The organism is Kitasatospora sp. NPDC001261 (genome assembly GCF_042896795.1).
Lineage (GTDB): Bacteria > Actinomycetota > Actinomycetes > Streptomycetales > Streptomycetaceae > Kitasatospora.
This window is the reverse complement of the sequence record NZ_JBIAXP010000009.1, coordinates 57106-112288: the sequence shown is the minus strand read 5'-3', so window position 1 is coordinate 112288 and position 55183 is coordinate 57106. Positions and strand designations below refer to the sequence as shown.

General features: G+C 73.6%; 51 protein-coding genes, 1 tRNA gene, 1 other RNA gene and 1 riboswitch (1 of these 54 cut by a window edge). Of the genes, 14 read left to right on the top strand and 39 right to left on the bottom strand.

The genetic code is table 11. The features are described from left to right. From ACFY4B_RS14480 to clpS, 7 genes are all read right to left on the bottom strand, one after another. Positions 1–596 carry the 5' portion of a PLP-dependent cysteine synthase family protein gene (locus ACFY4B_RS14480; RefSeq protein WP_049654320.1) on the bottom strand. Its footprint begins 373 nt before the window's first position, so 596 of the gene's 969 nt are visible here — the first part of the coding sequence; its start codon is at positions 594–596; its stop codon lies off the left edge, out of view. A gap of 76 nt (positions 597–672) precedes the next feature. Further along, a complete protein-coding gene (locus ACFY4B_RS14475) occupies positions 673–951 on the bottom strand; it encodes a MoaD/ThiS family protein (RefSeq protein WP_030242903.1) in 279 nt (92 codons plus the stop codon). A 117-nt stretch (positions 952–1068) separates the two neighbouring features. Beyond that, positions 1069–1188, bottom strand: a complete 120-nt coding sequence (locus ACFY4B_RS14470; RefSeq protein WP_310593142.1) for a putative leader peptide — start codon at positions 1186–1188, stop codon at positions 1069–1071. Positions 1189–1326: 138 nt separating this feature from the next. After that, entirely contained in the window at positions 1327–1758 is a 432-nt protein-coding gene (locus tag ACFY4B_RS14465; protein WP_380775101.1) for a Mov34/MPN/PAD-1 family protein, read from the bottom strand. Positions 1759–1811: 53 nt separating this feature from the next. Next, positions 1812–3341 (bottom strand): amino acid permease, encoded by a 1530-nt coding sequence (locus ACFY4B_RS14460; protein WP_387968074.1) that lies wholly within the window; start codon positions 3339–3341, stop codon positions 1812–1814. 283 nt (positions 3342–3624) lie between these two features. Beyond that, entirely contained in the window at positions 3625–4197 is a 573-nt protein-coding gene (locus ACFY4B_RS14455; protein ID WP_387968072.1) for a DUF2017 domain-containing protein, read from the bottom strand. 92 nt (positions 4198–4289) lie between these two features. Next, positions 4290–4583: an ATP-dependent Clp protease adapter ClpS gene (gene clpS, locus ACFY4B_RS14450; RefSeq protein WP_049654313.1), complete on the bottom strand. Its 294-nt coding sequence runs from the start codon at positions 4581–4583 to the stop codon at positions 4290–4292. Positions 4584–4722: 139 nt separating this feature from the next. Between clpS and ACFY4B_RS14445 the strand changes: the two genes are divergently transcribed. After that, positions 4723–6057 (top strand): nicotinate phosphoribosyltransferase, encoded by a 1335-nt coding sequence (locus tag ACFY4B_RS14445; RefSeq protein ID WP_049654311.1) that lies wholly within the window; start codon positions 4723–4725, stop codon positions 6055–6057. A 248-nt stretch (positions 6058–6305) separates the two neighbouring features. Then, positions 6306–6896 (top strand): isochorismatase family protein, encoded by a 591-nt coding sequence (locus ACFY4B_RS14440; protein ID WP_074005044.1) that lies wholly within the window; start codon positions 6306–6308, stop codon positions 6894–6896. An 87-nt stretch (positions 6897–6983) separates the two neighbouring features. Here the strand turns inward: ACFY4B_RS14440 and ACFY4B_RS14435 are convergent, their stop codons facing one another. After that, positions 6984–7988, bottom strand: coding sequence for a hypothetical protein (locus ACFY4B_RS14435; protein ID WP_049654308.1), 1005 nt, complete (start codon positions 7986–7988; stop codon positions 6984–6986). Positions 7989–8244: 256 nt separating this feature from the next. Between ACFY4B_RS14435 and ACFY4B_RS14430 the strand changes: the two genes are divergently transcribed. Beyond that, the gene (locus ACFY4B_RS14430; protein ID WP_387968070.1) at positions 8245–8919 is read left to right on the top strand and encodes a hypothetical protein; all 675 of its coding nucleotides are present in this window, start codon (positions 8245–8247) and stop codon (positions 8917–8919) included. Between the two features lie 654 nt (positions 8920–9573). Then, complete coding sequence (locus tag ACFY4B_RS14425) at positions 9574–10014, top strand: hypothetical protein (RefSeq protein WP_049657761.1); 441 nt, start codon at positions 9574–9576, stop codon at positions 10012–10014. Between the two features lie 102 nt (positions 10015–10116). Here ACFY4B_RS14425 and ACFY4B_RS14420 read toward each other — a convergent pair whose 3' ends face one another. Next, complete coding sequence (locus ACFY4B_RS14420; RefSeq protein WP_387968068.1) at positions 10117–10713, bottom strand: DinB family protein; 597 nt, start codon at positions 10711–10713, stop codon at positions 10117–10119. Positions 10714–10917: 204 nt separating this feature from the next. On the opposite strand from ACFY4B_RS14420, the gene ACFY4B_RS14415 reads away from it, so the two are divergent. Further along, on the top strand, positions 10918–11487 hold the full coding sequence (locus tag ACFY4B_RS14415; RefSeq protein WP_387968066.1) for a GNAT family N-acetyltransferase: 570 nt from the start codon (positions 10918–10920) through the stop codon (positions 11485–11487). On the opposite strand, the gene mycP is transcribed toward ACFY4B_RS14415, so the two are convergent. The 4 genes from mycP to ACFY4B_RS14395 all read right to left on the bottom strand — a co-directional run bounded on the left by mycP (position 11481) and on the right by ACFY4B_RS14395 (position 15534). After that, complete coding sequence (mycP, locus tag ACFY4B_RS14410) at positions 11481–12641, bottom strand: type VII secretion-associated serine protease mycosin (RefSeq protein WP_387968064.1); 1161 nt, start codon at positions 12639–12641, stop codon at positions 11481–11483. The genes ACFY4B_RS14415 and mycP overlap by 7 nt on opposite strands. A gap of 162 nt (positions 12642–12803) precedes the next feature. Beyond that, positions 12804–14234: a hypothetical protein gene (locus ACFY4B_RS14405; RefSeq protein WP_387968062.1), complete on the bottom strand. Its 1431-nt coding sequence runs from the start codon at positions 14232–14234 to the stop codon at positions 12804–12806. A gap of 37 nt (positions 14235–14271) precedes the next feature. Further along, positions 14272–14721: a hypothetical protein gene (locus tag ACFY4B_RS14400; RefSeq protein ID WP_049657753.1), complete on the bottom strand. Its 450-nt coding sequence runs from the start codon at positions 14719–14721 to the stop codon at positions 14272–14274. A 99-nt stretch (positions 14722–14820) separates the two neighbouring features. Next, complete coding sequence (locus ACFY4B_RS14395) at positions 14821–15534, bottom strand: endonuclease V (RefSeq protein WP_049657751.1); 714 nt, start codon at positions 15532–15534, stop codon at positions 14821–14823. A gap of 233 nt (positions 15535–15767) precedes the next feature. Between ACFY4B_RS14395 and ACFY4B_RS14390 the strand changes: the two genes are divergently transcribed. Next, positions 15768–16040 carry a hypothetical protein gene (locus ACFY4B_RS14390; RefSeq protein WP_387968060.1) on the top strand — a complete coding sequence of 91 codons (273 nt, stop codon included), beginning with the start codon at positions 15768–15770 and terminating at the stop codon, positions 16038–16040. A 36-nt stretch (positions 16041–16076) separates the two neighbouring features. Here the strand turns inward: ACFY4B_RS14390 and ACFY4B_RS14385 are convergent, their stop codons facing one another. Together ACFY4B_RS14385 and ACFY4B_RS14380 are read right to left on the bottom strand one after the other, a co-directional pair. Continuing rightward, the gene (locus tag ACFY4B_RS14385; RefSeq protein ID WP_387968058.1) at positions 16077–16829 is read right to left on the bottom strand and encodes an RDD family protein; all 753 of its coding nucleotides are present in this window, start codon (positions 16827–16829) and stop codon (positions 16077–16079) included. 74 nt (positions 16830–16903) lie between these two features. Beyond that, positions 16904–18610, bottom strand: coding sequence for an RDD family protein (locus ACFY4B_RS14380; RefSeq protein ID WP_387968056.1), 1707 nt, complete (start codon positions 18608–18610; stop codon positions 16904–16906). A 406-nt stretch (positions 18611–19016) separates the two neighbouring features. Between ACFY4B_RS14380 and ACFY4B_RS14375 the strand changes: the two genes are divergently transcribed. Beyond that, positions 19017–19433 carry an SsgA family sporulation/cell division regulator gene (locus ACFY4B_RS14375; protein ID WP_049658875.1) on the top strand — a complete coding sequence of 139 codons (417 nt, stop codon included), beginning with the start codon at positions 19017–19019 and terminating at the stop codon, positions 19431–19433. A gap of 164 nt (positions 19434–19597) precedes the next feature. Here the strand turns inward: ACFY4B_RS14375 and ACFY4B_RS14370 are convergent, their stop codons facing one another. The 4 genes from ACFY4B_RS14370 to ACFY4B_RS14355 form a co-directional block, all read right to left on the bottom strand. Then, positions 19598–20998, bottom strand: a complete 1401-nt coding sequence (locus ACFY4B_RS14370) for a glycosyltransferase 87 family protein (RefSeq protein WP_387968054.1) — start codon at positions 20996–20998, stop codon at positions 19598–19600. A gap of 174 nt (positions 20999–21172) precedes the next feature. Then, a complete protein-coding gene (locus tag ACFY4B_RS14365) occupies positions 21173–21346 on the bottom strand; it encodes a hypothetical protein (protein WP_375874773.1) in 174 nt (57 codons plus the stop codon). Positions 21347–21539: 193 nt separating this feature from the next. Next, positions 21540–23072, bottom strand: coding sequence for a sensor histidine kinase (locus tag ACFY4B_RS14360; RefSeq protein ID WP_387968052.1), 1533 nt, complete (start codon positions 23070–23072; stop codon positions 21540–21542). Beyond that, positions 23069–23773 (bottom strand): response regulator transcription factor, encoded by a 705-nt coding sequence (locus tag ACFY4B_RS14355; protein WP_074005033.1) that lies wholly within the window; start codon positions 23771–23773, stop codon positions 23069–23071. The genes ACFY4B_RS14360 and ACFY4B_RS14355 overlap by 4 nt, the downstream gene beginning before the upstream one ends. A 134-nt stretch (positions 23774–23907) precedes the next feature. On the opposite strand from ACFY4B_RS14355, the gene ACFY4B_RS14350 reads away from it, so the two are divergent. Continuing rightward, positions 23908–24474 (top strand): hypothetical protein, encoded by a 567-nt coding sequence (locus ACFY4B_RS14350; protein ID WP_387968050.1) that lies wholly within the window; start codon positions 23908–23910, stop codon positions 24472–24474. A 48-nt stretch (positions 24475–24522) separates the two neighbouring features. Here the strand turns inward: ACFY4B_RS14350 and ACFY4B_RS14345 are convergent, their stop codons facing one another. Further along, positions 24523–25128, bottom strand: coding sequence for a VOC family protein (locus ACFY4B_RS14345; protein ID WP_387968048.1), 606 nt, complete (start codon positions 25126–25128; stop codon positions 24523–24525). Between the two features lie 273 nt (positions 25129–25401). On the opposite strand from ACFY4B_RS14345, the gene ACFY4B_RS14340 reads away from it, so the two are divergent. Together ACFY4B_RS14340 and ACFY4B_RS14335 are read left to right on the top strand one after the other, a co-directional pair. Then, positions 25402–25884: an Lrp/AsnC family transcriptional regulator gene (locus ACFY4B_RS14340; protein ID WP_181970601.1), complete on the top strand. Its 483-nt coding sequence runs from the start codon at positions 25402–25404 to the stop codon at positions 25882–25884. A gap of 152 nt (positions 25885–26036) precedes the next feature. Further along, complete coding sequence (locus ACFY4B_RS14335; RefSeq protein WP_387968046.1) at positions 26037–26807, top strand: helix-turn-helix domain-containing protein; 771 nt, start codon at positions 26037–26039, stop codon at positions 26805–26807. 73 nt (positions 26808–26880) lie between these two features. Here the strand turns inward: ACFY4B_RS14335 and ACFY4B_RS14330 are convergent, their stop codons facing one another. From ACFY4B_RS14330 to ACFY4B_RS14320, 3 genes are all read right to left on the bottom strand, one after another. Then, positions 26881–27687, bottom strand: a complete 807-nt coding sequence (locus ACFY4B_RS14330; RefSeq protein WP_074005030.1) for a S16 family serine protease — start codon at positions 27685–27687, stop codon at positions 26881–26883. A 38-nt stretch (positions 27688–27725) separates the two neighbouring features. Further along, positions 27726–28376 (bottom strand): IclR family transcriptional regulator, encoded by a 651-nt coding sequence (locus ACFY4B_RS14325; RefSeq protein WP_049654777.1) that lies wholly within the window; start codon positions 28374–28376, stop codon positions 27726–27728. 367 nt (positions 28377–28743) lie between these two features. Next, positions 28744–30576: a DEAD/DEAH box helicase gene (locus tag ACFY4B_RS14320; protein WP_074005029.1), complete on the bottom strand. Its 1833-nt coding sequence runs from the start codon at positions 30574–30576 to the stop codon at positions 28744–28746. 312 nt (positions 30577–30888) lie between these two features. On the opposite strand from ACFY4B_RS14320, the gene ACFY4B_RS14315 reads away from it, so the two are divergent. Continuing rightward, the gene (locus ACFY4B_RS14315) at positions 30889–31314 is read left to right on the top strand and encodes an SsgA family sporulation/cell division regulator (protein ID WP_049654781.1); all 426 of its coding nucleotides are present in this window, start codon (positions 30889–30891) and stop codon (positions 31312–31314) included. A 144-nt stretch (positions 31315–31458) separates the two neighbouring features. On the opposite strand, the gene ACFY4B_RS14310 is transcribed toward ACFY4B_RS14315, so the two are convergent. From ACFY4B_RS14310 to ACFY4B_RS14300, 3 genes are read right to left on the bottom strand one after another with little or no spacing between them, the layout of a single operon-like run. Continuing rightward, positions 31459–34071, bottom strand: coding sequence for a rhomboid family intramembrane serine protease (locus tag ACFY4B_RS14310; RefSeq protein ID WP_147409113.1), 2613 nt, complete (start codon positions 34069–34071; stop codon positions 31459–31461). Continuing rightward, on the bottom strand, positions 34038–35363 hold the full coding sequence (locus ACFY4B_RS14305; RefSeq protein WP_380740342.1) for an alpha/beta hydrolase: 1326 nt from the start codon (positions 35361–35363) through the stop codon (positions 34038–34040). Before ACFY4B_RS14305 ends, ACFY4B_RS14310 begins: the two co-directional genes overlap by 34 nt. Beyond that, positions 35360–36001 (bottom strand): class F sortase, encoded by a 642-nt coding sequence (locus ACFY4B_RS14300; protein ID WP_049656930.1) that lies wholly within the window; start codon positions 35999–36001, stop codon positions 35360–35362. The genes ACFY4B_RS14305 and ACFY4B_RS14300 overlap by 4 nt, the downstream gene beginning before the upstream one ends. 405 nt (positions 36002–36406) lie before the next feature. Between ACFY4B_RS14300 and ACFY4B_RS14295 the strand changes: the two genes are divergently transcribed. Beyond that, a complete protein-coding gene (locus ACFY4B_RS14295) occupies positions 36407–37696 on the top strand; it encodes a hypothetical protein (RefSeq protein WP_198959474.1) in 1290 nt (429 codons plus the stop codon). Positions 37697–37699: 3 nt separating this feature from the next. Here ACFY4B_RS14295 and ACFY4B_RS14290 read toward each other — a convergent pair whose 3' ends face one another. Both ACFY4B_RS14290 and ACFY4B_RS14285 read right to left on the bottom strand, forming a co-directional pair. After that, the gene (locus tag ACFY4B_RS14290; RefSeq protein ID WP_380775127.1) at positions 37700–39139 is read right to left on the bottom strand and encodes an MFS transporter; all 1440 of its coding nucleotides are present in this window, start codon (positions 39137–39139) and stop codon (positions 37700–37702) included. A gap of 94 nt (positions 39140–39233) precedes the next feature. After that, complete coding sequence (locus ACFY4B_RS14285) at positions 39234–39548, bottom strand: multidrug efflux SMR transporter (protein WP_049656934.1); 315 nt, start codon at positions 39546–39548, stop codon at positions 39234–39236. A gap of 44 nt (positions 39549–39592) precedes the next feature. After that, a riboswitch (guanidine-III (ykkC-III) riboswitch) is annotated at positions 39593–39658 on the bottom strand. Between the two features lie 84 nt (positions 39659–39742). On the opposite strand from ACFY4B_RS14285, the gene ACFY4B_RS14280 reads away from it, so the two are divergent. Further along, a tRNA-Cys gene (locus ACFY4B_RS14280) sits at positions 39743–39814 on the top strand. Between the two features lie 96 nt (positions 39815–39910). Here the strand turns inward: ACFY4B_RS14280 and ACFY4B_RS14275 are convergent. The 6 genes from ACFY4B_RS14275 to ACFY4B_RS14250 all read right to left on the bottom strand — a co-directional run bounded on the left by ACFY4B_RS14275 (position 39911) and on the right by ACFY4B_RS14250 (position 47424). Beyond that, positions 39911–42238 (bottom strand): xanthine dehydrogenase family protein molybdopterin-binding subunit, encoded by a 2328-nt coding sequence (locus tag ACFY4B_RS14275; RefSeq protein ID WP_387968042.1) that lies wholly within the window; start codon positions 42236–42238, stop codon positions 39911–39913. Continuing rightward, entirely contained in the window at positions 42235–43575 is a 1341-nt protein-coding gene (locus ACFY4B_RS14270; RefSeq protein WP_387968040.1) for a 2Fe-2S iron-sulfur cluster-binding protein, read from the bottom strand. Before ACFY4B_RS14270 ends, ACFY4B_RS14275 begins: the two co-directional genes overlap by 4 nt. Then, positions 43572–44438 (bottom strand): xanthine dehydrogenase family protein subunit M, encoded by an 867-nt coding sequence (locus ACFY4B_RS14265; protein ID WP_049659370.1) that lies wholly within the window; start codon positions 44436–44438, stop codon positions 43572–43574. Before ACFY4B_RS14265 ends, ACFY4B_RS14270 begins: the two co-directional genes overlap by 4 nt. Positions 44439–44795: 357 nt before the next feature. After that, positions 44796–46406: a beta-N-acetylhexosaminidase gene (locus ACFY4B_RS14260; protein WP_380775129.1), complete on the bottom strand. Its 1611-nt coding sequence runs from the start codon at positions 46404–46406 to the stop codon at positions 44796–44798. A 91-nt stretch (positions 46407–46497) separates the two neighbouring features. After that, a complete protein-coding gene (locus ACFY4B_RS14255; RefSeq protein WP_049653451.1) occupies positions 46498–46776 on the bottom strand; it encodes a DUF3039 domain-containing protein in 279 nt (92 codons plus the stop codon). A 63-nt stretch (positions 46777–46839) separates the two neighbouring features. Continuing rightward, positions 46840–47424 carry a YqgE/AlgH family protein gene (locus tag ACFY4B_RS14250; protein ID WP_049653449.1) on the bottom strand — a complete coding sequence of 195 codons (585 nt, stop codon included), beginning with the start codon at positions 47422–47424 and terminating at the stop codon, positions 46840–46842. 300 nt (positions 47425–47724) lie between these two features. On the opposite strand from ACFY4B_RS14250, the gene murA reads away from it, so the two are divergent. Further along, positions 47725–49065: a UDP-N-acetylglucosamine 1-carboxyvinyltransferase gene (gene murA / locus ACFY4B_RS14245; protein ID WP_049653446.1), complete on the top strand. Its 1341-nt coding sequence runs from the start codon at positions 47725–47727 to the stop codon at positions 49063–49065. A 75-nt stretch (positions 49066–49140) separates the two neighbouring features. Here murA and ACFY4B_RS14240 read toward each other — a convergent pair whose 3' ends face one another. From ACFY4B_RS14240 to smpB, 5 genes are all read right to left on the bottom strand, one after another. Further along, positions 49141–49425, bottom strand: coding sequence for an HU family DNA-binding protein (locus ACFY4B_RS14240; protein ID WP_030242980.1), 285 nt, complete (start codon positions 49423–49425; stop codon positions 49141–49143). Positions 49426–49933: 508 nt separating this feature from the next. Continuing rightward, positions 49934–51406 carry an NAD-dependent malic enzyme gene (locus tag ACFY4B_RS14235; RefSeq protein WP_049653443.1) on the bottom strand — a complete coding sequence of 491 codons (1473 nt, stop codon included), beginning with the start codon at positions 51404–51406 and terminating at the stop codon, positions 49934–49936. 361 nt (positions 51407–51767) lie between these two features. Continuing rightward, positions 51768–54071 carry a HelD family protein gene (locus tag ACFY4B_RS14230; RefSeq protein WP_387968037.1) on the bottom strand — a complete coding sequence of 768 codons (2304 nt, stop codon included), beginning with the start codon at positions 54069–54071 and terminating at the stop codon, positions 51768–51770. Between the two features lie 150 nt (positions 54072–54221). Continuing rightward, positions 54222–54603, bottom strand: a transfer-messenger RNA (tmRNA) gene (ssrA, locus tag ACFY4B_RS14225). A gap of 86 nt (positions 54604–54689) precedes the next feature. Continuing rightward, entirely contained in the window at positions 54690–55166 is a 477-nt protein-coding gene (gene smpB, locus ACFY4B_RS14220; protein ID WP_049653438.1) for an SsrA-binding protein SmpB, read from the bottom strand. Positions 55167–55183: the final 17 nt, after the last annotated feature.

Here is a 55183-nt window from a genome sequence, read left to right as displayed (position 1 = left end):
GGGACCTTCTCGCGCAGGTAGCGGCCGACGCCCATCAGGGTGCCGGTGGTGCCGAGGCCGGCCACGAAGTGGGTGACGGTCGGCAGGTCCGCGAGGATCTCGGGGCCGGTGCCGGTGTAGTGGGCGCCGGCGTTGTCGGGGTTGCCGTACTGGTAGAGCATGACCCAGTCGGGGTGCTCGGCGGCGATCTCCTTGGCCATCCGGACGGCGGTGTTGGAGCCGCCCGCGGCCGGGGACGGGATGATCTCGGCGCCCCACATGCGCAGCAGCTCGCGCCGCTCCTCGCTGGTGTTCTCGGGCATCACGCAGACCATCCGGTAGCCCTTGAGCTTGGCGGCCATGGCCAGCGAGATGCCGGTGTTGCCGCTGGTGGGCTCCAGGACGGTGCAGCCGGGGGTGAGCCGGCCGTCGGCCTCGGCGCGCTCGATCATGTGCAGGGCCGGGCGGTCCTTGATCGAGCCGGTGGGGTTGCGGTCCTCCAGCTTGGCCCAGAGGGTCACCAGGCCGTCGGCGTTGCCGGGGACGGCGGCGGACAGCCGCGGCAGGCGGACCAGCGGGGTGTTGCCGACGGCTTCGAGCGGACTGTCGTAACGCAAGGGAGGCCTCCGGCCACGGCGGTGAGGGTGGAGAGGGATGGTTCCCCCGCCGTGGCGACGGGGGAACCGGTCAACGCTAGCGGGCGCCGCCGGCCACGGCGGGCAGGATGGTGACGCTGTCGCCGTCGGCGAGGGCGGTGGAGATGCCCTCCAGGAAGCGGACGTCCTCGTCGTTCAGGTAGACGTTGACGAAGCGGCGCAGCTCGCCGCCCTCGACCAGGCGGGCGGCGATGCCCGGGTGGCGGGCGTCGAGGTCGGTGAAGAGTTCCCCGAGGTTGCTGCCGTTGCCCTCGACGGCCTTGGCGCCGTCGGTGTAGGTGCGGAGGATGGTCGGGATGCGGACCTCGATGGCCATGGGTGCGCTCCTGTGCGAGTCGTGGAGTGGGTGGGCCGCGGCGGACGCGGCGGGCGGGCGCCCGGGGCCCGGCGTCGCCGCGGGGCGGCGGGCCCGGGTGAGGTGGTGAAGCGGCTCTCAGCGCGAGCGCGCGGGCGTGCCGGGACAGATCGCACCGGCGTGCCGGCACAGGTCGATGTGCAGGCGCGCCACGAGGCGGGTGCCCGGGGCCTGGGTGCTCACATCGACGGAACGCATGGGCTCATCGTATAGATTCCCGGGCTCGCTTCGACATGCCCGTCTCGGGATCCGGATGTTCCCGTTCCCAGGGCTGAGACGACGACGGCCCGCCGCCCCCACGGAGGGGTCGGCGGGCCGGGTCCGCGCCGGTACCGGTCACACCGGGTAGGCCTCGACGACCTGCACGTCTTCCTCTGTGATCTCGCCGTCCACGATGCGGAACGAGCGGAACTGGTAGGGGTCCTCCTCGCCGCTGCCCTCGGCGGTGGAGACCAGGACGTAGTGGGCGAACGGCTCGGAGGCGTAGCTCACGTCGGTGCGGGAGGGGTAGGCCTCGGTGGCGGTGTGCGAGTGGTAGACGATCACCGGCTCCTCGTCCCGGTCGTCCATCTCGCGGTAGAGCTTGAGCAGGTCGCCCGAGTCGAACTCGTAGAAGGTGGGCGAGCGGGCCGCGTTGAGCATCGGGACGAACCGCTCGGGCCGGCCGCTGCCGGCCGGTCCGGCGACCACGCCGCAGGCCTCGTCCGGGTGGTCGGCGCGGGCGTGGGCCACGATCCGGTCGCGGAGTTCTCGGGTGATGGTCAGCATGCGGTCAGGATAGCCACGCCCCGGCGGCCGTCCGCCGGGTGTCCGAGGCTCGGTCAGCGGGCGTCCACGTTCCCGTCGAGGGCGTTCCCGTCGAGGGTGTTCCCGTCGAGGGTGTTCCCGGTGGAGGCGTTCCCGGTGGAGGCGTTCCCGGTGGGGGCGGGCGCCCCGTCCGGCGCGGCGCCGAGGACGGCCTGCGGGTCGCGGCGCTTGAGCACCTGGTAGCCGCCGACCAGCAGCAGGGCCCAGACCGGGAAGACGAACAGCGAGATCCGGTTGTCCCGGTCCAGCGCGATCAGCACCACGACCACCGCGAGGAAGGCGAGCGCGGCCCCGCTGACCCAGGTGCCCCCGGGCGCCTTGAAGGTGGGCGGCGGCAGGTGGCCGGCCCGCCAGGCCCGGCGGTAGCGGATCTGGGAGATCAGGATCATCGCCCAGGTCCACAGGCCGCAGACCGTGGCGACCGAGGTGATGTACTCGAACGCCCGCGCCGGGACGACGCCGTTGAGCACCACGCCGATGCCCATCAGCAGACAGGAGACGGTGATCGCGAAGGCCGGGGTGCGGCGGGAGTTGAGCCTGGTGAGCCGTCCCGGGGCCTGCCCGCGCAGCGCGAGGTCGCGCAGCATCCGGCCGGTGGAGTACATCCCGGAGTTGCAGGAGGAGAGCGCCGCGGTGAGCACCACGAAGTTGATGATGCCGGCCGCCGCCGGGATGCCGATCTTGCCGAAGGCGGCGACGAACGGGCTGACGCCGGGCCGGAATTCGGTCCACGGCACGAGCGAGAGGATGACCACCAGGGCGCCGATGTAGAACAGCATGATCCGCCACGGCAGGGTGTTGATGGCCCGCGGCAGGGTCTTCTCGGGGTTCTCGCTCTCGCCCGCGGTGACGCCGACGAGTTCGACGCCCAGGTAGGCGAACATGACGATCTGAAGGGTCATCACGGTGGAGCCGATGCCCTCGGGGAAGAAACCGCCGTCCTGCCAGAGGTGGCCGAGTGACGCGGTGTCACCGGCCTTGCTGAAGCCCAGGGTCAGCACGCCGACGCCGATCAGGATCATGCCGATGATGGCGGTGACCTTGACCATGGAGAACCAGAACTCGATCTCGCCGAACAGCTTCACCGAGATCAGGTTGGCCGCGTAGAGCAGGACCAGGAAGGTCAGCGCGCTGGCCCACTGCGGTATGCCGGGCGCCCAGAACCGCACGTAGACGGCGGCGGCGGTGGTCTCCGCCATGCCGGTGACGACCCAGAACAGCCAGTACGTCCAGCCGGTCACGTAGCCGGCGAAGGGGCCGAGGAACTCCCGGGCGTACTCGGCGAAGCTGCCGGAGACCGGGCGGTAGGTGAGCAGTTCGCCGAGCGCCCGCATGATCACGAAGATCACCAGGCCGGCGACGGCGTAGGAGAGGATCAGGCTCGGACCGGAGCGGGAGATCGCGGTGCCCGCGCCGAGGAACAGACCGGTGCCGATCGCACCGCCGATCGCGATCATCTGGATCTGGCGGCTGCCGAGCCCGCGCTCGTAGCCCTCCGCATCCGGTGGAGTATCGACCCTTTCGTCGTACAACTTCTCGGCCACTGTGCACCGTCCTGGTCGGTCTCGGGGGTGGAGAAGTCGTACCACGCAGGGTTCGGATAGCGGCGTCCATCTGAGCGTTATTTGAGCATGACCTGGTATGTTCTGTCCCATTTTGATGGGAAAAGCCCCGGCTGATCGTCCATATTCTGGACAAAACGGCCGGGGCTTGCCCGGAATCGGGCAGGATCGACCCCGCAGGGCGATCCGGGCGACACGGTGCGTATACGGCGACCCCCGCGGAGCGGTCCACGGGGAGCGGCCCACGCAGAGCGGTCCGCGCAGGTCAGTCCGCCATCGCCTCCAGCAGCGACTCCTGCAGCGCGCCCAGCCACAGGTACGCCATCACCAGCGGCTTGCGCTCGTCGTCGTCGGGCAGCTCGTAGAGGCCGTCCTCGTCGTCCTCGGTGACCTCCAGCCGGACGCCGACGGCCAGCCGCAGGTCGTTCAGCGCGCCCAGCCAGCGCAGGCAGTCCGACGCGGCCAGCTTGAGCACCCCGCCGCCGCCGAGCCCGTCCAGCGCCCGGACGACGAACAGCGCGTCGTCCCGCTTGCGGGCCCGCAGGTCCAGCTCGGTGAAGCGGCGGAACTCCCCGGACGCGACCTCGGCCTCCTCGTCCGCCGGCTCCTCCGGGTCGCTGTAGGCGTCCGGGAAGAACCGGGCCAGCACCGGGTCGGCGGGCGCCTCGGTCGGGCCCTCGGCGAACAGCGCGGCCAGCGGGTCGTCGCCCTCCCCGCCCGGACCGGGGCCGATCAGCTCCAGCACCTGCACTTCCAGCGAGCGCAGGATGGAGGCCTCCCACTCGTCCAGCGCGATCGCCGCGCCACCACTGCCGGCGCTCTCGAACAACCCAGCCATCTGTATCGGTCAGCCCGTCTTCGTCGTCTTCGGTCGTACGGCCGGCGCCGGTCGGCCCGGTGTCAGTCGGCTCGGCGTCAGTCGGCTCGGTGTCAGTCGTGCTGCAGCGTCGCCCAGAGGCCGTAGCCGTGCATCGCCTGGACGTCGCGCTCCATCTCCTCGCGGGAACCGCTGGAGACCACCGCCCGGCCCTTGGTGTGGACGTCCATCATCAGCTTCCGGGCCTTGTCCTTCGGGTAGCCGAAGTAGGCCTGGAAGACGTACTGGACGTAGCTCATCAGATTGACCGGGTCGTTGTGCACGATGGTCACCCAGGGCGTGTCCGGCTCGGTCACCGGCACCCCCTCGACCTCCGGGCGCTCGATCTCCACGGGCGCGACGCTCACCCCGGTCCTCCTCGCTGCACAGTCGTCCGTAACCACTCATGCCCCATGCTGCCATCCGGGGGACACCCGGGCGATTCCGCCCCGGCACGCTCGACGAGAAATCGTCACTCTGACGCTAAGTGGTAGTAGCATCATCCGTATGGACGCCACTTCCGTGCGAGCGGCCGCTTCGACCGCCCTGCTCACCGACCGCTACGAGCTCACCATGCTGCAGGCCGCCCTGCGCAGCGGGGCCGCGCACCGCAGCTCCGTCTTCGAGGTGTTCACCCGCCGCCTGCCGAGCGGCCGCCGCTACGGCGTCATGGCCGGCACCGGCCGGGTGCTGGACGCCGTCGAGAACTTCCGCTTCACCTCGCCCCAGCTGGACTGGCTGGCCGACCAGGGCGTGGTCGACGAGGAAACCCTGCGCTTCCTCGCCGACTACCGCTTCCGCGGCGACATCCACGGCTACCCCGAGGGCGAGGTCTACTTCCCCGGCTCCCCCCTGCTCACCGTCGAGGGCACCTTCGCCGAGGCCGTGATCCTGGAGACGGTGATCCTCTCGATCCTCAACCACGACTCGGCCATCGCGGCCGCCGCCTCCCGGATGACCGCCGCCGCCGGCGGCCGCCCGGTGATCGAGATGGGCGCCCGCCGGGCCCACGAGCACGCCGCCGTCTCCGCCGCCCGGGCCGCCTACGTGGCCGGCTTCGCCGCCACCTCCGACCTGGAGGCCGGCTTCACCCACGGCATCCCGACCACCGGCACCGCCGCCCACGCCTTCACCCTGGTGCACGACAGCGAGCGGGACGCCTTCAAGGCGCAGATCGCCTCCATGGGCAAGGGCACCACCCTGCTGGTCGACACCTTCGACCTGCGCGAGGCCGTGCGCACCGCGGTCGAGGTGGCCGGCCCCGACCTGGGCGCCGTCCGGATCGACTCCGGCGACCTCACCCTGCTGGCCCACCGGGTCCGCCGCCAGCTGGACGACCTCGGCGCCGACCGGACCAGGATCATCGTCACCTCGGACCTCGACGAGTACGCGATCGCCGCCCTGGCCGCCGCCCCGGTCGACGGCTACGGCGTCGGCACCAGCCTGGTCACCGGCAGCGGGCACCCGACCTGCGCGATGGTCTACAAGCTGGTCGCCCGGGCCGAGACCGACGGCGGGCCGCTGATCCCGGTCGCCAAGCGCGCGGCCGGCGGCAAGACCAGCATCGGCGGCCGCAAGTGGGCGGCCCGCCGGCCCGACGCCGACGGCGTCGCCGAGGCCGAGGTGGTCGGCACCGGCCCCGTCCCGGACTACCTGCGCCCGCACCTGACGCAGGTGCCGCTGGTCCTGGGCGGCGAGACAGTCGGCCGGGAACCGCTCAGCGCCGCCCGCGACCGGCACGTGCGCGCCCGCGCCGCGCTGCCGCTGTCGGCCACCCAGCTGTCCAAGGGCGACCCGGTGCTGCCGACCGAACTGGTCCTGCCGGCCGGCCCCGGCCGCTGACCGGAACCCGGGGCCGGACCACCGGACCGGCCCCGGGGCTTCCGCCCCCGCGGACGGGATGTCCCGGACCGGCCCCGGGGCTTCCGCCCCCGGGCGCCACTCCCTAGAGTCAGCCGTAGAGTTCCCCGAGTTCCCCCGGAGCTCCCCGAGTACCCCCCGCGCCCGGCACGGCCGGGCCGCGTACTCCCGAGGGCTCCCCCACCGGGGCGCCGCCTCCCGCGGGCCCCCGAGATCCGAGGATGCGAGTCATGCACCGGGCACTGATCGTCGTCGACGTGCAGAACGACTTCTGCGAGGGCGGCAGCCTGGCCGTCGCCGGCGGCGCCGAGGTGGCCGCCGCCATCACCGACCTGATCACCGAGTCCTCCCCCGGCTACCGGCACATCCTCGCCACCCGCGACCACCACATCGACCCAGGCGACCACTTCTCCGCCGAGCCGGACTACGTCGACAGCTGGCCGCCGCACTGCGTGGCCGGCACCGAGGGCGTGGGCTTCCACCCCAACTTCGCGCCCGCCGTCATCTCCGGCGCGGTCGAGGCGGTCTTCGACAAGGGCGCCCACTCGGCGGCGTACAGCGGCTTCGAGGGGCTGGACGAGAACAACCGCGGTCCGGTGGAGTGGCTGCGCGAGCGGCAGGTCGACCAGGTCGACGTGGTCGGCATCGCCACCGACCACTGCGTCCGGGCGACCGCGCTGGACGCCGCCCGGGCGGGCTTCACCACCCGCGTGCTGCTGGACCTCACCGCCGGGGTGAACCCGGAGACCACCGCCGCCGCGCTGGCGGAGCTGCGGGCGGCCGGGGTCGAGCTGGTCGGCGCGCCGGTGGTCCGTTCGTAACGGCATTCGGGGGGCATGCCGTGCGGGCGTGCTGTGCGGGCGTGTTGTGGGTGCGGCCGGCGTGTTCCGGTCGGCGGCGTCGCCCGCTCAGACCACCAGCAGCTCCACCACGTCCGTCCCGCCGACCCGGTACGCCTCGCGGAGTTCGCCGCCGACCGCGTCCGGGTCGGCGGCCAGCGCGGCCCCGCAGACGTACACCACCCGGATGCCCAGGTACTCCATCCGGTGCTGCCCGCCGCGCACCCAGGCGGCCTCGCCCTCGCTCACGCTGCGCAGCTCCGAGTCCACCTCCACCGCGACGCCCCGCTCCGGCCAGTAGAGGTCCGGGACGGCGATGTACGTACCGCCGCGCATCCGCAGCTCGGGGGCGTTCAGCGGGGCGGGCAGCAGCCGCTCGTCCACCAGGCGGCCGATCCGCTCCAGCGCCAAGTCCCGCTCGACGGCCAGTAGTTCGTCCAGGGCGGCCCGCACCCGCGGCTCGCAGGTCAGCCCCGAGTCGGTCAGCTCGGACACCAACTCCCGTACCGTGCAGCGGTTCCCGGGCAGGGCGACGGCCTCCCGCAGCACCTCGCGCACCGGCGCCGCGCCACCCGGCTCCGCCGTCCACTCGACCAGCGCGTCGGCGACCGCCCGGGCCACCGGCGCACAGGCCAGGCCGTGCACCGAGCGGGCCACCAACTCCCGTTCGGTGCGCCGGATCCGCACCTCGCCGACGTCCTTCAGCCGGCGCTGCCGGGGCACCAGGACGTCCACCCCGGTCACCGCCGGCAGCCGGGGCACAACCGTGAAGCCGTACAGCGCCAGCGCGGCCGTACCGGTGATCACCGCGCCCTCCCGGCGGCCCTCCTCCCGGCCGTTCTGCGCGGCGTACAGCAGCGCGGCCCACATCCGCTGCTCCGGGGTGGGCTCGGCGGACTGCAGCAGGTAGACCCGGGGCAGCACCCGCCGCCAGGGGCCGCCCCGGCGGCAGTGCTCGGTGATGATCCGGGCCGGCACGCCCCGGGCGCGCAGCTGGCTCGCGGTGACGACGTTCTGTTGACGCTTCGCCAGCTCCTCCAGGGACGGCGGCGGCGACGGAATCCGGTAGCTCATGCCGACACCATCCCCAACCGTCCGGACCCGCGACCGAGACCCTGACGCACTGTTACCCAACCGTCGCGAAACCGGGATCAGCCCGCACTAAAGTCCTCATACCCTCACTCATTTGGAGTAATTGACGCTCATCAGGTTGTCATATGTGATCGAAAACGATCGCCGACCTGGTCGCCTGACCCAGAGTGATCAAAGGCATACGGCGAGGGACCCCCAAGGCGTCAATCCCGCCCCGGGGATTGCCTAGGCTTACGTCATGTCACGTGACGAGACCGCCGGCCTCCGCGCGGCCCAGCTCCGCCTCGGCCGTCTGCCCGGATACGTCCGCCGCCCGGACCCCGCCCGCCGCAGCGGCGAGAAGGGGCATACGTACAAGAAGGGCTGGGAGGTCCGCTTCACCGCCCGCAGTGAGGCCGAGATAGCAGAGATCCGCGACCTCGTGGTCGCCGCCGGGTTCGCCCCGGCCAGGCCCTTCTTCAAGGGCCACCAGCTCATCCAGCCCGTCTACGGCATGGCGGCCGTACAGGCCTACCTGGCCGCTAGACAGGCCGCCGAGGAGCATGCCGCCCGGGCCGCGCTCGGCCGCCGACGACGGGCCACCGGACACGCCCCCGGGGCGCTCACGGGGGGCGTGCACGCCCCCGCCGCGCACGCCACGGGTGTGCACGCGGCGAGTGCCCACGCCGCGGGTCCGCATGCCGCCGGCGCCCACGCCACGGGCGCGGCGCACACGGGCCCGGCGCACGCGGGCCCGGCGCACCGGTGCGAGCGCGAGGAGGCCGCCGCCGGGGCAGCTGCGGCGGCTGCGGCCGCGGCAGCCGCGGCGGCGCAGGCGGCCCGGCGACGGGCCGTCGAAGCCTTCCCGACCCAGGTCGAACGGGACACCGCCGTCGACCGGATCTCCCCCACGGAGGCCCGGACGACCTCCTGACGGACAGCCGGCCGCTCCGCCCGCCCTCCCGCCCCCGGCGTTCCGCCCGGCCCGACCCGGGCCGCCGGGGTGTGGCGGACGCGCCCGGCGGCACACTGGCGGTCGCGGGACCACCCCGTCCAACGGCCGCCCCACCAGCGCGCCCTCCGCCCCGGCGCGCGGCGGGCGCCGGGTCCACCGCGCCCACGGCGCACCCGTTCCGCGCACGCCGTCCGACCCGCCCGCGCGGACGTCATCGCGGTGACGACCATGCCCTCTTCCGTGGCGATCTTCCCCACGATCGTGAGTGCGGTTGTGCGGGTGGTTGTGCGCACCCAGGTTCGCGCCCTGGGCGTGGACGCCAGCCTCCACAGGGCCTACGGTGGCACATCAACCGCCCTGCGGCCGCCGTCGCCCCACACCCTCTGACCAGCCGCGACACGCTCGCACCTACGACTCCCGCGCCACTGCGCAGCACCGCCCCACCGGCCCTCGCCGGCCCTCCGCCCGGCCGTCCCGCCACCTCGCCGCACCCGATCGCCACCGGAACCGGCCTGGCGGCGGCGGGTTCCGGGCATTCCATCGGATTGGTCACCCAGCGCACCGAGGGCCTACCGTAGAGTGAGCACAGATGATCGACCGTCAGAAACCCATCTCCCTTTCCGAGAAGCCGAGATGACCAACCGTCACGAGAGTTCAGCCGAGCCGCCCCCGAGGCCCGGCGAGCCGGCGGAGGTGCCCCTGGAGTTCACCGCGTTCTGCGAACTCCACCGCCCCCGGTACCTCAGCTACGCGCGCGTGTGGCTGACCGAGCACAGCGCCGCGGCCGTCGCCGTCCAACAGGCCTTCGCGGAAATCGCGGTGCACTGGCGGGAGTTGATGGGCAGCTCCAACCCCACCGCGCACGCCTGGGAGATCCTGCGCGGCACCGTCGCCGACCACACCCGCCAGGCGACCCCCGCCCCGGACCGCCACCCGGCCGACGACGACCTGGCGATCCTGCACTACGTCGTCGGCCTCGCCGCCCCCGAGATCGCCGACGTCATCGGCACCGACGCCGCCAGCGTGGCCGGACGGCTGCGCCGCACCATGCTGCGCGAGGCCTCCGGCTGGTGACCCCGCGCCCCGGCCGCCTCCGGTCCGGCCTCAGACCGGGCCTCGGCCCCGCTCCCGGGCCCGGCTCCAGGACCGGCTCCAGGACCGGCTTCAGGACCGGCTTCAGACCCGCTCGCCCGTCACGTCGAACAGGTGGTGCACCGGGTCGTGGATCAGGTACCGGGAGAACGACTCGACCGTGAACCGCGCCCCGTCGCTGCGGTTCCCGGTCCGCGCCCACTGCGCCCCCGCCACCCGCTCGAAAGCGGCGGCGAGCGTCTCCGCGGCCTCCGCCAGCTCCCCGGCCACCACCTTCGGGTCCTGCTCCCCGTAGCGCTCGGCGACGGCCGTCTCGTCCTGGTCCCAGTTGGGGAACAGCGGGTCCTCCAGGTCCAGCATCAGGTTCAGCCGGACCTCGAACAGCCGGAACACGTCCCGGACGTGGCACGCGTACTCCAGGTCCGACCACACCCCCGGAGCCGGCCGCCTGCGCAACCCCTCCACGTCCCCCGCCAGCACCGCCAGCCAGCCCTCCGCGTTGGCCCGGACCATCCCGGCGACGTCCTCCCGCACCACCCGCGGAGTCTCCAACCCGCAGTCGGGGCACGGGCGTTCCAGCACCCAGGTCCAGTCCTTGGTGTCGGGGACGATCCCGTCGTCGGCGGTGTTCGTGGCGGCGATCGACGTGCTCTCGACCCGCGTGCGCTCAGGAGTGCTCATGGGCCCAGCATCTCCGCCACCGGGGAACCCCACCAGCGGCAATGACGCCAGCGGTCGCCGAAATACTGCCACCCCCGGCGCATTCACCCGGCGCGTCCGCCCGACACACGCCCCCGTCCCCGCGCGCACCCCAACCGGTGCGCGCCCGCACGCCAGGACTAAACACGTGGACGAACCGGAAGCCGACCATCCATCCTGGCCGCCATGACCGCTCCCACCGATCTCGCCGCCCTCGCCATGAAGCCCACCCTGCACGGCCCCACCATCCGGCTCGTCCCCCTCGACGAACGGCACACCGACCCGATGTGGGAACTCTGCGCCGACGAGACCACCAAACGGCTCACCGGCACCCGCACCGCCTTCACCCGCGACCGGATCCACCAGTGGTGCACCACCCGCGCCCAACAGCCCGACCGCCTCGACCTCGCCGTCGAAGACCCCGCCACCGGCCGCTTCCTCGGCGAGGCCGCCCTCAACGACGTCGACCCCGACAACTCCTCCGCCGGCTACCGGATCGCCCTCACCCCGGACCACACCGGCCGCGGCATCGGCACCGAAACCACCCTCCTGGTCCTGCGCCACGCCTTCGAGACCATCCGCCTCCACCGCGTCCACCTCGAAGTCTTCGAGTACAACGAACGCGCCGCCCACTCCTACCGCAAGTCCGGCTTCACCCTCGAAGGCCGCTCCCGCCAAGCCCACCACTGGGACGACCGCTACTGGGACATCCTCCAGATGGCCGCCCTACGCGACGAATGGCTCGCCACTCACTGACCCGCCCCCCGCCGCCTCCGCACCACCAACACCCCGACGAGAGCGACCACCAGCACCAACCCCCCGGCCGCCACCCCCACGACCACCCCGACCCCGTTCCCACTGCTCGCCTTGTCCCCCTCGGGGACCATGGGCACGACGGCGGGCTCGTCGGTCTCCTCGTCCACCGGAGGCGGAGTGCCCTTCGCCTCCATCCGCCCGAGCAGGGGGTTCTCCCGGGGCCCGTTGTCCACAGCGGGATTCGCCTCCAGGGCCTTCGCCGGCGCGACGAGCCCGTAGCCGTACTGACCGTTGGGCACCGCCGGCCCACCGGCCGGGCTCGTGGCCGACTTGATCATCCGATTGATCACCTGCCCAGCGGACAGGTTCGGGTACTTGGAACGGATGAGCGCCGCCGTCGCGGAGACGTAGGCAGTGGAATCCGACGTACCGTTCCTCCGCTCGTAGCCCGTCGAGGACTTCGGAGCGGAACGGTAGATCCCCACGCCGGGTGCAGTGAGCGTGGTCTCGGGGCCGGACGTGGAACGCTCCCACACAACCCCGTTGGAGTCCACGGCTCCCACCGCCACCACGCCGGGGAAGGCGGCCGGATACTCGACCCCCAGACCGGCCCCGTTGCCCGAACTGGAGACCAGCACGATGTCCTTGGACACCGCGTAGCTGACCGCCTTCCGCAGCTTCGAGTCGAAGCGCGAATATCCTCCGATGGACATGTTGACGACCTTCGCACCGTGGTCCGCCGCGAAGCGGATCGCGTCCGCCAGGTCGTTCTGCTGAGGATCCGGGGTCGGCTGCGGCTCGGAGGTGGACTGGGAGTCCGGGCCGTCGCCGCCAGACTTGATCTTCACCGGGAGGATCTTCGCCTTCGGGGCAAGGCCCATGATCCCGTCCTGGGAACCGTGTCCGTGTCCGGCGATCAGGCTCGCCATCCCGGTGCCGTGGCCGTCGTTGTCCACTCGACCGTCCGTGTTGCCACCGGAGAAGTCACCGCCGGGAAGCACCTGTCCGGTGAGATCCGGCTGATCCTGGCTCACCCCCGTGTCGATCACGGCGACGACCACACCATCGCCTTGGCTCGTCGGCCAGACCTTCGTCTCCGCCTCGAGCGCCTTCAGAGCCCACTGCTGGTCCCTGATCTGATCGGCCGATGCCACCGGTGCCCCGACACCCCAGATCAGTGCCCCAGCGGCAAGGGCCGCCGTACCACGTGCCAACCGGCGGCTCGTCAAACCTGGTCACCCCACTCAGCGCGGCATCCCACAGGTCACCGACCTGCGGGATGCGATCAGAACCGTTGTCCGCTCACGGACCGGCTTTCATTCCACCACGTTCGGATTCGCGGGCTTCTTCGACGCCCAGGTCTCCTCGTCCTCAACGAGGTAGTCGGGCCGCTTGCCGTCCTTCCCCCGCTCCTTCTTGCGTCCTTGTGCTCCACCCAGCGGGATACCGGGAGACGCGCCGTTCGTCGTAGCGGGGCCCGACTCACCCCTGAGGCGATTGCGTGCTCCCAGCCCGGACCCGCCTTCCGTGAACGACTGCTTGCCCTGTGCGCCACCCGGCTTCGCCGTCTCTCCCGCGACCCCGCCAGGTCGCGCCAGAGAAACCCCGGACTGCCGGCCACCAGAAGCTCCAGGGCCTCGGGCGCCCATGACCGGACTGACCTCACCGGAACCGCCGGGAGCCCGACCGCCACGCGGACCGGAACCCTCGACCGGCACCACGCCACCCGCGATCTCCCGGCCTCCGGGGCCGACCTTCCCCGGGCCGACGATCGGCGCGGCCGGAGAGACGGTCGTCGGGCCGGTGGTGCGAGGGGTCTCCGGACCATTGGCACCCCCGAACGGCCCGGTGGCGGTGCCCCCGGCCTGCACGAGCTCCACTCCGGAGGTCTGTGTCCCGGCCAGCGCCGGACTCGGCATGCTTCCGCTCGCGGGCGCCACTGGCCTGCCGGAGATGCCGTCACCGGAACCACGACCCGGTGGGACCGAGGGCTTCGACGGAGTCTGCGCCGTACCGCCCTTGATCCCCGAGTCGGTCGGAGCAGGCGTACTCCTCGCCACGGGCCGAGCCGTCATCGGCGGCTGGGCGGAACTACGTTGAGAAGGCGGGACGGTCGTCGGCCGTGTCGATGCTCCCGCCGCTCCCACCGAGGTGCCCGACATCATCGCGGCCGCCGTCGCCGCGGCACCACTCGGATCACCCTGGGCGCCGTCTGCGGGGTCGTCCCGGATCGGCTGCCGCGGCCTCGTATCCAACGCCGGCGGGGGCTTCAGGGCCGGGGTGGCGACGCGGTAGTGCATGGCGAGGGTCTGCATGATGGCGGCCGCTTCGGCCTTCTTGCGGTCGGCGAGGGGGATGTGTTCGTCGTCGTCGCCGAAGAGGGCGTCGCCGACGGTGTCCTTGACCTTGTCCCAGTTGCCGGGTTCCTCGGGCATGTCGCGCTTGGCCTTGGCCATGGCTTCGGAGGTGTTGTGGAGGGTGTTGGCCGCGTCGTTGGCGTAGGCGGCGGCGTTGTTGATGCTGGCGGCCAGGGTGAGCATGCGGGTGTGGAAGGCGTCGCTGGTGGTGCCTTCCCAGGAGGTGGCGGCTTCGGTGCTGGCCTTGGTGAGGGTCTGGCGGATCTGCTTGAGGGTGTCGGCGGCCTTGCGCCAGGGGTCGCCGGCGGCCATCACCGCGCCGGGGTCGAGGGCCTGTGCCATGGTGCGGAGCTGGGCGTGGCTGTACTTGGTGAAGTCGGTGTAGACCACGGGCGGTCGGCCTCCGTTCGGGGCGGGCGGGCGGCGGTCAGACGGTGGCGTTGCCGCGGGTGGACGGGGTGCGGTTCTGCTGGGCCGCGGCCTGGCTGCTCGCGGAGGGCTGGGCGACGGACCAGCCGTCGTCGCCGAGCTTGAGCTTCGTGGCGGTGTGCTGGTCCTGCTCCTCGTAGTTGGTGGCGGTGAGGTCGGCCTTCTGCTGGGCCTCGTTCACGGCTTCCTGGAGCTGGTTGAGGACGTCGCGCAGCGCGTCCCGCATGGTGCCGTAGCGGCCGTGGATCTCGGCGGCCTCGGCGAAGGTCCCGAAGGCGGTCTTGCCGATGCCGCTGCGGCCGTGGGCGTCGGTGCCGTCGGCATGTTTCTGGAAGTCGGCGAGCAGCAGCCGTACTTGGCCGGCGAAGGCGCGGAGCTGTTCGACCTCGACGCGGTAGCCCTGTCCGGCTCCGCCGGTCGATCCGGTTCCGGTGGTTCCTGTGCCCATGTCGGCGCCTCCCCCGTGCGTCCGTCCCCCTGGCGGCCGGGGCCGGGCCCCGGTGTCTCATGTCTAACACACCGGGCCCGAATCCCGCCCGGGGCATGGTCAGTTCGCGTTCGTCCCGGTGCGTCGGGCGTCGGCGAGGGCGCGGCGGCAGAGCGAGTCGGCGTGCCGGGTGGTTTCGGGGAGGCGGTAGTGGCGGGCGAGGTCGAGGGTGGTGCGGACGGCGGTGTCGAGGCCGGTGCGGTGGCCGACGGAGACGAAGACGGGTTTGACGCCGGCCCTGGTGCGTACGGCGCGGCCGACCTCCTCGCCGGTGGCGGGGTCGGTGAGGGGGGTCCAGGAGCCGCGTGGTGCGTCGGGTTCGTGGTGGTCGAAGGTGAAGGGGGTCTTGGCGACGCCGAGGGTGCGGAGTCCGGTGAGGATGCCGAGGTGGCTGGCGAGGCCGAGGCGGCGGGGGTGGGCGAGGCCGTAGCCGTCGCAGACGACGGTGTCGGGGGTGCGGGTGAGGGCGGCCAACGCGTCGAGGACGGCGGGGAGTTCGCGGAAGGCGAGCAGTCCGGGGACGTACGGGAAGGCGATCCGGCCGACGGCGGTGGCCTGTTCGACGACGTCCAGGGTGTCGCGGTCGAGCAGGACGGCCGCGGCGGCGACGAGGTCGTGCTCGTCGTCGTAGGCGACGTCCACGCCGGCGATCAGGGTGCCGGGGGCGGCGGGGTCCCGGCCCGGGTCGTCGTGGGGCTGGACGAGCGGGCGCAGCCGCTCCTGTTCGGCGAGTGCCTCGGCCTCGGTGGTGGGCCAGTCGGCGGGGATGGGCATGGTCGGTTCCCCCGGGTACGTGGTGCTCGGTGATACGTGCTCAGCGACAGTGCGTGGCAGGTGCCGGTCTCACCGTACCGAGCGGGCCGGACGACCCCGGGGTGAGCCCGTGCGCCCCCTGTGCCCCCGCCTCCGGGGGCTAGCCTGGACGTACCCGTCCTCCCCGCGGGGTAGCACCACTGGAACCGGCTCCACTCCCGCCCGTTTCCCCCGACGTGCGAAGGACCCCCGCCATGCCGCGCCCCTCCGTCGCCCAGGCCTGCCTCGGCTCGTTCACCGTCGTCGCCACCACGGTGGCACTGCTGGCCGTCTCGGGCGCCTCGGGCGTCCTGGCGGTCGTGGTGCTGGTGGGGTTCGCGCTGGCGCTCGGCACCGTGGTGACGGTGCTTTCGATGTCCGCCGCCGCGGCCAGGTCCGCCACCGTGGCGTCGGACCCCGGGGCCCCGGCCGCCCCGCCGCGCCCCACCGCGACCGCTGCCGGGCACGCGTACGCCCGGCAGCGCTGATCCGCCGCCGGGCGCGGGCGCGTCCCGCCGCGCCGCTCAGACCTCCGTGGTGACCACCACGGTCTTCGCGGCCTTGTCGTGCAGGCACTGCCGGTAGGGCTTGTCGAAGACGCCGAAGAGGCCGTCGACGATCCACCAGAGCGCGGCGCAGCAGAGCACGGCCGGGAGGATGAAGACGGCGGCGCGGGTCCAGGCGGCGGACTGGGTGGGCTTGTTCCCGTCGACGAGCATGGCGACGCGGATCTTCATCGCCTTCTTGCCGAGGGTCTGGCCGTCCCGGCTGAGCATCAGGGCCTCGTAGACGAGGTAGATGGCGCAGCCGAGCCAGAACGCCTCGGTGGAGCCGTTGCGCGTGCTGAGGTCGGTGAAGGGGCCCACGATGATCACGCCGACGGCCTGCATCAGGAGGTAGTCGATCAGCCGGGCGAGGAACCGCTTGGGCCAGGTGCCGATCGGCGGCATGCCGGGGACGGGGCCGGCGCCGGGGGTGCCGTACGCGCCGGGGCCGTAGCCGGTGCCGTGGCCGGGCGGCGGCTGGTCGTACGGGTTCTGGCCGTACGGGTTCTGACCAGGGGTCGGTTCGCCGTACGGGCTTCCGCCGTAGGTGCCCTGGTAGGCGCCGGGGCCGCCGGACCGGTCACCGGACGAGTCACCGGACGGGTCGTGGGACGGGGTCGGGCCCGGCGGCTCGCCTTCCGGCGTGCCGCCGCCCGGCTGCGGGGGCTGCTTGTCGAAGGAGGGCGTACCGCCCCCCTCCGGCTGGGGGCCTGAGGGGTCGTGGGTGCTCATGTCCCAGAGTAGAACATCACATATTCTCGATGTTCGGGACATTTTGTCCGTTTTGCACCGGGCCCTACCGGCCCTCAGCCGCGCACCACCCGGGTCCTGGCCGCGCGGTCCTGCCAGCCCCGCCGCGCCGTACGGTCGAACACCGGCCAGACCAGGCCGAGCAGCAGCACCGCGCCCAGCTGCCGCACGGCCCAGCGGAGCAGCGAGCGGCCGAGGCTCAGCCTGGTGCGGGCCGCGGGGGCGGCGGCGTCCACCACGCGGATCCGGACGATCCGCTTGCCGAAGGTCTGTCCGGTGCGGGCGACCGGCAGCACCTCGTAGAGCAGGCTGACGAACAGCAGGATGCCGATCAGCACGGCGATCTTGCCCAGCACCACGTCGTCCACCAGCCAGACCTGGACCTGGCGCCGGGTGAGGGCGCTGGCCATCCGGGCCTGGTCGACCTTCTGCCGGAGGTGGTCGGAGACCGAGTTGCCGAGCGGGATCCCGGCGGCGACCGCGACCACCAGCAGCACGGCGGTGTCCACCGTCCGCGCCGCCAGTCGGCGGCCGAGGCCGGCCGGCCCGGGGATCCGGGTGGTCCGGGCGTCCCGGGAGGTCCGGGCGGCCCGGGAGGGCGCGGGGACGGGGGTGGCGGCGGACGGGCGGGGCTGGACGGCGGTCTCCCGGACCGCCCGTACGGCGGGCAGCGGAGCGGCGTGGGCGGAGGCGGTCGCCGCCACCGCGGCCAGGGGCTTCGAGGCGGCCGCGGTCGCGGCCGGGACCGGGGCCTGAAGCGGGCCCCGGAGCATCTCCTCGCCGACCACCGGCACCGGGCCCGAGGCCAGGACGGCCGGCACCGGGGCCTCCCGTACCGCCACCGCCACGGCGGGAGCGCCGGCGGCGGCCAGTTCCGCGGCAATCGGAGCACGCTCGGGCTCCGCACGCCCCTGCTCCACCTCGGGCGCCTCCGGAAGCACCCCCCAGGAGACCCAACGCGGCGCGTCGCCCGTCTCCATCAGGCCCCGCTGCGCCCGCGGATCGGCCTGCCAGCCGGACTCGAAATCCCCGGCGACCGGAGCGGCGGCCGGGGCCGGAGCCGGGCCCAGCCCCAGCCCCGGGACGGGGGCCGCCTCGGGCACCGCGCCGAAGGCCACCGACGCGTCCACGACCCCGGGCGGCTCGGCACCGGCGAAACCCGACGGCCCCCCGGACGACGCCCCGGAGGGCACCCCGAACGGCACCCCCGGCGAAACCCCCGACAGCACCCCCGGCCCGTCGACCGTCCGGAACACCGGCCCGCCGATCACCTCCGCCACCCGCGGCCCGAGCACGAAGGACGCCCCGCCCGAGGTCTGGTCGAAGTACACCGGCCCGGTGTCGCCCCCGCCCGCCGGCAGCCCGCCCCGCACCTCCGCCACGGACCCCGGGGGCGCCACCCCGGAAGGCGCCGACCCCGGGGGAACCGACCCCAGCGGCACCGCCCCCAGGGCCACCTGCTCCGGAGCCACCGGTTCCGGGGCCACCGTCCCCGCACACCCCGCCTCCGGCGCCACCGCCTCCAGCAGCACCACCGGCGGCGGCACCGCCCGCGCCGCCGGCCCGCCCGGGACGGGAGGGCGGGTCGCGTACCGGGGCGGCGCCGGCACCTCGCCCTCGGCGGGCGCGGGCCGGCTGGTGCCGGGCACCCAGGCCGAGCCGCCCCAGTACCGGATGAAGCCGGGGATGGAGGGGTCGGGGTAGTAGCCGGGCTCGGGTGCGACGGCCGGGTCGCCGGCGGCGGCGAAGGGGCGGTCCGTCATGGGGGTCTTCTTTCCTGGCAGGGCCTGACGAGGACGGTGCGGGCCGACCGGGCCCGACCACCGCAGACGCGTCCCCCCGCGCGCACGACCAGGCGCGCGCCCGGCGTTCGGCGCGCGTGGGGGAGCCACCGATGGGCGGACAGTCGCCGGGCAGTCACAAAGGGTAGTACCTCATCGAAGCCGTGACGGAAAGTTCGCGAATCCCCGGACAGCGGAGGGTGGCTCAAGGTAAGGAACCCAGCGCACGACGATGGCCCGCGCGCCGTGCCACCCGCCGTTCACCACCCCTCACCAAACTTCCCGAAGAAATCCCGGAAACGTGTGTAAGAGCCGGTGCGGACCGCCCTCTCAAAGGTCACAGGGGCCCGGAACCGGGCACCGCCCGAAGGCAGAGAGGAAGACGATCATGGAGCGTCCCGTCAGCGTCGTCGAGCACGAGCTGGAGCTCAACCTGGTGCTCTCGCCGGAGCACAGCGTCCCCGTCCCGGCCCGACTGTCCTACGGCAGCCACGACCCGTACGCGGTGTACATCACCTTCCACCTGGACACCGGTTCCCCGGTGACCTGGGTGTTCGCCCGCGAGCTGCTGGTCGAGGGCACCTTCCGCCCGTGCGGCCAGGGCGACGTGCGGATCTGGCCGACCCGCTCGGGCCGGCGCAGCGTGCTCTGTCTGGCCCTGAGCTCGCCCGCCGGGGACGCCCTGCTGGAGGCCCCGCTGCCGATCGTCGCGGCCTGGCTGGAGCGGGCGCACCGGCTGGTCCCGCCGGGCAGCGAGCTGGCCGCGCTGGACATGGACGGCTCGCTCGCCGAGCTGCTCGCCTAGGCGTGCGCCGCAGCGTGCACCGGCACGGACAGCAGCAGGGACACGAACACGGACACCCGCGAGAGCACGGCCACGACCGCGGCCGCGACCACGAGCACGGGCAGCGGGCTCGGCAGGAACCGCGAGCGCGGGAACAGGGAAGCAGGAGCGGCGCCCCCGCCGGCTCAGCGGGCCGCGGGGGCCTGCTGACGACCGCGGGCGGCGTCCGGGCCGCCGCTCTCCCGCTGTCCGGGCAGCCGGACCAGCGGCGCGCCGGCCGAGCGCCGTCGGGCCCTTATCCGGACGGCGGCGGCGAGCAGGAAGCAGAGCCCGACCCACGGGTAGACGGAGGTCGGCAGCTGGCGCCACGGTGACATGTCGAGGACGGCCAGGCCGACCGGCTTCGCGGCCCACATCGCGAAGGACAGGAAGGCGACCAGCGTGGCCCAGAAGGCGGCCCGCCAGCGCAGTCGGCGGACGCCGGCCGGGCGGGCGTGCTCGACCGAGGCCTCGGCGGCGAGCAGGACGAGCATCGGCACGCACCAGACCCAGTGGTGGGTCCAGCTGATCGGCGAGATCAGGACGGCGGTGACGGCCGCGCAGCAGACGCCCCAGGCCTCGGCCCGGGGCAGCCAGCGGCCGCTGCGCGCGGCCCAGGCGGCGACGGCGAGGCCGGCCACCGCGACCAGGCCGGCGCCGAGGGTGGCGACGGTGCCGGGGTCGGCGCTGTGCAGCAGGCGGGCGAAGGCGCCGCGCATCGACTGGTTGTCGACGATCCAGGTCTTGCCGACCCGGGAGGAGTCGTAGAGGTACTTGGTCCAGAAGCCCCAGGTGGCGTCGGGCAGGACCAGGGCGCCGAGCAGGAAGGTGCCGAGGAAGGTGAGGCCGGCCACGAAGGCGGCCCGGATCCGTCCGGTGACCAGCAGGTAGACCGCGAACAGGCCGGGGGTGAGCTTGATGCCGGCGGCGATGCCGATCGCCACGCCCTTGCTCCGCCGCCCGTCCGGACGGGTGAGGTCCCAGAGGATCAGGCAGGCCAGCGCGAGGTTGATCTGGCCGTAACGGAGCGTGGTGAAGACCGGTTCGAGCCAGACCCCGAGGCCGGTCACCAGGATCACGCCGATCGGCCGCAGCTCGCGGCGCGGCCACCCGGCCAGCTTGAAGGACAGGTGGGTCAGCAGGGCGAGCAGCCCGATGTTGCCGAGAGTGATCGCCACCCGGAGGAAGGGGACCGGGAACCAGGTGGTCGGGACGAACAGCATCGCCGCGAACGGCGGGTAGGTCGCGGGCAGGTTCCACTCGGTGACGCGCAGCGCGTACAGGTCGGTGCCGTTGGCCACGGCGGCGCCCTCGGCCCGGTAGACGATCATGTCCACCATCGAGGTGTGCACGAAGTGGCGGACCACCGCGTACACCAGCAGGGACAGCAGCGCGACGGCGGAGGCCGCCAGCAGCGGGCGGCGGGGGGCCTCGCGCAGCGCCCGGACGGGGGCGCCGAGGGCCCGGCGCAGCCGGTCCGACAGGGGGGCGGGCGAGGGGTCGGGTGCGGTCCGCACCGGGCTGCGCTCGTCTTGCACCGCTGTCACTGTCCACTCCGTCCACGGCTGGGCCAACCAGCGACGATACCGGATGCCGCCCGGGCGGAACCGGACACGATCGACTACCCGGCGTGACGAACCGGCCCTGACCAGCCGTCCTCCGCCGCGAGCGGGGCACGGACGGCCAGGGCCGGGAATCAGGCGATCACGCGATCACAACCCTCAGCCCTTGTACGCTCCCGGGGCCCGGGTGAAGTCCAGCGGCTGCTGGACGACGCTGGAGCACGCCGCGTCGGCATGGGCCTTGGCCCCTGCGACCAGGTCGTACGGCGGGTGGAGCGGGGTGTCCACGCACAGGGTGTGTCCGGCCCCGGCGCCGACCGGGGGAACGGGCACACCGGTCGCCGTGGGGGTGACGGCCGGGGTGGGGTCGGCGCCGGGGTGGAGGTCGGCGCGACCGACGCTAGCGGTGGGCCGGGGGCGCGGCGGGCGGGCTGAGCGAGCGGTAGAGGTCCCTTAGGCCGCCGTTAAGGAAGAGCGCACGGGCGCCGTACCGCCACACCTGGCGCCCGGCCACCCCGAAACCCCGTCACTTCTGGAACAGCGCGCCCCGGCTCCGCCGCCGTCCGCCCCGCGCGGGCGCCGCCTCCTGCGGCCCGGTGCGCAGCCGCAGCCGGGTCTCGGCGCCGCCGAGCACCGCGGAGCGGCCGAGCGCGAGGTCCCCGCCGGTGGACTCGGCGAGCTTGCGGACGATGTCCAGGCCGAGGCCGGTGGAGCCCTCGCCGCCGTGCCCCTCGCCGCGCTTGAGGGCGGCGGCCGGGTCGCTGTACCCCGGTCCGGCGTCGCCGACCAGCACGATCACCGAGCAGTCGGTGGCCAGTACGTCCACCGAGAAGGCGGTGCCGATGGCGGTGTGCCGGAAGACGTTGCCGAGCAGCGCGTCGACGGCGGCCGCCAGGTCGCCGCGCTGGACGGGCACCGGCGCCGCCCGCTCGGCGCCGGCCAGCTGCCAGCGGCGCCCCTCGTCCTCGGCCAGCGCCGACCAGAAGGCGACCCGCTCCCGGATCACCTCGGCGGCGTCGCAGCCGACCGCGACGACGGGCGCGTCCTCGGGGGCGCGGCGGGCCGAGCGGATGATCTGGTCGACCTCGCGCTCCAGTTGGGCGACCGCGTGCCGGGTGGCGTCGGCCGCGTCGCCCTCGCCGAGCGAGGCGGCGTTGAGCCGCAGCACGGTCAGCGGGGTGCGCAGCCGGTGCGACAGGTCCGCGGCCAGTTCCCGTTCGGCGGCGAGGAGTTGGACCACCCGGTCGGCCATGGTGTTGAACGCCTGGCCGGCCTCGCGCAGTTCCTCCGGGCTGCCCGCGACCAGCCGGCCCTCCACCGGGACCCGCACCGCGAGGTTCCCGGCGCCGAGCGAGCGGGCGGCGGCGGCGAGCTTCCGCGCGGAGGCGACGATGCGGCTGCCCATCCGGTCGGCGACCAGCACCGAGATGGCGACCAGGCCGAGCGCCACGGCGGAGAGCACCTGCCAGGCGGTGGCCACGCCCCGGGTGAGGTCGCTCTCGGCCACGAACACCTCGACCACCGCGGTCCGCCCGGTGTCCACCGCGACCGGCTGGAGCAGGGCGTACCCGCCGGCCACCTTCACGGTGAAGGAGCGGCCCTTTCCGCCGGCCGTGGCCACGTCGGCCGCGGCGGCGCGCCCCTCCCCCAGCATCGGGCCCTCGGGCTCGCCGGTCCCGGCGGCCGCCACACCGGGGCCGCCTCCGCCCGTCCCCGCGGCCACCGTCCCGGGGCCGCCCCCGCCCGTCCCCGCGGCCGCCGCGTCGGCGCCGCCCGCTCCGGCGGGCTGCCCGGCCGCCGGAAGGTGCACCGCCATCCGCCCCTGCCCGCCCGCGTCCGTACTGGCCAGGGCCCGGTTGACCGCGTCCTCGTCGGTGGTGATGGCCAGGGCGGGCCCGAGCGCCGCGGCCTGGCGCTCGGCGGCGGTGAAGGCCCGGTCCCGCGCGGTCTGTTGGACCATCAGCCCGAGCGGGATCAGGAAGGCCAGCGCGACCATCGTGGTCCCGGCCACCGCGGCCTTGATCAGGGCCCAGCGCAGCGAGCGCCCGAACCGCCTCATGTCCGGTGCTCCGGCAGTCCTCCGGCGGCCTCCAGTCGGACCCCGACGCCCCGGACGGTGTGCAGGTAGCGGGGGTTGGAGGCGGTCTCGCCGAGCTTGCGGCGCAGCCAGGAGAGGTGGACGTCGATGGTCTGGTCGCCGCCGTAGGTCTGCTGCCAGACCTCGGCGAGGATCTCCTTGCGCGGCACCACCACGCCGGGCCGGGCGGCCAGGAAGGCCAGCAGGTCGAACTCACGGCGGGTCAGGTCGAGCGGCCGTCCGTCCAGCGCGGCCTCCCGCCGCTGGAGGTCGATGGCCAGTCCGCCGACCCGCAGCACCTGGGCGACGGGGGCCGCGCCGCTGCCGAACCGCCGCAGCACGGCGGTCATCCGGGCGCTGAGGTGCTCCCCGGAGAAAGGTTTCACCAGGTAGTCGTCGGCGCCGTCGTTGAGCAGCCGGATGATCTCGGCCTCGTCGTCCCGGGCGGTGGAGATGATCACCGGCACGTTGGTCAGGCCCCGGATCATCTTGAGCGCCTCGCTGCCGTCCAGGTCCGGCAGGCCGAGGTCGAGGATCACCAGGTCACAGCCGACCTGGGCGACCTCCCGCAGCGCCTCCAGAGCCGTGCCCACACTGCGGACCGCGTGACCGGTGTCGGTCAGGTGCCGGATGAGGGCGGATCGTACGAAGGGGTCGTCCTCGACCACGAGCACTGTTGCCATGGGCCTGCACGGTACGCCATCGCCGGTCAGTGGTCTGTACCTCGGGGGTGGGTCCGGACATTGTGCAACTGCCCTGCTGAATACCGGGGGTGCCGGTCTCCATCCGTATGGAAATACGGCAGGATGTGCGGACGATGCGGAACGGACTGGTACAGCTCGGCGCCTGGGCGGCGGCCACCGGGGCGGCGGTGGCGCTGTCCTGGCTCGGCGTGCACGCGGTGCTGACCGGCGCCGCGTTCGAACGGCCCACGGCGCTGCCGCTGCCCTCCCCGAAGGCCGACGGCACGCTGCACTCCGCGCCCGCCACCGCGGACCAGCCGCGCTCCGCCGCACAGTCCACGCCCCCTTCCCCGGCGGCCTCCCCGACCACCGGCACCACCAACGCCGCCACCGCCGCCACCGCCCCGCACGGCCCGGCCCCCGCCACCACCGCCGCCGCGCCGCCCACCCGCCGGCCCGTCCCCACCGCCACCACGACGTCCACGGTGAAGAGCTACCCGATCCCGGGCGGCAAGGTGGCGCTGGACCTGAAGCCGGACCGGGCCACCCTGGTCTCCGCCACCCCGGACCCGGGCTGGCAGATGCAGGTGTGGACCGACGGCCAGTGGCTGCGGGTCGACTTCACCCGGGGCGACGAGGCCAACTCCGTCTTCGCCTCCTGGAACGGCCACCCGCCGATCGTGGAGACGGCGATCCGCTGAGGCGCTCCCGGCGGACCGTCAGGAACCGGTCCGCCGCACGACGCCCCGTCAGAGGCCGTCGCACGGCACGTACCCCGGCAGGTACGGCCCCACGTACCCCGCCCGGTCCACCAGCGTGTGCCTGGTCCCGCCCGGCACCCCGATGGTGGCGAGCACCACCGCGCCGTAGTCGTCCCGCGCCTCGTACGGCTCGGCCAGCGACAGCGCGCCCCGGTCCACCGCGTAGTCGTAGGCGTAGTAGACGTCCGGCACGCTCACCGCGAGGTCCAGCACCCCGTCCCCGTACCGGTCCAGGTACGCGGTCAGCTCCCGGCCGCGCGGGCCGCCGGTCCGCACCCGGGACGCGGTCCGGGAGGCGGTCCGCACCGGGGCGGCGGGCCCCGGCGGGGCGGCGGGCACCGGGGAGGTGAGCACGATCCGCGTGCCCGGCGCCGCGAGCACGTACGAGAGCAGCTCCGGCTCGCCGGTCTCCGGCCCGGCGTACGCGGTACATCGCAGCCCGAGCGCGGCGCAGTAGCGGCGGGCCGCCCGCTCCGCGTCGGCGACCGCGAAGACCACCGCGTCGGCGCGGCCCATCGGCAGCGGCCCCGCCTCCGCCGGGTCCGCTGGGAGGTCTGCCCCGAACAGGGCGGGTTCGGCGGCGGTGTCGGTCATGACTGCCCTCCCGGTAGGCGTACGGACCATCGTGGCCGCCCCCGGCACCGGGGGTGGGGCCCTGCGCACGGGGGTGTGGCTGGAGGGTGTCGCCGGGCCGACCCGCGCGCAACTGTTCCGTTTCCTCCTGGTCAAGCTGTGCCCCGGAGCGGGAGAATCGGCCGCGCCGCTGTACAGAATGCCCACCACAGGACGGTGCCGCGAATGCCCCCCGCCCACTCGCCGAGCTCCCCCGGCTCCCCCAACTCCGCTGCCCCTCAAGGGAATTCCATCGTGGGCAGTACGAACGACACGATCGACCCGCTGGACGGCCGGCTGATCCGGCTGCTCGCCGAGGAGCCCCGGATCGGGGTGCTGGAGTGCTCGCGCCGGCTGCAGGTCGCCCGGGGCACCGTCCAGGCCCGGCTGGACCGGCTCCAGGCCAAGGGCGTGATCGGCGGCTTCGGCCCGGAGGTGGACCCGGCGGCGATCGGCTACCCGGTGACGGCCTTCGCCACCCTGGAGATCTCCCAGGGGCAGGGCGCGGACGTGCGGGCGCACCTGGCGAGCGTGCCGGAGGTGCTGGAGCTGCACACCATCACCGGGATCGGGGACATGCTGGTGCGGATCGTGGCCCGGTCCAACGCCGATCTGCAGCGGGTGATCGACCGGGTGCTGGGCTTCGACGGGATCGTCCGCTCGTCCACCGCGATCGTGCTGGAGAACCCGGTGCCGTACCGGATCCTGCCGCTGGTGGACCAGGCCGCCGCCGAGTAGGAGGGTCCGCGCCACGCCACGCGCCGATTCGGCATAGGCAGGAGGCGTCGGGGGCCGCAAGATTTATGTATGAACGTTCTACAAATCCTGGCGCCGCTCTCCGGCCCGCTGATACCCGTGGCGGCCGCGCCCTCCCCCTGGTCGGCCCCCGCATGACGAACGCCGTCGCGGCCGACGGTACCGCCCCCACCCTCATCGCCTCCGCCCAGCGCGCCCTGCGCCTGCTGGCGGCGGCCGCCCGCTACCCCAAGGGCGCCACCGCCAAGCAGCTCGCCCGGGACACCGACCTCGCCCTGGGCACCGCCTACCACCTGCTGCGCACCCTGGTGCACGACCACTACCTGGAGCGCCACAGCGGCCGCTACCTGACCGGCCCCGCCGTCACCGGGCTGGTCCGGGACGACGGCCCGCCCACCGACCGGGCCCGGCTCAGGGCCCTGCTGGGCCTGCTCGCCGACGAACTGTCCGCCGCCGTCTACTTCACCTGGTACCGGCACGGCGAGGTGGAGCTGATCGAGGCCGCCGAGGCCCCCGGCGCGCCGCTGATCGACCGGCACAGCTGGCGGGTCGGCGCCCACGCCCACGCGGCCGGGAAGACCCTGCTCGCCCTGATGACCGCCGAGGAGCGCCGGGCCCACCTGGCCCGCTACCCGATGGTGCCGTTCACCCCGTACACCCTGCGGGACCCGGCCTGCCTGCCGCTGCTGCCCCGCCAGGGCCCGCGGCGGGCCGTCCCGATCACCCAGTTCCAGGAGTACGCGCTCGGCTCGGCGGGTGCGGCGGTGCCGATCGTCGCGGGCAACGGCATCGGCGCGATCTCGGTCTCCCTGCCGATGGCCCAGGCCCACCGGCTGGCCGGGATCGCCGCCGAGCTGCGCACCCGGCTCGGCGAGGACTTCGCCGCGGTCGCCTTCGGGATCTGACCGCGCGGGCCGGGCCGACCCCGTGCGGGGGGACGCCCGGCCGACCGGAGGCCCGCACGAGGCCGGCCGGAGGTCAGCAGGACGGGACGCTGCCGCCGCTCTTCAGCGCCTCCAGGGCGGAGACCGCCTCGCCGAGGGTGCCGACCGGCACCAGCCGCAGCGACTTCGGGGTGTTCACCTTGGCGTCCGAGCACTCGTCCTTGGGCAGCAGGAACACCGTCGCGCCGTCCCGGGCCGCCGCCTGCGTCTTCAGGGGGACGCCGCCGACCGGGCCGACGGTGCCGTCCGCCTCGATGGTGCCGGTGCCGGCCACGGTGAGCCCGCCGGTGAGGTCGCCGCCCTTGCCGTCGCCGGCCAGCTTGTCGACGATGCCCAGCGCCAGCATCTGGCCGGCGCTCGGGCCGCCGACCGCGCCCAGGTCGACCTTGACCTTCACCTGGTCCGGCGACAGGCGGAGGTAGTTCAGCGCGGCCGCGGTGGCGGCGTCCTGCGACTCGGCCATCTGCGCGGCGGTCGCCTCGTCGGCCTTCACCGGGTTGCTCTCCGGGTAGACCGTCTCGGTCGGGCGCACGGCCTCCTTCGGGTCGAACCAGGCCTGCATCGAGCGCCAGAAGGTGTTCTTCTGCCCCGGGTTGGTCGCCGTGATGGTGACCATCCGCAGCTCGCCCTCGGTGGTGCGCAGCGGCGCGCCCGTGATCGTGAGGACCGGCTTGTCCTCGTACGAGCCCAGGGTGTCCGCGGTCAGGCCCGGCCAGGTGATCGTGTACGGCAGCGGGACGAAGGCGGCCACCCCGAACAGCGCGGCGACCAGCACCCCGCACAGCGTGAGCGCGCGGGTCCGCGGGGAGGTGAGGGCCTTGGAGAGCTTGGTGTCGGACACAAGGGGAATCCAAACACACCCGACACCGGGTGCGGGCGCTACCTCAGGGCGTCGGCCACCTCGGTCGCCGCCTCCACCACCCGGGGGCCGACCCGCTCGGGCACCATGCCGTTCAGCATCACCACGCCGACGCTGCCCTCGATGCCGCTCAGTCCGACCAGCGCGGCGGCGGCCCCGCTCGCCCCGGACTGCTCCTCCGCCCGGGTGATGACGAAGCCCTGCTCGGGCCGGCGCTGGCTGGGGAAGGTGCGCGCCTCCAGGATCGCCCGGCCGGCCGCGCTCTCGGTGAGCGGGTGGCGCAGGCCGGTCCGGTAGGCGACGTGGAAGTCGGTCCAGCTGGGCTCGACCACGGCGACGGCCAGCGCCTCGTTGCCGTCCACCAGGGTCAGGTGGGCGGTGGCGCCGAGGTCCTCGGCGAGGCTGCGCAGGGCCGGCAGCGCGGCCTCGCGCAGCAGCGGGTGCACCCGGTGCGCGAGGCGCAGCACGCCGAGGCCGACCCGGGCGCGCCCGCCGATGTCCCGGCGGACCAGGCCGTGCTGCTCCAGGGTGGCCAGCAGCCGGTAGACCACGGTCCGGTTGACGGCCAGCCGGGCGGCCAGCTCGGTCACGGTGAGCCCGCGCTCGGAGTCGGCGAGGAGCTTGAGGACCCGGACGCCGCGGTCCAGGGTCTGGGAGGTCTCGGCTGTCACGACGGGCAATCCTTTCCGCGGCGCTCGCGGGGCGGGCGGCGCCGTTCCAAGGTCGGTGTCGCGCGCAGGTGGGGGTGGCCGCGCTCGGGCCGTACGGCGTCGTCGTTGACGCGCACGGCCCTGCGACGCCGTCCCGCGGGGGTTGCCCGACGGAAGAGCGTGGGGGAAAGGTAGTGAAGGAAATGACGCGACGGAAGTGGTTGTCCAAAATTCGGGCGTGATCAACTCCAACAGCGCCTCGGATTCGGGACGAACCCCCGCGATTCGCCGGGTGCGTCGGGCTCCGGACGCGCCCCCGGTCCGATGACCGGACGCGCCGCCCTTCGAAGCCCCTCCGCCGACAGGCCCCGCCGGGCCGCCGCCCGGACTAGTTGGCCCACTCCCGGATCTTCACGATCCGCGCCTTGAGCTGGTTGGCGGTGGCCTGCGCGGTGAGCGGCCCGCCGCACTGGCGGCGCAGCTCGTTGTGGATGGTGCCGTGCGGCTGGTTGGTGCGGTGGTGCCAGGCGGCCACCAGCGCGTTCAGCTCCTTGCGCAGCTCCCGCAGCTCCTGGTGGGTGACCACCGGCCGCTGCTCGGCCGGCAGCTCCAGCAGGTCGGCCTCCTCGGCGGGCTTGGTCTTGCTGCGCTGGATCTGCCGGTGCTGGCGCTTCTGGAGCAGCATCTGCACCTGGTCCGGCTCCAGCAGGCCCGGGATGCCGAGGTAGTCCTCCTCCTCCTCGCTCCCCGGGTGGGCCTGCATGCCGAACTCCATGGCGTTGTACAGGACCCGGTCGAAGACCGCCTCGGAGCCCAGCGCCTCGTAGGAGAACTCGTCGCCGCCCGCGCCGTCCGGCCCGTCGTTGGCCCGCTCGGCCTCGGCGAGCAGCCGGTCCTCCTCGTCGAAGAGGCCGTCGCCCTCCTTCTTCGGCCGGTCCAGCACGTGGTCGCGCTGGAGCTCCATCTCGTTGGCGAAGCCCAGCAGCATCGGGATGGTCGGCAGGAACACCGAGGCCGTCTCGCCGCGCTTGCGGGCGCGCACGAAGCGGCCGACGGCCTGGGCGAAGAACAGCGGGGTGGAGATCGAGGTGGCGTAGACCCCGACGCACAGCCGGGGCACGTCGACGCCCTCGGACACCATGCGGACGGCGACCATCCAGCGCGAGGTCCCCTCCGCGTAGTCGGAGATCCGCTTGGAGGCCTCGGTCTCGTCGGAGAGGACCAGGGTGACCTTCTCGCCGCTGATCTCGCGCAGCATCTTGGCGTAGGCGCGGGCCACGTTCTGGTCGGTGGCGATGACCAGTCCGCCGGCGTCCGGGATCGCCTTGCGGACCTCGGTGAGGCGCCGGTCGGCGGCCTGGAGGACGGAGGGGATCCACTCGCCCTGCGGGGACAGCGCGGTGCGCCAGGCCTGGGCGATCAGGTCCTTGGTCATCGGCTCGCCGAGCCGGGCCTCCAGCTCGTCGCCGGACTTGGTGCGCCAGCGCATGTTGCCGCTGTAGCTGAGGAAGATCACCGGGCGGACGACGTGGTCGGCGAGCGCGTGCCCGTAGCCGTAGGTGTAGTCGGCGATGGACTTGCGGATGCCGTCGCTGCCCGCGTCGTAGGCCACGAACGGGATCGGGTTGGTGTCGGAGCGGAACGGCGTACCGGTCAGCGCCAGTCGGCGGGTGGCCGGTTCGAAGGCCTCGAAGCAGGCCTCGCCCCAGGACTTGGAGTCACCGGCGTGGTGGATCTCGTCCATGATCACGAGGGTCTTGCGGGCCTCGGTCCGGTTGCGGTGCAGCATCGGGTTGACCCCGACGCCCGCGTAGGTGACCACGATGCCGTGGTAGTCCCGGGAGAGCGGCCCGGAGGAGTACGCCGGGTCCAGCCGGATGCCTATCCGCGCGGCGGCCTCGGCCCACTGCTTCTTCAGGTGCTCGGTCGGTGCGACGACCGTCACCTGCTGCACCAGGTGGTTGTGCAGCAGGTACGAGGCCAGGGTGAGCGCGAAGGTGGTCTTGCCTGCGCCCGGGGTGGCGACCGCGAGGAAGTCGCGCGGCTGGGTCTCGATGTACTTGTCCAGCGCGCCCTGCTGCCAGGCCCGCAGCTTGCCGGCGGTGCCCCAGGGGGCGCGGCCGGGGAAGGCCGGGGAGAGGTGGTGCGAACCGGCGGGCGCGGCGTGGCCGACGGATCGGACGGGCGCCTGCGGCTCCGGTACGTCGGAGAACAGCGGCATCGAGGAGGCGGCGGCAGTACTCACGGTCTCCGAGGGGGATCATCGCAGGTCAGAGGCGGTTTTGCGGCCTCACCCCGCGGTCGGGCGGCAATCGGACAACCCGCCCAGCGTACCGGGTCCGGCGCCGTTCGGGCCTCCAGGCGGCGCTCCGCGCCGGGCCCGTGCGGCCGGAAATCGATGTGACCCGGATCACACCGATTGCCTCGTGGAACCCGGTAAGCACCACCGGTCCCGGGACTCTCACCAGGGTGAGGCCGCAGCAACCCTCACTGCTGTCACGCAGCCTCGCACCGAACCGAAGGGACCCCGCCCGTGCGCACCGTCGAAGAGACCGTCCAGGCCCGCCTGATCCTCTCCTCCCACCGCTCCGTCCGGCTGCGGGTGGGGCTCTCCTACCTGCCGGAGGACCCGCTGGCCGTCCGGATGGCCTTCCCCGCCGAGTTCTCGCTGGACGACCCGGCCGAGCGCCGGGGCTCCGAGGACATCGTCTGGGTCTTCGCGCGCCAGCTGCTCTCGGCCGGTCTGGAGCTGCCGTCCGGCGCCGGGGACGTCCACGTCCGGCCCGCGGTCGGCCGGCGCACCATGGTCGAGCTGCGGGCGCCCGAGGGCACCGCGCTGCTCCAGTTCGACGCCGCCGACCTGCGCCGCTTCCTGTGGCGCAGCCGGCTGGTCGTCCCGGAGGGCGAGGAGCACCTGCACCTGGACGCCGACCGCGCGCTCGCCCAGCTGCTCGGCTGACGGGGGCGCCGGCCCGCGGGAGCGCCCCCGTGCTTCCGGGCCGTGACGCGCCCGCCCGCGTGGTGAACCGTCCGTCCGCGTCCGTCGCGCGGCGACCCGGGTCCGGGGCCCGGGAAGCCCGTACGGTCGCGCCCCCTGGGCGGGTCAGCCCGAGAGCTTGCGCATCAGCCGGACGCCCTGGGCCGCCGTCAGGTGCGGCAGGTACGCCTTGCCGATCGCCCTGGTGATGCCGGGCAGCGCGGCCGGGTCGGGGTACGCCATGTACATCGGCCGGTACTCCGGCTGGAACTTCGCCTTGAACGCCAGCAGCGAGCGGAAGCCGTACACCGGCTCCAGCACCTTGCCCATCCAGTCCAGCATCCGCTGCAGGCCGGTGGGCTCCTCGTCCTGCCCGGTCCGGGCCAGCGGCGCGCCCGACAGCGACAGGAAGCGCGCGCCCTCCTCCTTGAAGCCGAGCGCCGCCGAGGCGATCAGGAACTCGCTGACGCCGCGGAAGCCGTCCGAGCGCCGGCGCATGAAGTCCAGCGTCCAGCCGACCGGCACGCCGTTCTCGTACACCGGCATCCAGCTGGTCAGCCCGTGCACCACCCGCTGCTCGTCCACCGCGATCAGCACCCGCACGTCCGGGTCGTCCAGCTCCTCCAGCCCGCCGAGCGTGAAGCCCATCTCCGGCAGGCCCTTCTCGGAGACCCACTCCTCGGAGATCGCCCGGATCTGCTCCCGCAGCGCCAGCGGCGCCTCGTGGTACGCCCACCACTCCGCGGAGATGCCCTGCTTGCCGGCCTTGTTGAGGGCGGTGCGGATGTCCTGCCACTTGCGGCCGGTGAAGGCCAGCTCGGGCAGCGGCACCACGGTGTCCTCGGCGACCTGCACCGAGCGCCAGCCGAGCTGCGCGGTGGCGGCCCTGGTCTCGCCGCAGACGCTGTAGAAGCACGGCGTCCAGCCGCGCGCGTCGCAGTACCGGGCGAAGCCGGCCACCGCCCGGGCCCGGTCCTCCGGCGCGCCGAACGGGTCGCCGGTGGTCAGCGCGACGGTGCCCACCACCCGGTAGGCGACGGCCGCCCGGCCGCCCTCGTCGAACCAGTAGTGGTTGCCGTCCCAGGTGGCGATGAAGGAGAGCGTCCCGCCGCCGTGCTCGGCCAGCAGCGCCCGCGCGCGGGCGGCCGCCGCCGCGTCGGTGTGCAGCACCGGCCGGCGGAAGACCGACAGCAGCACGGCCAGCGCGACCGCCCAGAACGCCAGCCCGCAGTACGTCTCCAGGAAGCGCGCCACCGGCCCGACCGCGATCGGGTAGTCCGGCAGCAGGTCGTTGTACGCGGGCGGCAGGAACTGGGCCGGCAGCCCGGCCACCAGCCGGCGGGCGGACGCCCCCGGCTCGAACTCCCCGGCCACCAGCCGCCCGACCCCCACGTAGGTGGCCGCGGAGGCGAGCGCCGCGCCGCCGAGCACCAAGGCCAGCCGGCGCACCGAGCGGCCGGACAGCCGCAGCAGGAACCGCTTGCGGGTGGCCACCAGCAGCGCGGTGGTCAGCAGCGGCAGCAGCAGCGCCTCGACGAAGTACTGCACCACGTCCCGGCTGACCGGCCCGGCGTCCAGGTAGAGCCAGCACAGCAGCGCCGCCCAGAGCAGCTCGGTGGCCACGGTGACCAGCCAGGCGAACCGCAGGCCCCGGCGCAGCCCCTCGGCGAGCACCAGCAGCAGCGCCGGGATCAGCGCGGCCATCATCCGGCCCGGGGTGTCGAAGATCCGGACGACGGCGTGCGCCCGGGCGCAGTCGTGCGCCGACTGCGCGCAGAAGTCGGCCACCTCGTCCGGGCTGAGCCGGTGCGAGAAGTACAGCTCGGAGAAGGTGTTGAACGGCCCGCTGGCGTTGTCGTACAGCGAGGCGAGCAGCGGCCCGAAGGCGGCCGCGACCAGGCAGAGCGCCACCAGCACCCGGGTCTCCGAGTGCGAGGAGCGGTGCGTGCGCAGGTGCGGGCGGCCCCGGCTGACCAGCGCGCCCAGGCCGAGCCCGGCCAGCGCGGCGGCGCACCGCTGGACGCTCTGCAGGTGGCCCACGTACAGCGTCATCACCAGCGGGACGAGCAGCACCAGCAGGTGCAGCCGGCGGCGCCAGAGCACGGTGAGCCGGTACCCGAGGACCCCGGCCAGCGCGAACACGCCGACGCCGGGGCCGACCGAGATCTGGTCGGCCACCGAGGCGGTCCACTGCTCCCCCGCCGAGGAGCCGAACGCGACCAGCCCGGTGCCCAGCAGGGTGCCGACCACCTGCCCGCCGACCAGCACCGCGAGGGTGCGCAGCCGCCCGAGCCGGTGCTCGGCGGCCGGGCCGACCAGGAGCAGCAGCAGGCTGGTGAACACGTACGAGCCGCGGCCCGAGCACCAGAACATCGAGGTGACCGGCGTCCACCAGTGGCCCTCGGCCAGCGTGGACAGGCCGATGCCGGCCCGCTCCAGCAGCCGGTCCGACGGGCCGTGGCCCAGGCTGCGGGTGGCCGCGCCGAGCAGCCAGAGCCCGGCCAGCAGGGCCAGCGTCAGCGGCGCCGAGCGCAGCCGGGCGCCGAGCACCCCGGCCGCCCGCCGGACCTTCTGCGGGCGCGGCTCCGGCGTCCGGGTGACCGGCGCCCGGTCGGCCCGGTCGGTGCCGCGCTCGGCCGAGCGCTCCGCGTCCGGCCCCGGCCCGCGCTGCTCGCCGACGGTGGCCAGCGCCGTCCCCGCCCCGGTCACCGGGTCAGCCCGGTCTGCTGGGCGAGCCACGGGAGCTGCTGGGCGATGCCGGGCCGGAAGACGACCCAGCCGTGGCCGCCCGGCATCAGTTCGAACTTGGACTTCATTCCGGCCGCCTGCGCGGCCTGGTAGACCTTCTCCATCTGCGGTCTGAACTCCTCGTCGGTCTCGCCGACGACCAACGCGACGTTGGTGTCCGGGAACTTCTTGCGGGCCATCACCTGGAGCGGATCGACCGCGTCGAACTTCTTCTCGTCACCACCGAAGGCGGCCTTGACGGTCTGTTCCCGACTGCCCAGGGTCGGTTCCTCCTGCCCGGACATGTCGAGGACGGTGCCGTACACGTCGGAGGCGTTGACGCCGAGCTGGAGGGCGCAGGTTCCACCCATCGAGGCGCCCCCGATCGCCCAGGACTTCCGGCCGGCCGCCGTCTGGAGGTGCTGGTGCACCCACTCGGGGACGTCCACCGCCAGGTAGGTCTGGGTCTTGGCGATCTTGGAGTCGAGGCAGAGCGTGTTGGCCCAGGTGGAGCCGAGCTGGTCGGGCATCACCACGATCGGCGCGAGGCCGCCGTGGTCCGCGGCGTAGGCGTCCAGCGCCTCGTTGATCTGCGCGGAGAGCACCCAGTCCCCCGGGACGCCGGGCTGACCGGTGATCATCACGACCACCGGGAGCAGCGGCCGCGGGGTGGCCTGGTAGGCGGGCGGGAGGTAGACGTACGCGTCGCGGGCCTTGAAGCCCGACTTGGTGCCGGGGATCGGCACCACCGACACGGTGCCCTTCTCGGGCAGGTCCGCCGGGGGCTGCCAGACCTCCTCCAGCGTCCTGCCCGGCGGGGCGGCCACGGTCTGGCCCGCCTTGTCGGCGACCAGCCCGTCGGTCTTGGTCAGCCACGGCGCGAGCATCACGCGCCCGCTCGGGAACTGGCCGAAGCCGATGTTCACCTCGGAGGAGGCCATCAGCACCACCAGGCCGCACAGGCCCAGCGCGAGCCCCCGCCGCCGCCAGGTGAGCCGGCGCATCCGGTAGCCGGCCAGGCAGAGCCCGGTCAGGGCGATGGCTATCCACCAGGTGACGTACTTGGGCGTGCCCTCCGGGAAGGGGTGCCACCAGCCGTCGACCACGACGTCCAGCAGCCAGCTGAGCGCCGCGGCGGTGATCAGGGCGGCGGGCAGGCGGACCCGCCACCAGCTCCGGCCGCGGCCGACGGCGAGCGCGATCAGCGCCGCCCAGCCGGCCGCCAGCACGGCGTGCGGGATCAGGCCCTCGGTGAGCGGCCAGTCGATCGGGTTCCAGCGGGAGGCAAGGGTCAGCGTGCTCATGCGGCTTTGCCCGGCGGGGTGGTGTCGGCCAGGAAGCCGTAGGCGACGACGTTGCCGTCGTAGCCGTGCTCCTCGCTGTACGAGCCGCCGCAGGTGATCACCCGCAGCTGCGCGTCAGTGGCCTGACGGTAGACCCGATCGTCCGGGAAGTCCTTTCGGTCGTGCACTTCGATGGCGTAGAGCTGGTAGACGGCGGTGGCGCCGTCCGCCCGGGCGATCTCGATCCGGTCCCCCCGACGGAGCGCGCCCAGATGATAGAAGACCGCGGGGCCGGTCTTGTTGTCGACGTGTCCCGCCAGGATCGCGGTACCGCGCTGGCCGGGGCTGGCCCCGCCCCGGTACCAGCCCGCCAGGTTGCGGTCCGCCTCGGGCGGGGTCTGCAGGTGGCCGTCCGCGTCCAGTCCGAGCGCGGTGACCGGGGCGTCCAGGCGCACCGCCGGGATGCGGATCCGGGTCGGCGCGGACGGGCCCAGCGGAGGGACGACCGAGACCGGCGTGATCCCGGCCTGGGCCTGGCCGGCCCCCGGTGCGGGCGGCAGCGACGGGCCTCCGTCGTGCACGAGCCAGGCACCGAGCACCAGCGCGGCACCCGCCGCCAGGGTGCCCGGCCAGGGCCCCCTGCTCTGCTGGACGCCCACGGGCGCTCCCCTCTGCCGACGGAACCCCGCTTCCTGGGAGTTTCCTGGGAAACAATTCAACCGGAACGGACTGTAAGGCACGTCCATACGACGGTCGTACCGGCACCCGCCGATCGGCAGGGCTGACGCCCTCTTTCGTGCGCCCCGTGGGCACCCGGTCGCGGAGCGCGACGGCCGCCCCCCGCATACGATCGCCGCAGGAACACTCCCGACACGAGCTACCGACGGTTCTACGGACCCGATCGGTTGCGGCGTTCGGGCGATCGCTCCGGACGACGCGCTGCGCCTCTCCGACCGGCCCCGCCCCCGTGCCATGCTGACCCGGCCACGGGTTGTATCACCCACTTGTCCGACCGGACTCCGCACTCCCGCACGCCGCCCCACCGCCCCACGAACGGAGTGACCATGGAAGCCCTCTCACGCCGCACCCTGCTGGCGGCGGGCGCCGCCACCGCCGCCACCCTGGCGGCCGGCTGCGGCAGCGACCACGCCACCGGCGGAGTGCGGGTGCCCGGAGCCGTCGTCCCGGCCACCGGCGCGGCCGACGAGCGGGGCGACACCCCCGCCCCGGCCCCGGCCCCCAAGCCGCAGGCCGTCCTGATCGGCGACGGCTCCACCTCGGACACCGGCGCCCAGCCGCACCAGCCGGTCCCCGACCGGCTGCAGCCCGGCCAGCGCCCGCCGCAGTTCGTGGTCTTCTCCTGGGACGGCGCCGGCGAGCTCGACAACGGCCTGTTCGCCCGCTTCCGCCGGCTGGCGCAGGAGCACGACGCGAAGATGACCTTCTTCCTCAGCGGCCTCTACCTGCTGCCGGAGTCCAAGAAGGACCTCTACCGCCCGCCGCAGCACAGGGCCGGCGCCTCCGACATCGGCTACCTGAGCGACCAGCACATCCGCGACACCCTGGAGAACGTGCACGCGGCCTGGCTGGAGGGCCACGAGATCGGGACCCACTTCAACGGCCACTTCTGCGGCTCCACCGGCGTCGGCAAGTGGTCCCCCGAGGAGTGGGACAGCGAGATCCAGCAGGCGATGGACTTCGTGACGAACTGGCGCACCAACACCGGCTTCACCGACCTGCCGGCGCTGCCCTTCGACTACCGCAAGGAGCTGATCGGCAGCCGCACCCCCTGTCTGGAGGGCCAGCGCAACCTGCTGCCCACCGCGGTCAAGCGCGGCTGGCGCTACGACAGCAGCGGCAACGGCACCCAGGTGTGGCCGCAGAAGATCCAGGGCGGCGCCCTGTGGGACCTCCCACTGCAGTCCATCCCGTTCCCCGGGCACACCTTCCAGGTGCTCTCGATGGACTACAACATCATGTACAACCAGTGCGGCCCCAACACCAAGGCCGACCCGGCGCTCCACCCCGGCTTCCAGACCCAGGCCCGCGACGCCTACCTGATGGGCTTCGACCGCACCTACAACGGCAACCGGGCGCCGTACGTCATCGGCAACCACTTCGAGGAGTGGAACGGCGGCATCTACATGAACGCCGTCGAGGACGTCCTCCGGACCATCGCGGGCAAGCCGGAGGTCCGGCTGGTCTCCTTCCGGCAGCTGGTCGACTGGCTGGACGCCCAGGACCCGGCGGTGCTGCGCAAGCTCCAGACCCTCGCCCCGGGCCAGGCCCCGGCCGGCGGCTGGGAGGCCTTCCTCGGAGCCCCGGCGGGGGCCGGAGCCCCCGCCGGGTCCTGACCGTCAGGCCTTCGCCCGCACCCGGCCGGCCAGCAGCGCGCCGAGCAGCGCCACCCCGGCCATCGACAGCAGGATCACCGCGAACGCGCCGGGCGAGCCGGCCGCCCCGCCGCCCTCGTGGGCGGCGGCGAGCGAGCCGCCGCCCAGCGCCGCGAACAGCACCCCGGCCATCCCGGTCAGCAGCACGTTGCCCAGCGCGTCGCTCATCTGCAGGGCGGCCGAGTTGGCCCCGGCGTCCTCCGGCGTGGAGAGCTTCATCATCAGCACGCTGACGCTCGCGATCGCCATCCCCATCCCGATGCCGCCGACGCCCCAGGCCACCGACGCGACCCAGGCCGGCACCGCCGGGAACAGCACCAGCGCGGCGCCCCCGATCGCCACCGCGGTCAGCAGCAGGCCGCCCCGGATCATCGCCTCGCGGTAGCGCTCCGCCCCGGGCCGGCCCTGGAGCCAGGAGCCGACCGCCCAGGTGAGGCCGCCGCTGGTCAGGGTCAGGCCGGCCAGCGTCGGCGAGAGGTCCCGCTGGGTGGTCATCATCAGCGGGACGAAGGCCTCGGCGCCGAGGAACGCCCCGGCCGCCATCCCGCGCAGCAGGATCACCGCCGGCAGCCCCCGCCCGGCCCGCAGGGTCCCGGTCGGCAGCAGCCCCAGGACGGCCGGCACCAGCAGCGCCGCCCCGGCGATCCCCGGGAGCAGCCCGATCAGGTCGCGCCGCTGGCCCGCGTACTGCAGCAGGCCGGCGCCGACCGCCGCCATCGCGGCCAGCAGGGTGCGACGGCGGTCGAAGGCCGCGCCCCGGACCACCGGGCGCTCCCGCTCCGAGCGGGCCAGCGCCGGGCCCATCACGGCCAGCGGCAGCAGGATCAGCGCCGGCACGGCCAGGAACACCCAGCGCCAGCCCAGGTGCTGGGTGACGGCCCCGGAGACCAGCGGGCCGACGATCGAGGGCAGCACCCAGGCGGAGGAGAAGGCCGCGAACACCGCGGGCCGCAGCCGCTCCGGGTAGGCCCGGCCGACGACCACGTACAGCGCGACGATCACCAGCCCGCCGCCCAGGCCCTGGATCGCCCGGCCGGCCACGAACACCCACATCCCGGGCGCCGTCCCGGCCACCACCAGCCCCACGCCGAACACCGCGATGCCGCTGAACAGCGGCCTCAGCGGGCCGCTCCGGTCGCACCACTGGCCGGAGACGACCAGGGCGAACAGGGTGGTGGTGAAGTAGCCGGAGAAGGCGAAGGCGTACAGCCCGAGCCCGTTCAGCTGGCGGGCCGCGGTCGGCATCGCGGTGTTGACGGCCGTCGCCTCGAAGGCGATCACCAGGACCACCGAGACGATCCCCAGGGTCAGCGCGCGGTAGCGGCCGCCGAGCACCCCGCCACCGGGGTCGTCGTCGAGGGGTATCGGAACAGGGTCGACCGAGGTGGGGGAGGCAGTGGTCATACGTAACATCGTAAGAGCCGTCCGCCTCGATGACCCCTGACCCCGGTCGGTGATCGACTCCGCCCCGGGACCTACGCCGCGGGCCCGCCGGGGCTCAGTGCAGCACCTTGAGGCCCACCACGCCGGAGACGATCAGCAGCAGGCAGCCGATCCGGGCCATGGTCACCGCGTCCCCCAGGACGGCCATGCCGTAGACCGCGGTGCCGACCGCGCCGATGCCGACCCAGACCGCGTAGCCGGTGCCGATCGGAATGGTGCGCATCGCGTACGCCAGCCCGCCCATGCTGAACAGCAGGGCGACGCCGAAGACGAGGCTGGGAACGAGGCGGGTGAAGCCCTTGGACGATTCCAGGGCGACCGCCCAGACGGTTTCGAGGAAACCCGAGAGGATCAGAACGAGCCAGGCCATGACGGTGGTGCCTCCGCAGTCCACAGCGGCCGGATTGCCGCTGAACTGCGCCGTCTTGTCGTCACCGGGTACGACGCGCTCGTCCGGGGTGGCGGAAATGCCGCCACCGGTCTCCGACGGTAGCACACACTGCCATACAGAATTTACAAAGGAGCGTTGACCGCTCTCCCCGGATCGGCCACTATGAATTCACTGGCCGTGTGCCCGAGTGGCTTAGGGAACCGTCTGCAAAGCGGTACACGCGGGTTCGATCCCCGCCATGGCCTCGTGGAGAAAGGAATTGCCGGTCGACCCGGAAAAGTCGGCCGGCAATTCCTTTCCGCTGTTTGCACCGCTTTCCGTCGCCTTTCCGAACAGTCCGGTCAGGCGGTGACGGCGTCCTCCGCCCGGATCGGCAGCCGGCCGACCGGCAGGCCGGTGGCGGCGCGCACCGCCGCGGCCACGGCCGCCGGGGCGACCACCGCGGGGACGGCTCCGACCGCCTTGGCGCCGAACGGGGCCACCACGTCGCGCTCCTCCAGCAGCGCGGCGATCCGCACCTCCGGGGTGTCCAGCGCGGTGGGCAGCCGGTAGCCGGTGAGCGAGGGGTTCTGCAGCACCCCGCCCTCCGTCCGCAGGTCCTCCAGCAGCGCCAGGCCGACGCCCTGGGCCACCCCCGCCTCGATCCGGTCCTCGATCTGGCGCGGGTTCAGCGCCCGGCCGACGTCCTGGGCGACGGTCATCTCGACCACCCGGACGGCGCCCAGCTCGATGTCCACGTCCACCACCGCGCGCATCGCGCAGAACGAGATGGAGACGAAGGCGTCGCCCTGCCCGGACTCGTCCAGCGGCTCGGTGGGGTGCGGGCGGCACTGCGCGGTCGCCCACAGCTCCTTGCCCTCCAGCGCCTCGGCGACCGGCATGCCGAGCACCCCGTCGTACGAGGTGATCTTGCCGTCGGCGATCTGGAGCAGCTCCGCCGACATCCCGAAGTTCGCCGCGATCGGCTGCAGCAGCTGGTGGCGGACCATCAGCGCGGCCCGCTCGACGGCGCCGCCGGAGACCCAGGTGTGCCGGCCGCGGGCGGACGGCCCGGCGATCGACTGGTCGCTGTCGGCCGGCGCGATGTAGACCTCGCTGACGCCCAGCACGGTCTGCACGATCTGCCGGGCCAGCGTGGCGAAGCCCTGCCCGGCGTCGACCGCCGCGCAGATCACCGTCGCGTGGTCGCCGCTGACCCGCACCGTCGCGGTGGAGACCTCGTCCTCGCCCTCGGCGCCCAGCATGTGCACCATGCCGACGGCGTAGCCGATGCCGCGCCGCACCGCCGCCGGGTCGCCCGCGCCGCCGGGCCCGCCGGGCAGCAGCCACTCGGCGTCCGGGTCGTCCACCGGCAGGGCCGGCAGCGGCTCGGCCGCGACCGCGTCCAGCAGGGCGCGCACCGGCGCCGGGCAGGTGACGGCCTGTCCGGTGGGCAGCGGGTCGCCGGTGGACATCGCGTTGCGGCGGCGGATCTCCACCGGGTCCACGCCGATCCGGGCGGCCAGCTGGTCCAGCTGGGACTCGTACGCGAAGCAGGCCTGCAGGGCGCCCTCGCCGCGCATCCGGCCGGCCGGCGGGTTGTTGGTGCGCACCGCCCAGGCGTCCACGAAGACGTTCGGGCAGACGTACGGACCGGCCGAGAAGGCCGTCGCGGCGGCCAGCGCCTCGGCGGAGACGTCCGCGTAGGCGCCGCCGTCCAGCAGGATCTGCGCCTCGACCTTCACCAGCGTGCCCTCGGCGTCGGCGTGGTGGCGGTAGCGCAGCAGCGCGGGGTGGCGCGAGGTGTGGGTGTGGAAGGACTCCTCGCGGGTGAGCGTCATCTTCACCGGGCGGCCGGTGCGCAGCGCCAGCAGGGCCAGGGTGACCTGGAACGAGAGGTCCTCGCGGTCGGTGGTGGCACCGGGCACGCCGGTGGCCACCAGCCGGACCCGGTCCGGCTCCAGGCCGAGGCAGGCGGCGGTGCGGTCGCGGTCGCCGTGCGGGTCGGTGGAGGACAGGTGCAGTTCGACGCCGCCGTCCGGGCGCGGCACGGCCAGCCCGGCCTCGGCGCCGAGCGGGGCCGGGTCCTGCCGGCCGACCTGGTAGAGGCCCTCGACGATGATCTCGCCGACCGCGTCCGGGTCCCCGGTGCGCAGCGGCAGGTGGCGGAACAGGTTGCCGTCCGGGTGCAGCGGCGACGCGGTGAAGGACTGCTCCGGGTCGGTGACGGCCTCCAGCGGCTCGTAGTCGACCGCGATCAGGCCGACCGCCAGCCGGGCGGTGTCCGGGTGGTCGGCGGCCACCGCGGCGATCGGCTCGCCGTGGTGGCGCACCACGCCGGCGGCCAGCACCGGCCGGTCGGAGACGATCGGCCCGGCCGGGGCGCCGTCGGGGGTGCCGTCCGGGCCGGGCGGCAGGTCGGCGGCGGTGACCACGGCGTGCACCCCGGGCAGCGCCAGCGCGGCCGAGGTGTCGATGCCGCGGATCCGGGCGTGCGGGTGCGGCGAGCGCAGCACCGCGCCCCACAGCAGGCCCTCGGCCCACAGGTCGGCCGCGTACGGGTAGATGCCGAGCGCCTTCGGCAGCGCGTCGCCGCGCAGCGGGGAGCTGCCCAGGCCGATCGGCTCCGGTGCGCCGCCCTCGCCGCCGTCCTGCTGGAGTGCTGCGCCGATGTCGGTAGGCGACGTCATGATGCGTGGTCGTCCTCGGGGAGCCGGATGCCGTGGGCGGGGGTGGCCCCGTACGGGACACCGGCCGGGGCGCCGCCCTCGGCCGGGGCACCGTGCGGGTGCGGAGCGGGGTACGGGGTGCCGTGCGGCGGCGTGCCGTCGTAGCCGGTGCCGGGCAGCGGGGTGCCGTGCGCGGGGGTGCCGTGCGGCGGCGTGCCGTCGTAGCCGGCGCCGGGCAGCGGGGTGCCGTGCGCGGGGGTGGGCTCGTAGACCGGGGCGTCGTACCCGGCGTCGTAGCCGTTCTGCTGCTGGTGGCCGTCCGGGTAGGGCAGGTAGGTGCCGTGCGCGGGGGTGGCCTGGTAGGGCTGCTCGGGGTAGCCCTGCGGCGGGTAGTACACCTGCTCGTCGGCGGCCTGGGCGGGGATGGCGTCCCGGATCGGGGCCAGCACGGTGGTGTCGTACACGCCGGTGTCGTAGCCGCCCTGGGGGTCGCCGTACGGCACTCCGGCCGGGGCCGGCCCGACGCCCGGCTGCCCGACGGCGTGCTGCGGGACGGCGTGCTGCTCGACGGGCTGCTGCGGGACGGGCTGCTGCTCGACGGCCTGCTGCGGGACGTGCTCGATCCAGTCCCCGGCGTCGGCGTAGACCGGCGGCTCGACGGCCTGCCCGGGCTCGACCGGCGCCTCCGCCGGCCGTGCGGCGGGCGGCTCGGCGACGGGCTCGGCGACCGGCTCGGCCGGCGCCTCGGCGGCGGGCCCGGCGGCGGCCTGCGCGGCGGCGGCCTCGGCGGCCTCCTCCGCCTGCTCGGCCTCCAGCGCGCGGGCGTCCGCGACGGTCTGGACGGCGGCCAGCACGCCCCGGTAGCCGGTGCAGCGGCAGAGGTTGCCGCACAGGGCCTGACGGGCCTCCACCTCGGTGGGCCGGTGGTTGCGTTGGAGCAGGTCGTGCACCGCCATCGCCATGCCGGGGGTGCAGTAGCCGCACTGGACGGCGCCGGAGGCGGCCAGCGCCTGCTGGACGGCGCTCGCGCCGCCGGCGGCCGACAGGCCCTCGACGGTGTTGATCTCGCTGTCGGCGGCCAGCGCGGCGGGCACCAGGCAGCCGGCCACCAGCTGGCCGTCCACCTGCACCGAGCAGGCCCCGCACTCGCCCTGCTCGCAGCCGTCCTTGGCGCCGGCCAGGCCGAGCCGCTCGCGCAGCACGTAGAGCAGGCTCTCGCCGATCCAGGCGTCGGTGACGGGCCGTTCGAAACCGTTGACCCGCAGCGTGTACGAGGCGCACGGGCGCAGCTCGCGGCTGACCTGCGGGGAGAGGCCGAGCGGGTCGGCGTCGAGGGTCTCGATGGGGTCTGTGGTCACTTCAGCACCCTTCCCAGCGCCCGTCGGGCCAGCACCGATACGGTACGCCGCAGCCGAACGGCGGCCGCTGTCGGCCCCTCGGTCACGGCCTCCCAGGCGCCCTCGGCGCCGTAGTCGTCGGGGACGCAGGCGGCGGCCACGTACTCGCCGAAGGCGGCGGTCGCGGCCGGGTCGATCTCCCGGCTGCCGTCCCAGTCGATGCAGCCGGCGACCCAGGCCTCGGCCTCCAGCGGGCGCAGCGGCACCGGTGCGACGGCCCCGACGGCGCAGCGCACCGAGCGCCTGGCCGGGTCGAGGACGAGGGCGACGGAGGCGGTGGCGCGGGCCGGGCCGCTGCGGCCGGTGGCCTTGAGGAAGACCTGCGGGGCGTGCAGCAGCGGGACGCGCACCCAGGTGAGCAGTTCGCCGGGGCGCACCGGGTCGAGTCCGGTGAGCAGGTGACTGACCGGCACCTCGCGGGTGCCCCCGGCCCGGGTCAGGGTGACGCCGGCCTCCAGCGCGGTGAGCACCGGGAGGGTGTCGCCGGCCGGGGCGGCGGTGACGATGTTCCCGCCGAGGGTGCCGACGTTGCGGACCTGCGGCGGGCCGGCGGTGCGGGCGGCGTCGGCGAGCGCGGGGATGAGCGCGGCGAAGTCGGGGCGGTCCATCCGGGCGTGGGTGAGTCCGGCGCCGAGTACGGCGGTGCCGCCGTCCTCGTAGCGCCAGCCCCGCAGTTCGGTGATCCGGCCGAGGCCGACCAGGGCGGCGGGGCGCAAGCGGCCGGCGTTGACGGCCTCCATCAGGTCGGTGGCTCCGGCCACCGGTACCGCGGCCGGAGCGGCGGCCAGCGCGTCGACGGCCTCGTCGAGGGAGGCCGGCAGCATGATCGTCCGGTTCACCTGGGTCCCACCGTGCTCCACTTGCTCATCGATCGCCTGCCGCCCGCCGGCCTGCGGCCGTGCCGTCCTGCGTCAGCAGCCCGGCCTGGCCCGTAGGGTACGGGCGATCGGGCCGGGTTGGGCAACTCTGGCACACAATGCTCGATGATCATTTCGGGGCCGGTGAACGGGGCTGCCCGATTGGGACCGATACCGGGCGGTATCTGCCCTGACCCGCTCCGGGCCAGGGCAGATGTTCATCAGTTCTTGACGTCCGATGACCGCTCAGAAGTTCCCGGTCAGCACGACCGGGGCGTGTCACGGGGGTCCCGGCGACCCCGGAAAGGGCCCCCGGGACACGCCCTAACGGACCGGCGGCGGGCCCTCGATCGGCCGGCCGGCCGGGGCGGGCCAGCGCTGCCACGGGTGCGGCCCGTCGGCCGGGCGGTACTCGACGCCGAGCGCGTCCAGCGCCTTCAGGTGGGTCGTCAGCCGCCGCTCGAAACCGGCGAAGTCCCGCTCGGCCGGCTCGGCGGGCAGCGCGGACCAGGCGACCTCGGCGAAGGCGACCAGCCGGGGGAAGGCCCGGTAGTCGATGTCCCGGGCGCTGTCCATGAACTCGCTCCACAGGTTGGCCTGGGTGCCGATCACGTGCCGGGCGGCGGCCTCGTCCAGCTGCTTCGGGACGGGCTCGAACCGGTAGACGTCCTCCAGCGTGCGCACGAAGCCGACCGGGATCGGCTCGTCCGGCCCGTCCGCCTGCCGGTGGTCGAAGTAGACGTGCTGCTCGGGGCACATCACCACGTCGTGCCCGGCCTTCGCGGCGGCGATCCCGCCGCCGAAGCCGCGCCAGGAGGAGACCGCGGCGCCGGGCGCGAGCCCGCCCTCCAGGATCTCGTCCCAGCCGATCAGCCGGCGGCCGCGCTCGGCCAGCCAGCGGTCGAAGTGCCGGATCAGGTGGCTCTGCAGTTCGTCCTCGTTGGCCAGGCCCAGCTCGCGGATCCTCGCCTGCGCGGCGGCGCTGTCCTTCCACTGCTCCTTGGGGCACTCGTCGCCGCCGAGGTGGACGAACTCGGACGGGAAGAGCTCCAGGACCTCCTCCAGCACGCCCTCGAAGAAGCGCAGGGTCTCCTCGGAGGCGTTGAGCACGTTGTGGCTCACCCCCCAGTCGGTCCACACCCCGAGCGCGGCGGTGTCCACCACGTCGGTGTTGCCCAGTTCGGGGTAGGCGGCGACGGCGGCCTGGGTGTGGCCGGGCAGGTCGATCTCCGGGACGACGGTGATCCCGCGGGCGGCCGCGTAGGCGACGATCTCGCGCAGGTCGTCCTGGGTGTAGAAGCCGCCGTGCGGGCGGTCGTCGCGGCGCTGTCCGGCCCGGTACCCGACCATCGAGCGGTCCCGCCAGGAACCGCGCGCGGTCAGCCTCGGGTAGCGCTTGATCTCGACCCGCCACCCCTGGTCGTCGGTCAGGTGCAGGTGCAGCACGTTGAGCTTGTGCGCGGCCAGCAGGTCGACGAAGCGCAGCACGTCCGCCTTGGGCAGGAAGTGCCGGGCGACGTCGAGCAGCGCGCCGCGCCAGCCGAACCGGGGGGCGTCCTCGATGTCGGCGCCGGGCAGCACCCAGCCGTCGTGGCGCAGCGGCGAGCGGCGGTAGGCGTCCGGCCCGAGCAGCTGCCGCAGGGTCTGCGCGCCCCACAGCGCGCCGGCCGGGCCGCCCGCGGCGAGCAGGGCGTGGCCGGGGCGCACCGTGATCCGGTACGCCTCGGCGGCGAGCGTCCCGTCCTGGACCAGCTCGATGCCCGCACCCGGCCGGCCCGGGCCGAGCGGCAGCCCGGTGGCGGCGGACAGCGTGGCCCGCAGCCAGCGCTCGGCGTCGGCCAGCGCGGGGGGTGCGGTCAGCGTGGTGGCGGCGTCGAGCGGATAGTCCTCGTCCGGGCGGCGGGCGGCACTCGAAGGTGCGGGAATGAGGTCCATTCCGACATCCTGCCCACGCCCCGACGATTGGCATAGACCACCAGGGGAACCCTGGTGCTATGCAAAACGGCGTTGTGCGGGGCGCCGCGGACTACTTCTTGTCGCCGTCGCCGCCCTGCGGCTTGCCGATGCCGTCGTAGATCTCCTTGCACATCGGGCAGACCGGGTACTTCTTCGGGTCGCGGCCGGGCACCCATACCTTGCCGCAGAGCGCCACCACGGGGGACCCCGAGAGCGCGCTCTCCATGATCTTGTCCTTCTGGACGTAGTGCGCGAAGCGCTCGTGGTCGCCGTCCCCGTGGGACACCTGCGGGACGGGCTCGACCAGGGTGCCGGTGCCGAGGCCGCGCTCGGGCTCAAGAGTGCTCATGGGTGCCAAGTCTATGGGCGCCTCCGGAAACCCGGCCAGTGTCGCGGCTCCGGGCCGGTCGGCTCAGTTCATCGTCGGGTCGTCCGGGTAGGTCGCCAGCAGGGCGAGCGGGCCGCGCTGGCGGCGCAGCACCGAGCGCCACAGCCGCTCCGGCTCGGGGCTGGAGACGTCCCCCGGCTCGCAGTCCACCAGGTACCAGGCGCCGCTCTCCAGCTCCGCCTCCAGCTGCCCGGGCGACCACCCGGCGTACCCGGCGAAGATCCGCAGGCTGCCCAGTTCGCCGGCCAGCACCTCGGGCGGCGCCTCCAGGTCCACCAGGCCGATCGCGCCGTGCACCCGGCGCCAGCCGAGCGGCTCGCCGGTGCCCGGCTCCCCCGGCGCCACCGCGAGGCCGAGCGCCGAGTCCAGCGCCACCGGGCCGCCCTGGAAGACCACGGCCGGCTGTCCGACGAGTCTGTTCCAGCCGTCCAGCACACTGCCCACCTCGACCGGCGTCGGCCGGTTCAGGACCACGCCGAGCGCCCCCTCGACGTCGTGGTCGAGGAGCAGCACCACCGCCCGCGCGAAGTTCGGGTCGGTGAGCAGGGGCGTCGCGACGAGCAGACGGCCGGTGTGGGACCGGCCTCCGTGCGAATGGGCCGCCGTCATGCCCACATGATCCCGCAGAACCGCACCGCTCGGACACCGCAACGCCCGGAAACGGCCACGCCCACGAACACCCGTACGGCCGTACCGGGGGGCGGGCCCGGGCCCGGAGAGAGCACCATCACGGGAGAGGCTCACGGGAACCAACGGCACGCCTACTACCATCTACGTCTGGTGGACGCCTTTATACGGTGCCGACTCGGTTTCGCCGGGGGCCCGAACGCGCCCGTACGACCGGTCCACCACCGGCTCTCTCCCGGAGCCCTCCCCCCGACTCCTCTGGCACCCCGGATTGCGAGAACGATGACCGACGACGTCCTGCTGGTCCACGGCGGAAACCCGCTCGAAGGCGAGATCCGCGTCCGCGGAGCGAAGAACCTGGTGCCCAAGGCCATGGTCGCCGCCCTCCTCGGGCAGGGCCCCAGCAGACTGCGCAACGTCCCGGACATCCGCGACGTCAAGGTGGTCCGCGGCCTGCTGCAGCTGCACGGCGTGACCGTGCGCACCGGTGACGAGGACGGCGAGCTGATCCTCGACCCCTCGCACGTCGAGAGCGCCAACGTCGCCGACATCGACGCGCACGCCGGCTCCTCGCGGATCCCGATCCTGTTCTGCGGCCCGCTGCTGCACCGCCTCGGCCACGCCTTCATCCCCGGCCTGGGCGGCTGCGACATCGGCGGCCGCCCGGTCGACTTCCACTTCGAGGTGCTGCGCCAGTTCGGCGCCAGCATCGAGAAGCACCCGCAGGGCACCTACCTGGTGGCCCCGCAGCGGCTGCGCGGCACCAAGATCGAGCTGCCCTACCCCTCGGTCGGCGCGACCGAGCAGGTGCTGCTCACGGCGGTGCTCGCCGAGGGCGTCACCGAGCTGCGCAACGCGGCCATCGAGCCGGAGATCGTCGACCTGATCTGCGTGCTGCAGAAGATGGGCGCGATCATCACCCTGGGCACCGACCGGACGATCCTGATCACCGGTGTGGACGAGCTGAACGGCTACAACCACCGCGCGCTGCCGGACCGCCTGGAGGCCGCCTCCTGGGCCTGCGCGGCGCTGGCGACCAAGGGCGACATCTACGTCCGCGGCGCCCGCCAGCTGGAGATGATGACCTTCCTGAACACCTTCCGGAAGGTCGGCGGCGCCTTCGAGGTGGACGACGAGGGCATCCGCTTCTGGCACCCGGGCGGCGAGCTCAAGGCGATCGCCCTGGAGACCGACGTGCACCCGGGCTTCCAGACCGACTGGCAGCAGCCGCTGGTGGTCGCGCTGACCCAGGCCACCGGCCTGTCCATCGTCCACGAGACGGTGTACGAGTCGCGGCTCGGCTTCACCGGCGCGCTGAACCAGATGGGCGCGCACATCCAGCTCTACCGCGAGTGCCTGGGCGGCACCCCCTGCCGCTTCGGGGCCCGCAACTTCCTGCACTCCGCGGTCGTCTCCGGCCCGTCCAAGCTGATCGGCTCCGAGCTGGTCATCCCGGACCTGCGCGGCGGCTTCTCGTACCTGATCGCGGCGCTGGCGGCCGAGGGCACCTCGACCGTGCACGGCATCGACCTGATCAACCGCGGCTACGAGAACTTCATGGACAAGCTGCGCGACCTGGGCGCCCACGTCGAGCTGCCCAGCGAGCAGCTGGTCGACGCCTGACGGTCCGAGCACACAACGGCGAGAGGCCGGGCTCCCCAGTGGGGAGCCCGGCCTCTCGGGCGTTCAAGGGGTGGCTCAGGCAGCGCCCTTGGCGGCTTCCTTCAGCTTGGAGCCGGCGCTCACCTTGGCGCTGTAACCCGCGGCGATCTGGATCGGCTCGCCGGTCTGCGGGTTGCGGGCGGTGCGGGCAGCGCGGTGGGTGCGCTCGAAGGTCAGGAAACCGGGAATGGTGACCTTCTCGTCGCCCTTGGCGACGACCTCGCCGACGATCTCGGCGAAGGCGGCCAGAACGGCGTCGGCGTCCTTGCGGGTCACCTCGGCGCGCTCGGACAGCGCGGCCACCAGCTCACTGCGGTTCATGTGTACTCCTGTGGTCTGTTCGCTTGCGGTGCGCGGGGGCCCATCGGTGCTCCCACCGGGGGGCACCCGGATAGGCCGCAGGTCCGCACACTGTGCTCATGCAGGCAATGCGTGGTCGCAGGCCGGGTCCGTACCCGATGCCGCGCGCCGGAGCCGTCGAAGGCCCGCCCGCCCGCCTGGGTACGAATCCTGCCCCGACCGGCCCCGAGAAAGCCAATCGGGCCCCGGCCGAGCCACCCGAACATCGCCCGCCCGTCGGAGGTGTGACGCTCCGTCGGCTCCGGCGGACCGGACCCGGGCGGCGGTCGGGACGACACGCCGGAAGACCAGGGGGACGTTCCGTACTTGTCGGACACGCCTGCCCCGTGCAGGGCTACGGTACGCCCTACGACTGACAAGCCCAAACACGCCCCTCGCCCTTGTGTCGCAAGGGTTCGGGGCGAGCTGGGCGGGTATGACCGCTATTCGCACATTTGAGCGATCTGTGACACGTCGCCCGAGCCGTCCGTCAGAGCTTGACGGTGGGGAACGCGGCGGTGTCGAGGGTGCCCACGATGCCGGGGGTCGGACGGGCCGGCGCGCGGTCCTCCTGGGCCCCTGCCAGGGCCGCCTCGCGCACCGCGGAGGCGACGGTCTTGGCCACGTCCTTGTGGAACACGCTCGGGATGATGTAGTTCGCGTTCAGCTCGTCGTCGGCCACGGTGGTGGCCAGCGCCCGGGCGGCGGCGATCATCATCTCGGTGTTGACGGTGCGGCTCTGGGCGTCCAGCAGGCCGCGGAAGACACCCGGGAAGACCAACACGTTGTTGATCTGGTTCGGGAAGTCGCTGCGGCCGGTGGCGACCACGGCGGCGGTCTGCCGGGCGATGGCCGGGTCGACCTCCGGGTCCGGGTTGGCCAGCGCGAAGACGATCGAGTCCTCGGCCATGGTGGCCAGGTCGTCGCCGTCCAGGACGTTCGGGGCCGAGACGCCGATGAAGACGTCGGCGCCCGCCACGGCCTCCTTGAGGCTGCCGGTGCGGCCCGAGCGGTTGGTGTGCTCGGCGATCCAGCGCAGGTTCTCGTTGAGGTCCCCGCGGCCCAGGTGGACCACGCCGTGCACGTCCGCCACGGTGGCGTGCTCGACGCCGGCCGCCATCAGCAGCTTGAGGATCGCGGTGCCGGCGGCGCCGGCGCCCGACATCACCACGCGGATGTCGCCGATCCGCTTGCCGACCACCTTCAGCGCGTTGGTGAGGGCGGCCAGCACCACGATCGCGGTGCCGTGCTGGTCGTCGTGGAAGACCGGGATGTCCAGGGCCTCGCGCAGCCGGGCCTCGATCTCGAAGCAGCGCGGCGCGGAGATGTCCTCCAGGTTGATCCCGGCGAAGCCCGGGGCGATCGCCTTGACGATGGCGACGATCTCGTCGGTGTCCTGGGTGTCCAGGCAGATCGGCCAGGCGTCGATCCCGGCGAAGCGCTTGAACAGGGCCGCCTTGCCCTCCATGACGGGCAGCGCGGCCTCCGGGCCGATGTTGCCCAGGCCCAGCACCGCGGAGCCGTCGGTGACCACGGCGACGCTGTTGCGCTTGATGGTCAGGCGGCGGGCGTCCTCGGGGTTCTCCGCGATCGCCATGCAGACCCGGGCGACACCCGGGGTGTAGATCATGCTGAGGTCGTCACGGTTGCGGATCGGCAGCTTGGAGGACATCTCGATCTTGCCGCCGAGGTGCATCAGGAAGGTGCGGTCCGAGACCTTGCCGATCGACACGCCGTCGATCGTGCGCAGCTTCTCGACGATCTCCTCGCCGTGCGCGACCGAGGCCGCCGCCACCGTGACGTCGATCCGCAGCGCCTCCAGCCCGGAGGCGGTGACGTCGAGACCGGTCACCGATCCGCCGGAGGACTCCACGGCCGTGGTGATCGCGCTGACGGCGTTGCCCCGGGCCGGGACCTCCAGCCGTACCGTGATCGAGTTGGAGACACTGGGCACCGTCGCCATCGACGCTTCCTTCTTCCGTCTGTCCCGCAGGCTCAACATTTTGTTGAAGGCATCGCCTGCGCATGCTAGACGTCGATCGTCGCACCTTCCAAGGGGTAGCCAGAAATAACGTTCATTGAGTGTGCGGACCCGACAATCCCACCCGATGGCCGTCCGGCTCCCGCCGCTCGCTCCTTGCCTCTCCCGGCCGATGCGTTACATTGGACGGGACACCGGCTCGATCCAAGCCCCCGGGCCCAACCTTCGTCCCTTCGAGGGACCACTTGCCGCGAGGCGAGCATGGCGGGTCGGTGTCGTAAACGTCTGAAGGCCCCTCACCACCCGGTGAGGGGCCTTCTTCCGTCGGACCCGGTACGGTCCGTCAGCCGTGCAGCAGCGCGGGCACGCCGGCCGCGTCCGGCAGGTCGTCCGGACCGGAGAGCACGGTCAGCCGCTGGGTCGCGCGGGTCAGCGCCACGTACAGCACCCGCAGGCCGGCCTCCGACTCGCCGGCGATGCCGGTCGGGTCGGCCACCACGGTCGCGTCGTACTCCAGGCCCTTGGCCTCCAGGCTGCCCAGCACCACCACGCGCCCGCCCAGGCCCTCGGCCCAGCCGGCCGCCTCGCCCCGGCGGTCCATCGGCACCACGAGCGCCACGGTGCCGTCCACCTCGGCCAGCAGCCGCTCCAGCTCGGCCCGGGCGGCCTTGCCGAAGGCCTCCGGCGCGGGGTCGGTGGTGGCCGCGAAGCGCGGCTCCACGCCGACGTGGCGCACCGCGCTCGGCGACGGGGTCCCCGGCGCGGCCAGCGCCAGCACCTTGGCCGCCACCTCGGCGATCTCGGCCGGGTTGCGGTAGTTCACGGTCAGCGTGAAGCGGCGGCGCGGCTTGCCGGAGAGCACCTCGTCCAGCGCGGCCTGGGCCTCCTGCGGGAACGGCCAGGAGGACTGCGCCGGGTCGCCCACGATCGTCCAGGTGGCCATCCGGGCCCGGCGGCCGATCATCCGCCACTGCATCGGGGTGAGGTCCTGCGCCTCGTCCACGATGATGTGCGCGTACTCCGTGCGCTCGACCGGCTGGCGGTCGCGCTGGCGGGCGCTGCGGTCGGCGAAGGTGGTGACCTCGTCCAGGCCGCTCAGCAGGTCCACCGCGTCCACCTCGCGGACCTTCGGGCGGGCCGGCTCGCCGAGCAGCACCTGGAGCTCGTCGATCAGCGCGACGTCGTGCGCGGACAGCGCGCCCTCGCCCCGCGCGGACAGGTGGCGCCAGGAGGCCGCCAGCAGCCTGGCCTCGTCCGGGGTGACGGCCCGGCGGGCGATCCGGTTGGTGTGCCGGTGCTGGCGCAGCGTGGCGAGCACCCGGCGCGGGGTCAGCGCCGGCCACCAGGCGTCCAGGAAGTCCAGGAACGACGCCTCGTCCGAGACGTACTCGTCGAAGGACTCCTTCTCCTCCTGGCGCTGCTCGCGGGCGTAGTGGTCGGCGGGCTTCGGCAGGTCCCTGGTGGCCTGCTGCCACAGGGCGTCCAGCAGCAGCCGGCGGGCGCGCGGGCGCAGCAGGTTCAGCGGGGTGCCGCCGGAGCCCACCACGTTGCCGCGCACGGCCTTCAGCCGGGAGGCGTCCAGCTTCAGCACCTCGCCCCGGGCGACCACCTTGAGCTCCTGCGGCGCGCCCAGCTCCAGCGCCGCGCGGGCGGCCCGGCGCAGCAGCTGGACCATCCGGGCCGAGCCCTTGACCCGGGCCGCCTCGGGCGTGTCGTAGGTGTCCGCCTCGATGCCGTCCACCAGCGAGCCGACCGCCCGGATGGCGACCTGGCCCTCCTCGCCCAGCGCGGGCAGCACGCCCTCGGTGTACGAGACCAGCAGCGCGGTCGGCGAGACCACCAGGATGCCCCCGGCGTAGCGGCGGCGGTCCTGGTAGAGCAGGTAGGCGGCCCGGTGCAGGGCGACGGCGGTCTTGCCGGTGCCGGGGCCGCCGGTGACCAGGGTGGCGCCCGCGGCGGCGGCGCGGATCACCTCGTCCTGCTCCTTCTGGATGGAGGAGACGATGTCGCGCATCGAGTGGCTGCGGGCGCGGCCCAGCGAGGCCATCAGCGCGCCGTCGCCGACCACCGCCAGCTCCTCGCCGTCCAGGGTCGGGGTGAGGTCGGGGCGCAGCAGGTCGTCCTCGACGCCGATCACCTTGCGGCCCTTGGAGCGGATCACCCGGCGGCGGATCACCCGGCCCGGTTCGACCGGGGTGGCGCGGTAGAAGGGGGCGGCGGCTGGCGCGCGCCAGTCGATCACCAGTGGGCCGTACTCGGCGTCCAGCACGCCCAGTCGGCCGATGTGGAGGGTCTCGGCGACGGCCGGGTCGGCCGGGTCGAGCGGAGTGTTCGACGGGATGCCGTGCTCCTCCGGGGCGTCGGCCCGCTGGAGGTCGATCCGGCCGAACAGGAAGTCCTCGAACTCGTTGTTCAGACGCTGGAGGTGGGCGCCGGCCCGGTAGACCTGGGCGTCGCGTTCGGCGAGCGCGCCGGGGGTGCCGACCTGGACCCGCTTGGCGGCGTCCTCCAGGATGTACTCGGCCTCGGCGAGCTTCTCCTCCAACCGGTGGTAGACGGTGTCGAGGTGCTGCTGCTCACCGGCGATCTCGCGTGCGCGGACGGTCTCGTGGTCGGTGGCGGGGGTGGTGGGCGTGTTGCTCTGCATGGCCTCGGTGGTAGCGGCGGAATCCGGCTCCGGAAAACGAGCGGACGGATGATCCTACGCCGCGACCCCCCGGCCGCGCTGCTCCGGAACGTACAAAAATCGAAGGCCGCCCTCCGCGGAGCGGAGGACGGCCTTCGTGTCAACATGGGGTGGTGGAGATGCCGGGAATCGAACCCGGGTCCAGTGGAGTTAATTCAGGGCTTCTCCGAGCGCAGTCCGCTGTGATTTTCTCGGCCCTGGCGGTCACACGGACAAGCCGCCAACAGGCCCAGCTGCTGTTTGATTTCCCATCCGCCCTCGCAGCCCGGGCGGACGGTTGAGTTCCCTAGATTATGCCAGGGTCCGGGTCGGGAACTCCCCGGTCTGACACCCAAGCGCTATCGGTGCTTATTAGGCAGCGAGAGCGAACTGCTGGGAATCGCGCTTAGAGTTGGCGATTATTTTTTTGCGACACGTGGTTAACGAGATCATTGCCGCGTTCCTCGGCTCGCTTCCCCTGTTTCAACATCCCCTGTCGAAACCGATCATCCCCATGTTTTGTTGAGAAACAGCTCGGACGGTCATCGTCCGTGTTGCTTGCGCCATAGTACGCGAGGCGACGGGCGAGGGTCCAGCGGATTAACCCTGGCGTCGGCGGGCCGCCGCCACCGCGCGGGCCGTCTCGCGGGTGTCCTGCTTCTCGCGCAGCGTCTGGCGCTTGTCGTAGAGCTTCTTGCCGACCGCGAGCGCCAGTTCGAGCTTCACCCGGCCGTCCTTGAAGTACAGCGAGAGCGGGACCAGGGTGTGGCCCGCGTCGCGGACCTTGCTCTCGATCTTGTGGATCTCCATCCTGTGCAGCAGCAGCTTGCGCTTGCGCCGGGCCGCGTGGTTGGTCCACGTCCCCTGGGTGTACTCGGGGATGAAGACGTTGTCGATCCACGCCTCGTGGTTCTGGATGTACGCGTAGCCGTCGACCAGGTTGGCCCGCCCCTCGCGCAGCGACTTGACCTCGGTTCCGGTGAGGACGAGGCCGCACTCGTAGGTGTCGAGGATCGTGTACTCGTGTCGCGCCTTCTTGTTCTGCGCGATCAGCTTCTGTCCGGTTTCCTTTGCCATAACGCGGCCATTCTCGC

Coding starts and splice junctions, on each gene's coding strand:
- ACFY4B_RS14475 (WP_030242903.1), bottom strand. CDS start 951: ATGGCCATCGAGGTCCGCATCCCGACCATCCTCCGCACCTACACCGAC.
- ACFY4B_RS14470 (WP_310593142.1), bottom strand. CDS start 1,188: ATGCGTTCCGTCGATGTGAGCACCCAGGCCCCGGGCACCCGCCTCGTG.
- ACFY4B_RS14465 (WP_380775101.1), bottom strand. CDS start 1,758: ATGCTGACCATCACCCGAGAACTCCGCGACCGGATCGTGGCCCACGCC.
- ACFY4B_RS14455 (WP_387968072.1), bottom strand. CDS start 4,197: ATGGCTGGGTTGTTCGAGAGCGCCGGCAGTGGTGGCGCGGCGATCGCG.
- ACFY4B_RS14445 (WP_049654311.1), top strand. CDS start 4,723: ATGGACGCCACTTCCGTGCGAGCGGCCGCTTCGACCGCCCTGCTCACC.
- ACFY4B_RS14440 (WP_074005044.1), top strand. CDS start 6,306: ATGCACCGGGCACTGATCGTCGTCGACGTGCAGAACGACTTCTGCGAG.
- ACFY4B_RS14435 (WP_049654308.1), bottom strand. CDS start 7,988: ATGAGCTACCGGATTCCGTCGCCGCCGCCGTCCCTGGAGGAGCTGGCG.
- ACFY4B_RS14430 (WP_387968070.1), top strand. CDS start 8,245: ATGTCACGTGACGAGACCGCCGGCCTCCGCGCGGCCCAGCTCCGCCTC.
- ACFY4B_RS14425 (WP_049657761.1), top strand. CDS start 9,574: ATGACCAACCGTCACGAGAGTTCAGCCGAGCCGCCCCCGAGGCCCGGC.
- ACFY4B_RS14420 (WP_387968068.1), bottom strand. CDS start 10,713: ATGAGCACTCCTGAGCGCACGCGGGTCGAGAGCACGTCGATCGCCGCC.
- ACFY4B_RS14415 (WP_387968066.1), top strand. CDS start 10,918: ATGACCGCTCCCACCGATCTCGCCGCCCTCGCCATGAAGCCCACCCTG.
- ACFY4B_RS14400 (WP_049657753.1), bottom strand. CDS start 14,721: ATGGGCACAGGAACCACCGGAACCGGATCGACCGGCGGAGCCGGACAG.
- ACFY4B_RS14395 (WP_049657751.1), bottom strand. CDS start 15,534: ATGCCCATCCCCGCCGACTGGCCCACCACCGAGGCCGAGGCACTCGCC.
- ACFY4B_RS14390 (WP_387968060.1), top strand. CDS start 15,768: ATGCCGCGCCCCTCCGTCGCCCAGGCCTGCCTCGGCTCGTTCACCGTC.
- ACFY4B_RS14385 (WP_387968058.1), bottom strand. CDS start 16,829: ATGAGCACCCACGACCCCTCAGGCCCCCAGCCGGAGGGGGGCGGTACG.
- ACFY4B_RS14380 (WP_387968056.1), bottom strand. CDS start 18,610: ATGACGGACCGCCCCTTCGCCGCCGCCGGCGACCCGGCCGTCGCACCC.
- ACFY4B_RS14375 (WP_049658875.1), top strand. CDS start 19,017: ATGGAGCGTCCCGTCAGCGTCGTCGAGCACGAGCTGGAGCTCAACCTG.
- ACFY4B_RS14360 (WP_387968052.1), bottom strand. CDS start 23,072: ATGAGGCGGTTCGGGCGCTCGCTGCGCTGGGCCCTGATCAAGGCCGCG.
- ACFY4B_RS14355 (WP_074005033.1), bottom strand. CDS start 23,773: ATGGCAACAGTGCTCGTGGTCGAGGACGACCCCTTCGTACGATCCGCC.
- ACFY4B_RS14350 (WP_387968050.1), top strand. CDS start 23,908: ATGCGGAACGGACTGGTACAGCTCGGCGCCTGGGCGGCGGCCACCGGG.
- ACFY4B_RS14345 (WP_387968048.1), bottom strand. CDS start 25,128: ATGACCGACACCGCCGCCGAACCCGCCCTGTTCGGGGCAGACCTCCCA.
- ACFY4B_RS14335 (WP_387968046.1), top strand. CDS start 26,037: ATGACGAACGCCGTCGCGGCCGACGGTACCGCCCCCACCCTCATCGCC.
- ACFY4B_RS14320 (WP_074005029.1), bottom strand. CDS start 30,576: ATGCCGCTGTTCTCCGACGTACCGGAGCCGCAGGCGCCCGTCCGATCC.
- ACFY4B_RS14305 (WP_380740342.1), bottom strand. CDS start 35,363: ATGAGCACGCTGACCCTTGCCTCCCGCTGGAACCCGATCGACTGGCCG.
- ACFY4B_RS14295 (WP_198959474.1), top strand. CDS start 36,407: ATGGAAGCCCTCTCACGCCGCACCCTGCTGGCGGCGGGCGCCGCCACC.
- ACFY4B_RS14290 (WP_380775127.1), bottom strand. CDS start 39,139: ATGACCACTGCCTCCCCCACCTCGGTCGACCCTGTTCCGATACCCCTC.
- ACFY4B_RS14285 (WP_049656934.1), bottom strand. CDS start 39,548: ATGGCCTGGCTCGTTCTGATCCTCTCGGGTTTCCTCGAAACCGTCTGG.
- ACFY4B_RS14275 (WP_387968042.1), bottom strand. CDS start 42,238: ATGACGTCGCCTACCGACATCGGCGCAGCACTCCAGCAGGACGGCGGC.
- ACFY4B_RS14265 (WP_049659370.1), bottom strand. CDS start 44,438: ATGCTGCCGGCCTCCCTCGACGAGGCCGTCGACGCGCTGGCCGCCGCT.
- ACFY4B_RS14260 (WP_380775129.1), bottom strand. CDS start 46,406: ATGGACCTCATTCCCGCACCTTCGAGTGCCGCCCGCCGCCCGGACGAG.
- ACFY4B_RS14255 (WP_049653451.1), bottom strand. CDS start 46,776: ATGAGCACTCTTGAGCCCGAGCGCGGCCTCGGCACCGGCACCCTGGTC.
- ACFY4B_RS14250 (WP_049653449.1), bottom strand. CDS start 47,424: ATGACGGCGGCCCATTCGCACGGAGGCCGGTCCCACACCGGCCGTCTG.
- murA (WP_049653446.1), top strand. CDS start 47,725: ATGACCGACGACGTCCTGCTGGTCCACGGCGGAAACCCGCTCGAAGGC.
- ACFY4B_RS14240 (WP_030242980.1), bottom strand. CDS start 49,425: ATGAACCGCAGTGAGCTGGTGGCCGCGCTGTCCGAGCGCGCCGAGGTG.
- ACFY4B_RS14235 (WP_049653443.1), bottom strand. CDS start 51,406: ATGGCGACGGTGCCCAGTGTCTCCAACTCGATCACGGTACGGCTGGAG.
- ACFY4B_RS14230 (WP_387968037.1), bottom strand. CDS start 54,071: ATGCAGAGCAACACGCCCACCACCCCCGCCACCGACCACGAGACCGTC.
- smpB (WP_049653438.1), bottom strand. CDS start 55,166: ATGGCAAAGGAAACCGGACAGAAGCTGATCGCGCAGAACAAGAAGGCG.